At 59.2% G+C, this 56723-nt stretch carries 56 protein-coding genes and 1 tRNA gene (2 of these 57 running past the window's edge); 40 read left to right on the top strand and 17 right to left on the bottom strand.

What is annotated here, in order from left to right:
• Positions 1-464 carry the 3' portion of a DUF429 domain-containing protein gene (locus ACIQT8_RS03660; protein WP_400963580.1) on the top strand. 337 nt of this gene lie to the left of the window's left edge, so only the last 464 of its 801 coding nucleotides appear in the window; its start codon lies beyond the left edge, outside the window; its stop codon occupies positions 462-464.
• A gap of 61 nt (positions 465-525) precedes the next feature.
• On the opposite strand, the gene ACIQT8_RS03665 is transcribed toward ACIQT8_RS03660, so the two are convergent.
• Complete coding sequence (locus ACIQT8_RS03665; protein ID WP_400963583.1) at positions 526-1239, bottom strand: SDR family NAD(P)-dependent oxidoreductase; 714 nt, start codon at positions 1237-1239, stop codon at positions 526-528.
• Between the two features lie 139 nt (positions 1240-1378).
• Between ACIQT8_RS03665 and ACIQT8_RS03670 the strand changes: the two genes are divergently transcribed.
• From ACIQT8_RS03670 to ACIQT8_RS03690, 5 genes are all read left to right on the top strand, one after another.
• Positions 1379-1582 carry a CsbD family protein gene (locus ACIQT8_RS03670; RefSeq protein WP_400963586.1) on the top strand — a complete coding sequence of 68 codons (204 nt, stop codon included), beginning with the start codon at positions 1379-1381 and terminating at the stop codon, positions 1580-1582.
• Between the two features lie 256 nt (positions 1583-1838).
• Positions 1839-2921: a hypothetical protein gene (locus ACIQT8_RS03675; protein WP_262525715.1), complete on the top strand. Its 1083-nt coding sequence runs from the start codon at positions 1839-1841 to the stop codon at positions 2919-2921.
• A 1292-nt stretch (positions 2922-4213) separates the two neighbouring features.
• Positions 4214-5230 carry a tRNA dihydrouridine(20/20a) synthase DusA gene (gene dusA / locus ACIQT8_RS03680; protein WP_400963590.1) on the top strand — a complete coding sequence of 339 codons (1017 nt, stop codon included), beginning with the start codon at positions 4214-4216 and terminating at the stop codon, positions 5228-5230.
• A gap of 745 nt (positions 5231-5975) precedes the next feature.
• The gene (locus ACIQT8_RS03685) at positions 5976-6350 is read left to right on the top strand and encodes a hypothetical protein (RefSeq protein WP_400963592.1); all 375 of its coding nucleotides are present in this window, start codon (positions 5976-5978) and stop codon (positions 6348-6350) included.
• A 33-nt stretch (positions 6351-6383) separates the two neighbouring features.
• A complete protein-coding gene (locus tag ACIQT8_RS03690) occupies positions 6384-7022 on the top strand; it encodes a hypothetical protein (protein ID WP_400963595.1) in 639 nt (212 codons plus the stop codon).
• 103 nt (positions 7023-7125) lie between these two features.
• On the opposite strand, the gene ACIQT8_RS03695 is transcribed toward ACIQT8_RS03690, so the two are convergent.
• Positions 7126-7926, bottom strand: a complete 801-nt coding sequence (locus ACIQT8_RS03695) for a DUF72 domain-containing protein (RefSeq protein WP_400963598.1) — start codon at positions 7924-7926, stop codon at positions 7126-7128.
• Positions 7927-7980: 54 nt separating this feature from the next.
• Positions 7981-10902 carry an excinuclease ABC subunit UvrA gene (gene uvrA, locus ACIQT8_RS03700; RefSeq protein ID WP_400963600.1) on the bottom strand — a complete coding sequence of 974 codons (2922 nt, stop codon included), beginning with the start codon at positions 10900-10902 and terminating at the stop codon, positions 7981-7983.
• A gap of 308 nt (positions 10903-11210) precedes the next feature.
• On the opposite strand from uvrA, the gene ACIQT8_RS03705 reads away from it, so the two are divergent.
• Entirely contained in the window at positions 11211-11765 is a 555-nt protein-coding gene (locus ACIQT8_RS03705; protein ID WP_138795024.1) for a single-stranded DNA-binding protein, read from the top strand.
• A 75-nt stretch (positions 11766-11840) separates the two neighbouring features.
• On the opposite strand, the gene ACIQT8_RS03710 is transcribed toward ACIQT8_RS03705, so the two are convergent.
• Positions 11841-12989, bottom strand: coding sequence for an HPP family protein (locus ACIQT8_RS03710; RefSeq protein ID WP_400963603.1), 1149 nt, complete (start codon positions 12987-12989; stop codon positions 11841-11843).
• A gap of 123 nt (positions 12990-13112) precedes the next feature.
• On the bottom strand, positions 13113-13745 hold the full coding sequence (locus tag ACIQT8_RS03715) for a MarC family protein (RefSeq protein ID WP_400963606.1): 633 nt from the start codon (positions 13743-13745) through the stop codon (positions 13113-13115).
• On the opposite strand from ACIQT8_RS03715, the gene ACIQT8_RS03720 reads away from it, so the two are divergent.
• Both ACIQT8_RS03720 and gyrA read left to right on the top strand, forming a co-directional pair.
• Positions 13723-13905, top strand: coding sequence for a hypothetical protein (locus tag ACIQT8_RS03720; RefSeq protein ID WP_138795027.1), 183 nt, complete (start codon positions 13723-13725; stop codon positions 13903-13905). The genes ACIQT8_RS03715 and ACIQT8_RS03720 overlap by 23 nt on opposite strands.
• A gap of 57 nt (positions 13906-13962) precedes the next feature.
• Positions 13963-16755, top strand: a complete 2793-nt coding sequence (gene gyrA / locus ACIQT8_RS03725) for a DNA gyrase subunit A (RefSeq protein WP_138795028.1) — start codon at positions 13963-13965, stop codon at positions 16753-16755.
• A gap of 121 nt (positions 16756-16876) precedes the next feature.
• Here gyrA and ACIQT8_RS03730 read toward each other — a convergent pair whose 3' ends face one another.
• Together ACIQT8_RS03730 and ACIQT8_RS03735 are read right to left on the bottom strand one after the other, a co-directional pair.
• Positions 16877-17425 carry a GNAT family N-acetyltransferase gene (locus ACIQT8_RS03730; protein ID WP_400963610.1) on the bottom strand — a complete coding sequence of 183 codons (549 nt, stop codon included), beginning with the start codon at positions 17423-17425 and terminating at the stop codon, positions 16877-16879.
• Between the two features lie 130 nt (positions 17426-17555).
• Entirely contained in the window at positions 17556-18449 is an 894-nt protein-coding gene (locus ACIQT8_RS03735; protein WP_400963613.1) for a LysR substrate-binding domain-containing protein, read from the bottom strand.
• 121 nt (positions 18450-18570) lie between these two features.
• On the opposite strand from ACIQT8_RS03735, the gene ACIQT8_RS03740 reads away from it, so the two are divergent.
• Together ACIQT8_RS03740 and ACIQT8_RS03745 are read left to right on the top strand one after the other, a co-directional pair.
• Positions 18571-19518, top strand: coding sequence for an alpha/beta hydrolase (locus ACIQT8_RS03740; protein ID WP_400963616.1), 948 nt, complete (start codon positions 18571-18573; stop codon positions 19516-19518).
• 52 nt (positions 19519-19570) lie between these two features.
• A complete protein-coding gene (locus ACIQT8_RS03745; protein WP_400963619.1) occupies positions 19571-20530 on the top strand; it encodes an alpha/beta hydrolase in 960 nt (319 codons plus the stop codon).
• An 87-nt stretch (positions 20531-20617) separates the two neighbouring features.
• On the opposite strand, the gene ACIQT8_RS03750 is transcribed toward ACIQT8_RS03745, so the two are convergent.
• Together ACIQT8_RS03750 and ACIQT8_RS03755 are read right to left on the bottom strand one after the other, a co-directional pair.
• Positions 20618-21145: a DUF4269 domain-containing protein gene (locus ACIQT8_RS03750; RefSeq protein ID WP_400963622.1), complete on the bottom strand. Its 528-nt coding sequence runs from the start codon at positions 21143-21145 to the stop codon at positions 20618-20620.
• A 37-nt stretch (positions 21146-21182) separates the two neighbouring features.
• On the bottom strand, positions 21183-21833 hold the full coding sequence (locus ACIQT8_RS03755) for a TetR/AcrR family transcriptional regulator (protein WP_262525692.1): 651 nt from the start codon (positions 21831-21833) through the stop codon (positions 21183-21185).
• A gap of 79 nt (positions 21834-21912) precedes the next feature.
• Here ACIQT8_RS03755 and ACIQT8_RS03760 point away from each other — a divergent pair, with 79 nt between their 5' ends.
• The 6 genes from ACIQT8_RS03760 (at position 21913) to ACIQT8_RS03785 (ending at position 29634) form a co-directional block, all read left to right on the top strand.
• Complete coding sequence (locus ACIQT8_RS03760; RefSeq protein ID WP_262525691.1) at positions 21913-23136, top strand: efflux RND transporter periplasmic adaptor subunit; 1224 nt, start codon at positions 21913-21915, stop codon at positions 23134-23136.
• The gene (locus ACIQT8_RS03765; RefSeq protein WP_400963626.1) at positions 23136-26270 is read left to right on the top strand and encodes an efflux RND transporter permease subunit; all 3135 of its coding nucleotides are present in this window, start codon (positions 23136-23138) and stop codon (positions 26268-26270) included. Before ACIQT8_RS03760 ends, ACIQT8_RS03765 begins: the two co-directional genes overlap by 1 nt.
• A 25-nt stretch (positions 26271-26295) precedes the next feature.
• Entirely contained in the window at positions 26296-27780 is a 1485-nt protein-coding gene (locus tag ACIQT8_RS03770) for an efflux transporter outer membrane subunit (protein WP_400963629.1), read from the top strand.
• Positions 27777-28982: a multidrug effflux MFS transporter gene (locus ACIQT8_RS03775; RefSeq protein ID WP_400963632.1), complete on the top strand. Its 1206-nt coding sequence runs from the start codon at positions 27777-27779 to the stop codon at positions 28980-28982. Before ACIQT8_RS03770 ends, ACIQT8_RS03775 begins: the two co-directional genes overlap by 4 nt.
• Before the next feature lies 1 nt (position 28983).
• Positions 28984-29193: a hypothetical protein gene (locus tag ACIQT8_RS03780; RefSeq protein WP_400963635.1), complete on the top strand. Its 210-nt coding sequence runs from the start codon at positions 28984-28986 to the stop codon at positions 29191-29193.
• A 237-nt stretch (positions 29194-29430) separates the two neighbouring features.
• A complete protein-coding gene (locus tag ACIQT8_RS03785) occupies positions 29431-29634 on the top strand; it encodes a DUF4287 domain-containing protein (RefSeq protein ID WP_178340806.1) in 204 nt (67 codons plus the stop codon).
• Positions 29635-29672: 38 nt separating this feature from the next.
• Here ACIQT8_RS03785 and ACIQT8_RS03790 read toward each other — a convergent pair whose 3' ends face one another.
• The gene (locus ACIQT8_RS03790; protein WP_400963640.1) at positions 29673-30455 is read right to left on the bottom strand and encodes a class I SAM-dependent methyltransferase; all 783 of its coding nucleotides are present in this window, start codon (positions 30453-30455) and stop codon (positions 29673-29675) included.
• A 181-nt stretch (positions 30456-30636) separates the two neighbouring features.
• Here ACIQT8_RS03790 and ACIQT8_RS03795 point away from each other — a divergent pair, with 181 nt between their 5' ends.
• A complete protein-coding gene (locus tag ACIQT8_RS03795; RefSeq protein WP_400963643.1) occupies positions 30637-31344 on the top strand; it encodes an HAD family hydrolase in 708 nt (235 codons plus the stop codon).
• A 33-nt stretch (positions 31345-31377) separates the two neighbouring features.
• Here ACIQT8_RS03795 and ACIQT8_RS03800 read toward each other — a convergent pair whose 3' ends face one another.
• On the bottom strand, positions 31378-31737 hold the full coding sequence (locus ACIQT8_RS03800; protein WP_400963645.1) for a MerR family transcriptional regulator: 360 nt from the start codon (positions 31735-31737) through the stop codon (positions 31378-31380).
• An 83-nt stretch (positions 31738-31820) separates the two neighbouring features.
• On the opposite strand from ACIQT8_RS03800, the gene ACIQT8_RS03805 reads away from it, so the two are divergent.
• The 3 genes from ACIQT8_RS03805 to ACIQT8_RS03815 all read left to right on the top strand — a co-directional run bounded on the left by ACIQT8_RS03805 (position 31821) and on the right by ACIQT8_RS03815 (position 35219).
• The gene (locus tag ACIQT8_RS03805; RefSeq protein WP_400963648.1) at positions 31821-32633 is read left to right on the top strand and encodes an aminotransferase class IV family protein; all 813 of its coding nucleotides are present in this window, start codon (positions 31821-31823) and stop codon (positions 32631-32633) included.
• A 769-nt stretch (positions 32634-33402) separates the two neighbouring features.
• Positions 33403-34749: a reverse transcriptase domain-containing protein gene (locus tag ACIQT8_RS03810; protein WP_400963651.1), complete on the top strand. Its 1347-nt coding sequence runs from the start codon at positions 33403-33405 to the stop codon at positions 34747-34749.
• Between the two features lie 131 nt (positions 34750-34880).
• On the top strand, positions 34881-35219 hold the full coding sequence (locus tag ACIQT8_RS03815) for a hypothetical protein (protein ID WP_400963654.1): 339 nt from the start codon (positions 34881-34883) through the stop codon (positions 35217-35219).
• Positions 35220-35240: 21 nt separating this feature from the next.
• On the opposite strand, the gene ACIQT8_RS03820 is transcribed toward ACIQT8_RS03815, so the two are convergent.
• Complete coding sequence (locus tag ACIQT8_RS03820) at positions 35241-36371, bottom strand: citrate synthase family protein (RefSeq protein ID WP_400963657.1); 1131 nt, start codon at positions 36369-36371, stop codon at positions 35241-35243.
• Between the two features lie 91 nt (positions 36372-36462).
• Here ACIQT8_RS03820 and ACIQT8_RS03825 point away from each other — a divergent pair, with 91 nt between their 5' ends.
• Complete coding sequence (locus ACIQT8_RS03825) at positions 36463-37788, top strand: CoA transferase (protein WP_400963660.1); 1326 nt, start codon at positions 36463-36465, stop codon at positions 37786-37788.
• A gap of 338 nt (positions 37789-38126) precedes the next feature.
• Here the strand turns inward: ACIQT8_RS03825 and ACIQT8_RS03830 are convergent, their stop codons facing one another.
• From ACIQT8_RS03830 to ACIQT8_RS03840, 3 genes are all read right to left on the bottom strand, one after another.
• A complete protein-coding gene (locus tag ACIQT8_RS03830; RefSeq protein WP_138795045.1) occupies positions 38127-38387 on the bottom strand; it encodes a hypothetical protein in 261 nt (86 codons plus the stop codon).
• 85 nt (positions 38388-38472) lie between these two features.
• Complete coding sequence (locus ACIQT8_RS03835; protein ID WP_138795046.1) at positions 38473-39996, bottom strand: D-alanyl-D-alanine carboxypeptidase family protein; 1524 nt, start codon at positions 39994-39996, stop codon at positions 38473-38475.
• A 148-nt stretch (positions 39997-40144) separates the two neighbouring features.
• Positions 40145-40855 carry a hypothetical protein gene (locus tag ACIQT8_RS03840; RefSeq protein WP_400963664.1) on the bottom strand — a complete coding sequence of 237 codons (711 nt, stop codon included), beginning with the start codon at positions 40853-40855 and terminating at the stop codon, positions 40145-40147.
• A 188-nt stretch (positions 40856-41043) separates the two neighbouring features.
• On the opposite strand from ACIQT8_RS03840, the gene ACIQT8_RS03845 reads away from it, so the two are divergent.
• From ACIQT8_RS03845 to ACIQT8_RS03875, 7 genes are all read left to right on the top strand, one after another.
• Positions 41044-41310 (top strand): hypothetical protein, encoded by a 267-nt coding sequence (locus ACIQT8_RS03845; protein ID WP_138795048.1) that lies wholly within the window; start codon positions 41044-41046, stop codon positions 41308-41310.
• Positions 41311-41338: 28 nt separating this feature from the next.
• Positions 41339-41560: a hypothetical protein gene (locus tag ACIQT8_RS03850; protein WP_400963666.1), complete on the top strand. Its 222-nt coding sequence runs from the start codon at positions 41339-41341 to the stop codon at positions 41558-41560.
• A gap of 373 nt (positions 41561-41933) precedes the next feature.
• Entirely contained in the window at positions 41934-42170 is a 237-nt protein-coding gene (locus tag ACIQT8_RS03855; protein ID WP_400963668.1) for a hypothetical protein, read from the top strand.
• Positions 42171-42257: 87 nt separating this feature from the next.
• Positions 42258-42500 (top strand): hypothetical protein, encoded by a 243-nt coding sequence (locus tag ACIQT8_RS03860; RefSeq protein WP_400963670.1) that lies wholly within the window; start codon positions 42258-42260, stop codon positions 42498-42500.
• Between the two features lie 103 nt (positions 42501-42603).
• Positions 42604-42693, top strand: a tRNA-Ser gene (locus ACIQT8_RS03865).
• A gap of 256 nt (positions 42694-42949) precedes the next feature.
• Positions 42950-44143 carry a DUF262 domain-containing protein gene (locus tag ACIQT8_RS03870; protein ID WP_400963673.1) on the top strand — a complete coding sequence of 398 codons (1194 nt, stop codon included), beginning with the start codon at positions 42950-42952 and terminating at the stop codon, positions 44141-44143.
• Positions 44144-44199: 56 nt separating this feature from the next.
• Complete coding sequence (locus ACIQT8_RS03875; RefSeq protein WP_400963676.1) at positions 44200-44763, top strand: HEPN domain-containing protein; 564 nt, start codon at positions 44200-44202, stop codon at positions 44761-44763.
• Positions 44764-44862: 99 nt separating this feature from the next.
• On the opposite strand, the gene ACIQT8_RS03880 is transcribed toward ACIQT8_RS03875, so the two are convergent.
• Positions 44863-46299: a coniferyl aldehyde dehydrogenase gene (locus ACIQT8_RS03880; RefSeq protein ID WP_400963679.1), complete on the bottom strand. Its 1437-nt coding sequence runs from the start codon at positions 46297-46299 to the stop codon at positions 44863-44865.
• Between the two features lie 152 nt (positions 46300-46451).
• Here ACIQT8_RS03880 and ACIQT8_RS03885 point away from each other — a divergent pair, with 152 nt between their 5' ends.
• Both ACIQT8_RS03885 and ACIQT8_RS03890 read left to right on the top strand, forming a co-directional pair.
• Entirely contained in the window at positions 46452-47063 is a 612-nt protein-coding gene (locus ACIQT8_RS03885; RefSeq protein WP_400963682.1) for a DUF2239 family protein, read from the top strand.
• On the top strand, positions 47060-47974 hold the full coding sequence (locus tag ACIQT8_RS03890; protein WP_400963685.1) for an alpha/beta fold hydrolase: 915 nt from the start codon (positions 47060-47062) through the stop codon (positions 47972-47974). Before ACIQT8_RS03885 ends, ACIQT8_RS03890 begins: the two co-directional genes overlap by 4 nt.
• Before the next feature lie 18 nt (positions 47975-47992).
• On the opposite strand, the gene ACIQT8_RS03895 is transcribed toward ACIQT8_RS03890, so the two are convergent.
• Positions 47993-48895 carry a LysR family transcriptional regulator gene (locus ACIQT8_RS03895; protein WP_400963688.1) on the bottom strand — a complete coding sequence of 301 codons (903 nt, stop codon included), beginning with the start codon at positions 48893-48895 and terminating at the stop codon, positions 47993-47995.
• 137 nt (positions 48896-49032) lie between these two features.
• Here ACIQT8_RS03895 and ACIQT8_RS03900 point away from each other — a divergent pair, with 137 nt between their 5' ends.
• From ACIQT8_RS03900 to ACIQT8_RS03940, 9 genes are all read left to right on the top strand, one after another.
• Complete coding sequence (locus ACIQT8_RS03900; protein WP_400963691.1) at positions 49033-49806, top strand: SDR family oxidoreductase; 774 nt, start codon at positions 49033-49035, stop codon at positions 49804-49806.
• A gap of 67 nt (positions 49807-49873) precedes the next feature.
• Positions 49874-50143, top strand: coding sequence for a hypothetical protein (locus tag ACIQT8_RS03905; protein ID WP_400963694.1), 270 nt, complete (start codon positions 49874-49876; stop codon positions 50141-50143).
• Between the two features lie 117 nt (positions 50144-50260).
• Positions 50261-50443, top strand: a complete 183-nt coding sequence (locus ACIQT8_RS03910) for a hypothetical protein (RefSeq protein ID WP_138795059.1) — start codon at positions 50261-50263, stop codon at positions 50441-50443.
• A 324-nt stretch (positions 50444-50767) separates the two neighbouring features.
• Positions 50768-51850: a septal ring lytic transglycosylase RlpA family protein gene (locus tag ACIQT8_RS03915; RefSeq protein ID WP_400963697.1), complete on the top strand. Its 1083-nt coding sequence runs from the start codon at positions 50768-50770 to the stop codon at positions 51848-51850.
• Positions 51851-51917: 67 nt separating this feature from the next.
• Positions 51918-53090 (top strand): D-alanyl-D-alanine carboxypeptidase family protein, encoded by a 1173-nt coding sequence (locus ACIQT8_RS03920; protein ID WP_400964373.1) that lies wholly within the window; start codon positions 51918-51920, stop codon positions 53088-53090.
• A 77-nt stretch (positions 53091-53167) separates the two neighbouring features.
• Positions 53168-53839: a dTMP kinase gene (gene tmk / locus ACIQT8_RS03925; RefSeq protein WP_400963700.1), complete on the top strand. Its 672-nt coding sequence runs from the start codon at positions 53168-53170 to the stop codon at positions 53837-53839.
• Entirely contained in the window at positions 53836-54861 is a 1026-nt protein-coding gene (locus tag ACIQT8_RS03930; RefSeq protein ID WP_262525542.1) for a DNA polymerase III subunit delta', read from the top strand. The genes tmk and ACIQT8_RS03930 overlap by 4 nt, the downstream gene beginning before the upstream one ends.
• Before the next feature lie 104 nt (positions 54862-54965).
• Entirely contained in the window at positions 54966-56516 is a 1551-nt protein-coding gene (metG, locus tag ACIQT8_RS03935; RefSeq protein WP_138795064.1) for a methionine--tRNA ligase, read from the top strand.
• 5 nt (positions 56517-56521) lie between these two features.
• Positions 56522-56723: the 5' portion of a TatD family hydrolase gene (locus tag ACIQT8_RS03940; protein WP_400963704.1), read on the top strand. The gene runs 581 nt beyond the window's last position; 202 of the gene's 783 nt are visible here — the first part of the coding sequence; the start codon lies at positions 56522-56524; its stop codon lies off the right edge, out of view.

Consider the following 56723-nt stretch of genomic DNA (forward strand, 5'->3'; position numbering starts at 1 on the left):
CCAGCACGCACACGCCCAGCGCCACCCGCCCCGGCAAGATCAGCGATGCGCTGCGTGCGGGCTTTGCCGCGCTGGGTTACCCGCTGGCGACAAGCGCCGTCGCAGGCCGCGCCATCGTCGAGGTCTATCCGCATCCGGCCCTGATCGAACTTGCGGCTGCCGAGAGGCGATTGCCTTACAAGGCTTCCAAGGTCGCAAAATACTGGCCGGGCGAACAGCCGACGGTGCGGCGGCAAAAGCTCATTGAAATCTGGGGGCAGATCATAACCATGCTGGAGAGCCGCGTGCAGGGTGTGCTGGCTGCTCTGCCATTGCCCGCGCCGGACGCGCGCGGATACGAAATGAAGGCCTTCGAGGACATGCTCGATGCGGTGATCTGCGCCTGGGTTGGCGCCGCTATTCTGGATGGCAGGGCAAGAGCCTATGGTGATGACATCTCGGCAATCTGGGTGCCAGTGCCCTAGGCTCTGGTCATCGGCCGAGGGAGTATCCGTCGCCGCCGCGGTGCGGACAGCGGCGAGAGCCTCACCACGGAACATCCTTGCCGTCATAAGCAATGAAGGAGCCTGTTTTCTCAGGTGTCAGCGCTTCCAGCGCGCCTGACATCGACACGGCCGCTTCCGCCGCACTGACGGTGTTGTGGCCGGCGGAATAGGGCCCTGACAGGGATGTGCGCACGGTGCCCGGATGCACTGATACCAGCACCGCCTGTGGATGCGTGCGGGCAAGCTCAATCGATGCGGTACGAACAAACTGGTTCAAGGCTGCCTTGGACGCCCGGTAGGCGTACCAGCCGCCCAGTCTGTTATCGCCGATCGAGCCCACACGGGCAGACAGAAATGCTGCAATCGAACGCTGCTGGCGATCCAGAAGCGGCAGAAAATGCTTCATCACGAGGGCAGGGCCGATGGCATTGACGCGGAACTGCATGGCCATCGTTTCAGGGTCAAGCTGCCGCAACGCCTTCTCCGGCGCCCGCCCATCCGTGGTCAGCACGCCAGTCGCACAGATCATCAGGTGAAATTTCCGCTGGGAAAGAGACGCCGCCTGTTCGGCAATGCTATCCTCATTCAACAGATCAAACCCGCTGCCGCTTCTCGACACCCGCACCAGCGCCCCCAGACGCGGCTGCCGCTCCAAGAGATCACAAAACGCACCACCGATCCCGCCAGTCGCACCAACAACCAGCGCATGAAAACCATCGGGCAGCGATCCGAAAACGGTGTGTGCAGCGTCCATGCGCGTTTAACGCAGTGGGTGAGAAATGGTTCGGGTTGTGACCCTCGTATAAATCCAACGACAGCGCAATGTCCCTTTTCAGGGAACCAACCCGCACCTGCCGCGTTTACTCGTCACAACATAAAGAGGAGACATTTCAATGGATTGGAACCGCGTCGAAGGTAACTGGAAACAGGTGAAGGGCAAGGTCAAGGAGCAGTGGGGCAAGCTCACTGACGACGATCTTGACGTCATCAACGGTAAGCGTGAGCAGCTCGAAGGCAAGATCCAGGAGCGCTACGGCTACGAGAAGGACCGGGCCAAGAAAGACATCGATGACTGGTACGGTCGTCAGGGCTGGTAATATCACCAAGAATACAGGCCGCCGGTCATTGATGACTGGCGGTTTCTTTTTCCGGAACGTTTGATGCCGACAGGTGTTTTCAACACGGTCATTCGACCGGACAAAACCTCAAGCGCAGGAAGCTCTAACGCATCGATTTGATCGGCTGCGTCTTGAAAACAAGATTACCGTAGGAGGGTCTCATGAATTCAATCATTTACTTGGTTGGACTGGTCGTCGTTGTGCTGTTTATTCTCTCTCTGCTGGGGCTACGCTGATGGTAGATTCAACCTCAATCGAAACCAATCCGAACCGTAGCTATGTCGATTGGCCAGCCATCTTCGCGGGCACAGTCATCGCGTCCGGGGCGGTTGCCATTCTCACGGCTTTTGCCGGTGGATTGGGCCTGAGCTCGATTTCGGCGGATGATGGTGGTGAGATCAGCATGACATGGCTGATCATCACCGGACTGTTCGTCGTTATCTCGATGGTCGGCTCCTACATGTTGGGCGGTTACATTACCGGTCGCATGAGACGTCCGGCTGGCTCGGCAGACCGGAACGAACTTACGACGCGGGATGGCATCAACGGACTTGTCGTCTGGGGTCTTGGCACTGTTGTATCGGCGTTACTGGCTGTCAGCGTGGTGTCTGGCGGCGCAAAGGCGGTCGGCAGCGTGGCTCAGACTGCCGTTGAGGCAACAGGTTCTGCCGTGGGCGGCGCAGCGCAGGGCGTTGGGCAGCTGGCCGGCGGTGTCGTATCAGGTGCAGGCAACGCTGTTGGAGGCATTGCGCAAGGTGCAGGACAGGCTGCGGCTCCCAGTATCGAACAGGCTCTTCCTCAGGGATTGAAGTCGAACCCGATCGACTATCTGACGGACACTCTGTTGCGTACCGATACACCGGCGATTGGCGGGGATCAGGGCGCTGGAGATTTTCAGCGTCAGGTGAGCGGGATTCTCAGCAACCTGCTGGCAACCGGTGAGATTTCCGATGCCGATCGTGCGTGGCTCGCAAACCAGATTGCGGCACGGACTGGCATCAGTCCAACGGATGCTCAGACGCGCGTAAGCCAGACAGTTGAGCGTGTTCAGGCAGTCAGAACGCAGGCACAGCAAAAGGTCGACGAGGCGCAGAAGCGGATCGATGATCTGAAGGCGGAGGCGGAAAAAGCTCTGCAGGACGCCAAGACAAAAGCCGTCGACGCCGCTGAAAAGGCACGGGTTGCCGGTATCCTGACCGCTTTCCTCCTGGCTGCTTCGGCTCTCGTATCCGCCGCCGCTGCCTACATCGGGGCGGTGCACGGCGGTCGTCACAGGGACGAAGGCCGCGTCTGGGGCGGTCTTGCCTACAGAAAGTAATTGCGCACCCTGGAACCGAATGATCGCCCAGACGTTAAAGACGTCATAGCAGCGCAATAGCGCCGCAGCTTTCAACGTCGACCACGGATGTAATGGCGGCGAACAGAAGCAAGAGAAGGCTGGTGCAGAAACGCGCTGGCCTTTTTCGTTGTTCGGTATACGGGTTTGCCGAGTTTAACGCGGTGGGGGTAGGGTCGTTATGGTTGGTGTCCTTGAGTTCGAATCTCACCTCCGCAACCAACAGCAGGACCGGCCATGGACGCGTAAGCCCAAATAACCAAACCTCACAATGAGGCCTGCTTCCCAACCCATGCGCGTTCTCCTCCGCAGCATAGGTTCATGCGGCCCGTGCCTTTACTGGTTGAGCGGGCTGCGCCGGGTTCCCCGTTTGTGGTTGAGCCCGGCGCTTTTAGTTTCTATCGCTCAATAATGACGCAACGGGATGGATTTGCTGCGCGCTTAATGCATCCAGCCATCGCTTTGGCGTCAGCATCTGCCTGCGTTTTCTGGAATGCAGCCCAGCCGCATCCCCTCATGCCAGTCTCGGTAAATGCAGGGCCTTTAGCGAATGCGATGTAGCCATATCGGCTATACTTGCTTCGATCGTTTCTGAACTTAGCGAGCGCCGCCGAGCAACCGTAAAGAGTTTGCTGTTGACCCATATCAAACGGCCTGTTGTTCTCCTCGTACAGTTGGCATGAGGCTAAACTGATAGTCATTGTGGCAAGAATGAATTTCGATAGTAAGCGCACTAAATTCCCCTTTGCATACCGGCGCCGAAATTAGGTTCAGCAATCCCTCATGGCAACGCCCATTAGCGGGTCGCTCCCGCGAACCTTCGGCTAAGTAAAAACGAAGCAAGACACTACTCACAAGTTATCAGAGAAGACTGCCACTTTAGTGTCTTGAGGTTCGGAGAATCTATGTCTTCGTGATGCCGACTTTTTCCTTCTCTTTGACCTAACGGTCTATCGCATCCGATAACGTGAATCGGTCAGCGTCCCACCGTTCGATGGCACTAGGCTTATCTATTTCAGTTTCCCCAAAATGTACCACGGTTCAGCCTCACCCTTGCGGTCGAATGTCTTGGCTTCTCTGAAAACGATATGACCGCCTTTTTTTCCGGGGGACGGCGCTGTATATAGGGCGCAGTCATCCATTGTTTTCGTGCGTGTTTCTCGTCGGCAAAACACTTCTGTCGGGTAACGACGGTATTGTCGTCTGATGTTGAAAACGATGCATCGAGACAAAAACGCTGATGAAGCGGTACACTAACAAACGGTCATAAGACATTGAATTTCTATAAAGACGCCGTACAATCCGGATCTCCGATCTTCGCGGTTGCGCCTATGATCGATTGGACTGACACGAGGTGCAGATTTCTGCATCGGCAGTTGTCGAAGCGTGCGTTGCTGTTCACTGAAATGATTGTTGCCGATGCCATTATTCATGGGCTGCGGGAGAAGCTGCTTGGGTATCATCCGCAGGAGCATCCGGTGGCGTTGCAGCTTGGTGGGTCTGAACCGGCCAAATTGACCGAGGCGGTGCGTATTGCCAGTGATTACGGCTATGATGAAATCAACCTCAATGTCGGCTGCCCTTCGGACCGTGTGCAGTCCGGCACGTTCGGCGCCTGCCTGATGCGCGAACCGGAGACGGTGGAGCGTTGCGTGGCGGCGATGAAGACCGTTTCTTCCGTGCCTGTGACCGTCAAATGCCGGATCGGTGTGGACGATCAGGAGCCGGAAGTGGTGCTGCCGGACTTCCTGAAGCGTGTTGTTGCGGCCGGTGCCGATGCCGTGTGGGTTCACGCCCGCAAGGCCTGGCTGCAGGGACTGTCGCCCAAGGAGAACCGTGAGGTTCCGCCGCTCGACTACGACCTTGTTTACCGCATGAAGCAGGAAAACCCGGATGTCTTCATTGGCATCAATGGCGGCATTTCCGATCTCGATCAGGCCGAAGCGCATCTGGAACATATGGATGGCGTAATGCTTGGCCGCGCCGCCTATCACAACACGTCCATTCTGGCCGATGTCGACCACCGCATCTATGGCGATGCGGCAAGCGCACCGGACTGGATGGCGCTGCGCGACACGATGATGGCCTATGCCGCAGAGTATATCGCCGCTGGCGGACGCCTGAACCACGTGACCCGCCACATGGTCGGTCTGTTTCAGGGCATGCCGGGCGCACGCCGCTTCCGCCAGATCCTGTCCAGCGACGCCACACGCCCCGGTGCCGGGCCTGAAGTCATCGAGGCCGCTTTTGCCGCCATCGATTTCAACCCCGCGAAAGAACTGGCTGGCTGAGCCGCCCGTCGCCTCACTGCCGAATTCAGCGTCGTGAACGGGCAGGCGGGGCTCTTCCCTGATGGCGGCGATTTTCAGAAGCGCCTGACGGCACGGAGCTACCACGACGGGAAAGTTCTGGACTAGTCGGATGCTGGCAGGTTCCCGATAACTTTGCTGCGATGCCTGTTGTTGCTCGACCATGTGGGCAAGGCGAAGCCTGCGGCCACAGACTTCAATCCTGCCAGAGCGTCTGGCGCACTGGACCGCTTCTCATCTCGCCACAGAAACCAGCCTTTGCGACGGGCAGGTGGGGCTTTTCCTGAATGGTGGCGATTTTTTCAGAAGCACCTGACAGCACGTAGCGACCAAGACGGGAAAGTCTGTTCCTGTTTAGCCCTGCAGGGTAACCGGTGTTCCGCTCGCACGTGTCGCGCCTTCGTGATCTGTGATCGCTTGTCGGCATTCGTGCTATCTGCATGAGCAGTTTTGCGACCGATTATAATGGGCACGTCGCAACCGGAAGGAGTATTACATTTATTGATTTTCCCGTTTCTCATTACCTTTGGTAATGCATAGGCGTCCGACTGGGCGATCAGGTCGGATACCGACGCAGTCGGCTAAGCGAAGAATTCCAAACAGATACGGATTTTGACGGCTGCATTGGCCCCACGGTTGTGCACCGAAAGAGTGATAATCTCTATTGCAGTGCAACCCTTCTTATGAAGATATCTGGATTCGGGGAAAAGCAGAGGGCAAGCAGTAAATGAGCCGGAAACTTTGGCAATTGATTACATACTATCGCCATCGTAGCGAGCTCTGGACCCTTCGTCTCAGTCGATCGCCAACTATCGCGATACGACCTCCACCGATCTTCTTATTGACATTGCTCTGGTATGCCGCCGCTTCTCTTCCGCTCGTTCTGGCATACTTTGTTTTGTTGGGACTTGGCGCCGGCGAGACGGCCGCAGTTCTCATCATGAGCCTACCCGCCGTCGTTTTTTTGTTTAAGGTCGCCCCGTGGTTTTTTCGTTGGTTTTGGATAGGCGTGAGCTTGCAGTTTGGGAGCTTTAAAGCTGCAGACGCCAAAGAAGAAGAACTGTCGAAGCAGCTTGAAGCGTTTAAGGCTAGACGCTCATAATTTCCGTTTGGCGGACCGTATTGGAGAGTTCAATTGCAGACGGACGACCCGCCGACCTATCGCTTTACCGCGAAAGTCGAGAAGCATCATAAAAGCTCTCCAGGCATAAAGATGGCCTACGTCATCGACGCGCAAGGCCTTTCGGTAACGCAAGGACGGTCCGTCAAACTGGTTCCATGGACTTCGTTTCGTTTCCTGCACATTCACGTTACGAGTGGGGTCGGCACCACTGGGTTTCCAGTCTACAGCGCGCGTTTACGGACGCTCTTCAAATCGAGGGAGCTATCCTCGCTGGATTGGCAGGGAGGCAAAGGTCTTGATCAATCCGCCGCATACGTTCAGTTCATGGAAGAACTGATCCCATTTGCAGTCGCCCGTAACCCGCGTCTTCGCCTTCGATGCGGCGGCGACCCTATGATGGAGGCGGCGATCCCGGCGGCGCTGACCCTCTTGATAGCGCCGTTCATCCTTATCCCAATTTTAATCTTCAAACCGCTCGGCGCTCTTTTCGCTGGCTGGACTAAGGCCTTTGGTAAACCCACGGCTGGGGCATTCATCATGATTTTTGGTGTAGTGCTGAACATGCTTCCATGGTCCACCGGTAAGCTGTTCAAGGCCGACGATCTGCCCATCGCAGAACTCCCGCCGCGATATCGGCGAGGTGGCATCTGAAGACGTGGGCAGGGTGCCTAAAGCACTGGGAACGATCTGAACTCCCACGGACACTGCAATCGGGTAGAGCGGTTCACGAGAACCGCTGCCACCATTGAAGCGATCAAACGATCTTCTGCAGCGCCTGTGCACCGTTCGGGGCGTTGACCTTGCCGCCGGTGATGAAGAAGGCGAAGACGTCGCGGGGTTGTTTTTCGGCCTTGCGATCAGGGGCAATCATCGGCAGATCGTGGGGTGCGCCGCCGGCCGCGTAGGTCTTGATGCGTTTTGCCCAGTGGTCGATTTCCGTCTGAGGGTAACAGGTCGGAATGTCGTCTTCGCCCTTTTGCAGACGGCAATAGACGAAATCGGCCGTCACATCCGGCAGCATCGGGTAATCGTGATGGTCGGCGCAGACGACGGCGACATTGTACTTCGCGATCAGATCGATGAACTCCGGCACCTGGAAGGTCGGGTTGCGGACTTCGACGACGTGGCGCAGCTTGATGCCATCCTGCTTTTCCGGCAGGAGCGCCAGGAAGGCGGCGAAATCATCCGGCTCGAACTTCTTGGTCGGCGCGAATTGCCAGAGGATCGGGCCAAGATGGTCGCCCAGTTCCGTCAGGCCCTGCGTCAGAAACCGGGTCATTGATTCCTGCGCTTCAGCCAGAACCTTGCGGTTGGTGACAAAGCGGCTCGCCTTCAGCGAGAAGATGAAATCGTCAGGCACTTCCGATGCCCATTTGGCAAAGGTTGCCGGTTTCTGGCTGCCGTAATAGGTGCCGTTGACCTCAATGGCCGTCAGTTGCCGGCTGGCATGTTCAAGCTGGCGCTTCTTGGCCAGCTTTTCCGGGTAAAAGGTGCCTTCCCAGGGCTCAAAGGTCCAGCCGCCTATGCCGGTGCGGATCGTGCCTGACGTGGCCATGTGCTGTTTCCTCCCTGGGAACGGTATCAGTGTGGTCGGTTCAAGGGGCGACGGTTATTCCGCCGCCACCTGCTTTCCCGCCGGGTGGCGTTCGAGAAGTTCTTTCAGGAACTGGCCGGTGTAGGAGCGTTCCACCTTGACGATGGCTTCCGGTGTGCCGGCCGCAACCACTTCGCCACCGCCGGTGCCGCCTTCGGGGCCGATATCGATGATCCAGTCGGCCGTCTTGATGACTTCGAGATTGTGCTCGATCACCACCACCGAATTGCCCTGTTCCACCAGCGCATGCAGCATTTCCAGAAGCTTCTTCACGTCATGGAAGTGCAGGCCGGTGGTCGGCTCGTCGAGAATGTAGAGCGTGCGGCCGGTGGAGCGCTTGGACAGCTCCTTGGCAAGCTTGACGCGCTGGGCTTCGCCGCCCGACAGGGTATTGGCCTGCTGGCCGACCTTGATGTAGCCGAGACCGACATCGAACAGCGACTGCAGCTTGTCACGCACCGCCGGCACGGCGGCGAAGAACTCGACACCTTCCTCGACGGTCATATCCAGCACGTCGGCAATCGACTTGCCCTTGAAGGTCACGTCAAGCGTTTCGCGATTGTAGCGCTTGCCGTGGCAGACGTCGCAGGTGACGTAAACATCCGGAAGGAAGTGCATCTCGATCTTGATGACGCCATCGCCCTGGCAGGCCTCGCAGCGGCCACCCTTGACGTTGAAGGAGAACCGGCCCGGTGCATAACCGCGTGCCTTGGCCTCCGGCAGACCGGCGAACCAGTCGCGGATCGGCGTGAAGGCGCCGGTATAGGTGGCAGGGTTGGAGCGCGGCGTGCGGCCAATCGGCGACTGGTCGATATCGATCACCTTGTCGATGAATTCGAAACCGTCGATCCGGTCATGTTCAGCCGGGATTTCGCGCGCACCCATGATCCGGCGTGCGGCAGACTTGTAAAGCGTTTCGATGAGGAAGGTGGACTTGCCACCGCCGGAAACGCCTGTCACCGCCGTAAACACGCCAAGCGGCACGGAGGCCGTGACGTTCTTGAGGTTGTTGCCGCGTGCGCCGACGACCTTGATCTCCTTGCCCTTCTTGGGCTTGCGACGTTCGGACGGAACGGTCACGCCCATTTCGCCGGAGAGATATTTGCCGGTCAGCGATTTCGGATTGGCCATCACGTCCTGCGGCGTGCCTTCGGCAATGACCTGACCGCCGTGAATACCGGCGGCGGGACCGATATCGACGACATAGTCAGCCGTCAGAATGGCGTCTTCGTCATGTTCGACAACGATCACGGTGTTGCCGATGTCGCGCAGATGTTTCAGCGTTTCCAGCAGGCGGGCATTGTCGCGCTGGTGCAGGCCGATCGACGGCTCGTCCAGAACGTAGAGAACGCCTGTGAGGCCGGAACCGATCTGCGAAGCAAGGCGGATACGCTGGCTTTCACCACCCGAAAGCGTGCCGGAATTCCGCGAAAGACTGAGATAATCCAGTCCCACATCATTCAGGAAGCGCAGGCGTTCGCGGATTTCCTTGAGGATGCGTACGGCGATTTCGTTCTGCTTGGCGTTGAAGGTCGCCGGCAGGGTTTCGAACCAGGCGCCCGCCGTGCGGATCGACATCTGGGTGACTTCGCCAATGTGCAGCTTGTTGATCTTGACGGCCAGCGCTTCAGGCTTCAGGCGATAGCCGGCGCAGGCCGGGCAGGGCGCTGCTGACATGTAACGTTCGATTTCCTCACGCGCCCAGGCGCTGTCGGTTTCCTTCCAGCGGCGCTCGAGGTTCGGCACGATGCCTTCGAAGTTCTTGACCGTCTTGTAGGAGCGGGCGCCGTCCTGATACTGGAACTCGATCTTCTCTTCGGTGCCCTGCAGGATCGCGGTCTGCGCCTCCTTGGAAAGATCCGTCCACTTGCTCGACAGCTTGAAACCGAAGGCTTTGCCGAGCGCTTCCAGCGTCTGGTTGTAATAGGGCGAAGAGGATTTTGCCCATGGCGCGACCGCGCCGTCACGCAGGGTGCGGGCGGGTTCCGGAATAATCAGGTTCTCATCGACCTTCTGCTGCGAGCCGAGACCGTCACAGGTCGGGCACGCACCGAAGGGGTTGTTGAACGAGAACAGGCGCGGTTCGATTTCCGGAATGGTGAAACCGGAGACCGGGCAGGCGAATTTTTCCGAAAACAGCACACGCTCATGCGTCTCGTTCAGAGACTTGTTGGCGGAGCCACCGGCTGCGGTTTCTTCCGGGGGCAGCGGCTTGTCGGCGAATTCGGCAATAGCCAGGCCATCGGCCAGTTTCAGCGAGGTCTCAAGGCTGTCGGCAAGGCGCGCGGCCATGTCGCCACGCACCACTGCGCGGTCCACCACCACGTCGATGTCGTGCTTGTATTTCTTGTCGAGGGCCGGAACATCGGCGATTTCGTAGAACTGCCCGTCCACCTTGACGCGCTGGAAGCCTTTTTTCATCAGCTCCGCCAGTTCCTTTTTATATTCGCCTTTGCGGCCGCGCACGATAGGCGCCAGAATATAAAGACGCGTGCCTTCCTCGAAGGCCAGAATGCGGTCAACCATCTGGCTGACGGTCTGGCTTTCGATCGGCAGGCCGGTGGCCGGCGAATAGGGAACGCCGACACGCGCAAACAGCAGACGCATGTAGTCGTAGATTTCCGTGACAGTGCCGACCGTCGAGCGCGGGTTGCGCGAGGTCGTCTTCTGCTCGATGGAAATGGCCGGCGACAGACCTTCAATCTGGTCGACATCCGGCTTCTGCATCATTTCCAGAAACTGGCGCGCATAGGCCGAGAGGCTTTCGACATAACGGCGCTGACCTTCGGCATAGATGGTGTCGAAGGCGAGCGACGATTTACCCGAGCCTGAAAGGCCGGTCATGACGATCAGCTTGTTGCGCGGCAGATCCAGATCGATGCCCTTGAGGTTATGCTCGCGGGCGCCACGGATGGAAATCGTCTTCAGTTCACTCATGACAAGGCTCGGACATTGATAACGGGCTTGGTGGGGCGGTCCCTTATGTAGGCACGCAACCGGAGGAGTCGAGGTCTATTCCCAATCGGCCAATCGGTTTTCAGCTCTCTTGACTCGAATTTCGGGGTTTAATAGAACAAAAAAAGAACAAAAATCAAGCGGCAATGTCGCGCGGGTCGGAACGGGATTATTCTTTGTGGATAGAGTCCCGTCTGCGGGTGCCTTTCGCGGGCTGCGATGGTTATTGTGAACGGAATTTTTTGAAATGCAAAGGCCGGGCAGAACAACCGGCGGACAGGATTAAAGAGATGGCTGGCAGCGTAAACAAGGTAATTCTGATCGGAAACGTGGGCGCCGATCCCGAAATTCGCCGGACGCAGGATGGCCGCCCGATTGCGAACCTGCGTATCGCGACCTCTGAAACCTGGCGCGACCGCAACAGCGGCGAGCGCAAGGAAAAGACCGAGTGGCACACTGTCGTGGTGTTCAACGAAGGTCTCTGCAAGGTTGTCGAGCAGTACATCAAGAAGGGCGCCAAGCTCTACATCGAAGGCCAGTTGCAGACCCGCAAGTGGCAGGACCAGAACGGCAACGATCGTTATTCGACGGAAATCGTTCTGCAGGGCTTCAACTCGACCCTGACGATGCTTGACGGTCGTGGTGAAGGCGGCGGCGCAAGCCGTGGCGGTGACTTCGGCGGTGGCGACTTCGGCGGCAGCTCTTACGGCGGTGGCAGCGGCGGCGGTTCGAACTACGGCGGTGGCGGCGGTTACGACCAGCAGTCGTCGCGTGGCGGCTCCTCGCGTGGCGGCCAGCCTTCGGGCGGCTTCTCCAACGACATGGACGACGATATCCCGTTCTGAGAACCGGGTTTATCGGGCTCTGGAATACGAGGTGGCGGCCGAAGGGCTGCCACCTTTTTTATTGCCGGGGTGCGCTCAGGCGGCGGCCTTGTCGGCCAGCATCGACACCATGACATCCGACTGCGACACAATGCCGACCATCTTGCCGTTGTGATCTGTCACCGGCAGGTAGTGCAGCCCTTCCTCGGCAAAGCGGATGATGACTTCCTCCACGGCCATGTCGGGCCTGACGGTCTTCACCGGCGAGGTCATGATATCCTTGACGGTGTCGTTCGGCGCCCTGGCGCCGGTCAGAATGAGCCGCAGCCGCTGGCCGAAGCCGATTGCCGGCCGGCCCTTGTTCCAGCTCGCCTTTTCGAGAAAATCCGTCTGCGTGACGATGCCGACGATCTCGGCCCGGTCATTCGTCACGGGCAGGGCCTTGAAATGGTGGCTGCGCATCAGCGCATGGGCATGGGTAAGCGAATCCTCCGGCGCGACAGCCACGACATTGCGGGTCATGACGCTTTCGCAATCGAGGTGGCTGGCCCTGCGGCGGTAGGAGCGCAGTTCGGTCTTGCGCAGGATCAGTTCCAGCTCATCACGGTCGATATCGAGAACCTGGTCGTATTCCTTCAGAACCTCGTCCAGATCGCTGGAGGCAAAACCGATCTTCTGGATCGAACCGAGATTGCCGGCGCCGTGGCTGGAGGCTGCGGGCTTGATCGAGTGCGGATAGGGGCGGCCCGTCATGTTGTTGTAGAGCAGCGCCAGCGCCAGCAGGATCAGTGAATTGCCGGCGACCGGCCAGAGCAGGAAACCGTAACCGAGATCGTGCACGGCAGGGCCGCCGAGAACGGCCGTCAGCGCCACAGCGCCACTTGGCGGGTGCAGGCAGCGCAGCGCCATCATCGCCGCAATGGCAAGGCCGATGGCCAGCGCACTGGCAAAGAACACATCCGGCACCAGCAGCGCGATCGTGACGCCGACGAAGGCCGCCACCAGATTTCCGCAGAGGATCGACCAGGGCTGTGCGAGCGGGCTGGAGGGCACGGCAAATAGCAGCACGGCGGACGCGCCCATCGGCGCGATCATGGCGGGCAGGGCGGGATCGAAGCGAAAGGCAAGACTGCCGAGAAGGCCGGTGACAAGAATGCCGACGAGGGCACCGAGCGCGGCGCGCAGGCGCTCCTTGAGACTGGGCGGGGCGGCATCCGGGATGAGGCGGCGCAGCATGGATTGCATGGGAGGCACTTTCGATTGGTCGATGGCCGCCTTTTAACCCGCGCACGCGCCGCAATCAAAGAACGGAATTTCCGCTCTCGTCCGACTTCCGGGATTTTGTTGCAAAAACGCCTTTCGGGCGGGCTATGGCAGCGCGAAGGCGGACCTTATGCCATCCACCACGAACTGCACGGAGAGCGCTGCCAGGAGCACGCCCAGCAGGCGCGTCAGGATTGCCCGGCCGGTATTGCCGAGAAAGCGGTCCATGCGCTCCGCCACGATCAGCGCCGCATAGACCAGCGCCATGGCGAATGCGAGGATCAGAATGAGGATGACCATCTCGATGGTGGTTTTCATCGAGCCGGCCAGAAGCACGGTGGCGGAAATGGCGCCAGGCCCGGCAATCAGCGGCAGGGCCAGCGGAAAGACCGCCAGATTGTGCAGATGGTCCTTGGTGATGGCGATCTCGGAGGTCTTTTCCTTGCGCTCCTGGCGCTTTTCGAAAATCATTTCGAAAGCGATCCAGAACAGCAGCAGGCCACCGGCAATGCGGAAGGCGCCGAGCGAAATGCCGAGCAGGTTGAGAATGGCAAGACCAAACAGCGCAAAGACGGCGAGAATGCCGAAGGCGATCAGCGAACCGCGCAGCGCCACCTGCTTGCGCTGGTCACGCGTCATGCCCACGGTCAGGGCAAGGAATACGGGGGCAAGGCCGGGTGGATCGAGCGTCACCAGAAGGGTGGTGAGCGCATTGATGAGCGTTTCGCTGCCAGGCATTTTTTCCCCTGCTTATGTTATTTTGGCCGTGAGCCTACGCAAGTCGATGGCGGTTTTAAAGGGAGGAGCGGTGCTTTTGGGCGGAGAAGGCGAGAAAAGCGCTGTTTGTCTTGCATTTGACGCAAAAGGCTGTTCAAAACTTGCCGGGAAATTGGCTTAACCTTGCTGTTTCCGCTATAAAAATTCATCCGATTCTTAACAGAGAATGTGATCCGTTTTGACTGACCAAAGTCCCCCCGGCGGCGGAAAGCTTCCGCCAGGCATCGAGCCGATTTCCATCATCGAGGAAATGCAGCGGTCGTATCTCGATTACGCGATGAGCGTTATCGTGTCGCGCGCACTTCCCGATGTTCGTGACGGCATGAAGCCTGTTCATCGCCGCATCCTGTACGGCATGTCCGAACTTGGCATCGACTGGAACAAGAAATACGTAAAGTGCGCCCGCGTCACCGGTGACGTGATGGGTAAATTCCATCCGCACGGCAACTCTGCCATCTATGACGCACTTGCGCGTATGGCGCAGGACTGGTCGCTGCGTCTGCCGCTGATCGACGGTCAGGGCAACTTCGGCTCGATCGACGGCGACCCGCCGGCGGCTGAACGTTATACCGAGTGCCGTCTGGAAAAGGCCGCGCACGCGCTGCTCGACGATCTCGACAAGGAAACCGTCGACTTCCGCGACAACTACGACGGTACGCTTCAGGAACCGGTGGTCATTCCGGCCAAGTTCCCGAACCTCCTGGTCAACGGTGCTGGCGGTATCGCCGTCGGCATGGCAACCAACATTCCGCCGCACAACCTTTCGGAAGTAATCGACGGCTGTATCGCGCTCATCGACAATCCGGCCATCGAGCTGGCCGAGATGATGCAGATCATTCCCGGTCCCGACTTCCCGACGGGCGCCTTCATCATGGGCCGCTCCGGCATCCGCTCGGCTTACGAGACGGGCAGGGGCTCGGTCATCATGCGTGGCCGCGCCACCATCGAACCGATGCGCGGCGACCGCGAGCAGATCATCATCACCGAAGTTCCCTACCAGGTGAACAAGGCAACGATGATCGAAAAGATGGCCGAACTGGTCAAGGAAAAGCGCATCGAGGGCATTTCCGACCTGCGCGACGAGTCCGACCGTCAGGGCTACCGCGTCGTCATCGAGCTGAAGCGCGATGCCAATGCCGAAGTCATTCTGAATCAGCTCTACCGTTACACGCCGCTGCAGACCTCCTTCGGCTGCAACATGGTGGCGCTGAACGGCGGCAAGCCGGAACAGCTTACGCTGCTCGACATGCTGCGCGCTTTCGTATCCTTCCGTGAGGAAGTCGTCAGCCGCCGCACCAAGTACCTGCTGCGCAAGGCGCGCGACCGCGCGCATGTGTTGGTGGGTCTGGCCATTGCCGTCGCCAACATCGACGAAGTCATCCGCGTTATCCGCCACGCGCCGGACCCGGCGTCTGCACGTGAAGAACTGATGACGCGCCGCTGGCCGGCCGAGGATGTCGAAAGCCTCGTTCGCCTGATCGACGATCCGCGCCACCGCATCAACGAAGACGGCACCTACAACCTCTCGGAAGAGCAAGCACGTGCCATCCTCGAACTGCGTCTGGCCCGCCTGACCGCACTCGGCCGTGACGAAATCGGCGACGAACTGAACAAGATCGGCGCTGAGATCAGCGAATATCTCGAAATCCTGTCGTCGCGCGTGCGTATCCAGCAGATCGTCAAGGACGAGATGGCGGCGGTACGTGACGAATTCGGCACGCCACGCCGTTCGGAAATCGTCGAAGGCGGCCCCGACATGGACGATGAAGACCTCATCGCCCGTGAAGACATGGTCGTGACCGTATCGCATCTCGGCTACATCAAGCGCGTGCCGCTGACGACCTACAAGGCGCAGCGTCGCGGCGGCAAGGGCCGTTCGGGCATGGCAACGCGCGACGAGGATTTCGTCAACCGTCTGTTCGTGGCCAACACCCATACGCCGGTGCTGTTCTTCTCCTCGCGTGGCATCGTCTACAAGGAAAAGGTCTGGCGCCTGCCGATCGGTACGCCGCAGTCCAAGGGCAAGGCGCTGATCAACATGCTGCCGCTGGAACCCGGCGAACGCATCACCACCATCATGCCGCTGCCTGAGGACGAGACGACGTGGGAAACCCTCGACGTGATGTTCTCGACGACACGCGGAACGGTGCGCCGTAACAAGCTGGGCGACTTCGTGCAGGTCAACCGCAACGGCAAGATCGCCATGAAGCTGGATGAAGAGGGCGATCAGATCCTCTCCGTCGAAACCTGTACCGACCGTGACGACGTGTTGCTGACGACGGCGCTTGGCCAGTGCATCCGCTTCCCGGTCGATGACGTTCGCGTCTTTGCCGGCCGTAACTCGGTTGGCGTGCGCGGCATCAATCTGGGCGACAGCGACCGCATCATCTCCATGACCATCGTTGGCAGCAGCGATGCGGCCCCATGGGAGCGTGCAGCCTACCTCAAGCGTTCGGCCGCAGAACGCCGTGCAGCCGGTGTCGATGAAGAAGACATCGCGCTGGTTGGCGAAGAGGTGACGGAAGAAGGCGAGCTCGGCGAAGACCGTTATCAGGAACTCAAGGCACGCGAACAGTTCGTGCTGACCGTTTCCGAAAAGGGCTTCGGCAAGCGTTCGTCCTCCTACGACTTCCGCACCTCGGGCCGTGGCGGCAAGGGTATCCGCGCCACCGACACGTCGAAGACGACGGAAATCGGCGAACTGGTTGCAGCCTTCCCGGTTGAAGACAACGACCAGATCATGCTCGTCTCTGATGGCGGCCAGCTGATCCGCGTACCGGTTGCCGGTATCCGCATCGCCAGCCGCGCCACCAAGGGCGTGACGATCTTCTCGACGGCCAAGGATGAAAAGGTCGTCTCGGTCGAGCGCATCAACGAGCCGGAAGGCGACGAAGACGCTGAAAACGGCAATGGTGCCGAGGTCGAAGACCAGGTCACCGAGCAGCCGGAGGCACCGGAAGGCGAGGCATAAGCCTCAGCTTTCAGGTCTCGCAAAAATCAAAACCCCGCGGAGCGATGGCACCGCGGGGTTTTTGCTGTCTTGGTGGAGATTGCGGACCCCGCCTTGTCACCGGCAGGAGACCATCAACATCTCAGCTCTGCCATTCAGAATTCAAAACGGCATAAATGAACTCGTCACCCCAGACGCCGTTGAAGCGGTCGTTCTGCACAAGATGCGCTTCCCTGCGCAATTTCAGGCGTTCCACCACGCCGATGGAGCCGTGGTTCAGCGTGTCCAGCCGCGCAAAAATCCGGTGATAACCAAGGCTGTCGAAGCCGAGGCCGATCATGGCGCGCACCGCCTCAGTCGCATAGCCTTTTCCCGAATATGCCGGATTGAAGATATAACCGACCTCGGCCTGAAGCGCCGCCGTACTGGCAATTTTCAGAAGCACCTCACCAAGCAAAGCATCGTCATCACGACGGATGACGGCAAGTCGCAACGTATCGCCATCCTGTTCAAACGCCGCCGAAAGGATCGATGCGAACTGCGCTTCCAGCGCCGCCCTGGCTGGCGGCGCGGCGTAGAGGAACCGGTAAACGTCGCTGCGCGCATGATAATCGGCATAGGCGGAAAAATCCTGCGGCTGGAATGGACGAAGGATCAGGCGTTGCGTTTCGAGAGGCAAGGTCGGGATCATGGATACTCGCTGCAAATGTCTCCCGGCTATTTGGGGTCGCAAGGGCATAGTCACAAGACAGGACTGTACCCGCTTTGCGTCGCGGAGGGCATCCGCCGGATCAGCACCAAAAGAGGCACAAAGAAGGTTTTCAGCTTCGGTGGCGAACCGCATCGACAAACAGGTTGAAGGCCGGGGAGGAGTGTCGGCGGCTTGGGTAATAGAGGTGGTAACCGGGCAGGGGCGGCGTGCTCTCCTCCAGCGTGCTGACGAGACGGCCGGCGGATATATGCCCGGTCACCTGATCGAGCGGCAGATAGGCCAGCCCCAGCCCGTCGAGTGCCGCATCGAGGATCAGTTCAATCGTATTGAAGACCAGCGGACCATCGACATGGACCCTGATCTCACGCCCCTTGTCGATAAACCGCCACGCGTTCAGCACGCCTGTTGTCGGCAGACGCAGATTGATGGCGCGGTGATCGACAAGCTGTTCGGGATTTTCCGGGAGCGGGTGCCGCTCGAAATAAGCAGGGGAGCCAACGATCGCCATCGGCACATCCGGGCTCATCCGCACGGCAATCATGTCTTTCGCGACCTGCTCGCCCAGACGAACACCCGCATCGAAACGGTCGGCGACGACATCGACCAGCCCGTAATCGACGACGACCTCGACATTGATGTCGGGATATCGGCTCAGCAGTTTGGTGACGGCGGGGCGGATGATGGTTTTTGCCGCATGTTCGACCGAGGTGATGCGGATCGTGCCGGCCGGACTGTCGCGGAACTCGCTGAGTTCGGAAATGCGCTGGTCGAGATCGCGCAGCATCGGCGCCAGCGTCTGCACCAGCCGTTCCCCGGCTTCGGTCGGCGCGACGCTGCGGGTGGTGCGCGCCAGAAGCCGTACGCCAAGCCTTTCTTCCAGCCGCCTGACGATGCCGCTCAATGCGGACTGGGACAGGCCGAGTTTCAGCGCGGCGCGGGTGAAGTTGCGCTCTTCCGCGACAACGACAAAAGCCGTCAGATCCGCCATTTCATCGCGTTTCATTTATCACCTCAGTGATAGGTCCATGCAATTCTCTATCATAGAGTGATAGGTGAGATGGATCTATATTTCCAGTCATCCCTTCTGGTGCACGACAGACCAGACCAACCAAGAGGATATGACCATGGGAAAGATCAGCTTCACCAATTCGAACAACCCTGAAATCACCATGTCGGCCGTCATCAATTTCCCCGCAGGCTTTGATGAGAGCGGCCAGTATCCCGCCATCGTCGTCTCCCATCCCGGCGGCGGGGTAAAGGAACAGACCGCTGGCACCTATGCCCGCAAGCTTGCCGAAGCAGGTTTCGTGACGATTGCCTATGACGCCTCCTATCAGGGCGAAAGCGGCGGTGAGCCGCGCCAGCTCGAAAACCCGTATATCCGCACGGAAGATGTCAGCGCCGTTATCGATTACCTGACGACGCTTGCCTACATCGACCAGACCCGCATCGGCGCGATGGGCATCTGCGCCGGCGCCGGTTACACCGCCAACGCCGCCATTCAGGACCGCCGCATCAAGGCCGTTGGCACAGTGAGCGCGGTCAACATCGGCTCGATGTTCCGCAACGGCTGGGAAAACAACGTCAAGGACATCGACGCCTTGCCCTATATCGAGGCGGGATCGAATGCCCGTACGGCCGATGCGGCAAGCACCCAGAAGGGACAGATGCCGCTTGCTCCGCTGAAGGAAGAGGACGCGCCGAATGAAGAACTGCGTCAGGCCTGGGAATATTACCACACCCCCCGCGCCGAATGCCCGACCGCACCCGGTTTTGCGACGCTGCGCAGCCTCAACCAGATCATCACCTATGACGCCTACCACATGGCCGAGGTTTATCTGACGCAGCCGTTGCAGGTCGTTGCCGGCAGCAAGGCCGGTAGCAAGTGGATGAGCGATGACCTTCTGAAGCGTGCCGCAAGCCGCGACAAGGCGCTGCATGTCGTTGAAGGTGCCAACCATATGGAGTTGTATGACGGCGAAAAGTATGTCGATGAAGCCGTGTCGGTCCTGGCACCGTTCTTTCGGGCAAAGCTCGTTGCCGATACCACTGCCAGCCAAGCCGCTGAGTAACGGGACTAGAAACCACCGAGCGCAAGTCGCTTCAGGTAAACAGGAGAGTCACATGCAAACCGTGAACATCCGTAACCCCGGAATGCATTGGAACATCGCCGCCGACATTCACCTCCCACCCGACTTCAACGCCGGGAATCGCTATCCGGCAATCATTTCGAACCATCCTATCGGCAGCTGCAAAGAGCAGACGGCCGGCAACGTCTACGGCGCAGCGCTGGCAAAAGCGGGTTTCGTCGTCATTGTTCCGGACGCCAGCTTCCAGGGTGGCAGCGGCGGACAACCCCGCTGGATCGAAGACCCGGAGCAGCGGGTGAAGGACTATCGTGATGTCATCGACTATGCCCAATCCTTGCCCTACGTCGATGCCAACAACATCGGTATCCTCGGTATCTGCGGTGGCGGCGGCTACTCCATCAAGGCCACCATCATCGATAAGCGCATCAAGGCGTTGGTCAGTATTACCGGTGTCAACTTTGGACGTCTGATGCGAGAAGGCTTCAGCAACTTCGACCCTGTCGGGGCGCTCGAAGGAATGGCCGCACAGCGAACGGCCGAGAACGCGGGAGCAGAAGAGCGCATAAACATCTTCCTGCCTGCCAGCGTCGAAGAGGGCAAGGCCGCGGGTATCACTGACATCGATGTGCTGGAAGCGACGGACTACTACCGCAACCGGTGCCCGGCCGCAGGGGCAGGGACGAGGATGTTGGTCTCGCATGCCGTTTCAGCCGTTGCTTGGGACGCCTTCGCCTTCGCTGAAACGCTGCTGACGCAGCCAATGATGCTGGTGCTCGGCGACAAGCCCGGCGGCTTTGGTGCCTATCGTGACGGGATGGAAATCTATGGTCGCGCCGCCTCGAAGAACAAGGAGCTGGTCGTCGTCGAAGGCTGGTCGCATTACGACCTCTACGACAAGCCTGAACCCGTGGGGAAGGCGCTCAAGGAAATCGTGCCGTTCTTCAGAAAACATCTGGCTGACGCATCAACGGCCAAGACAAAGACAGCCGCATGACAAGACAGACGCCCCGGATGCCAGCCCATGCCGGGGCGTTTTTATGGGTAGGGCGCAGGGCTTTTGCAGGCGGTTCCGTATCGGCCGTCACACAAATCCGGCTTCGGCGAGCCTGCCGCGCAGTTCCTCGTCCGAAGCAGCCTCAAGGTCCAGCAATCCCAGATAGGGATCACCTGCGGACTGCAGAGCGCTCCAGAACGCCGGTTCGGTTTTCAATCCCTCGCTTCGGAGCGCGAGTATTTTCGCTGTGAATGCATTGCCGCCGAGGGCAAGAAGGCGTTTCTCGATCTGAAAATGACGCCATCCCGCCTGTTCGACGACCGGGAGGCGGCTGGCAAATATTTCGAAGTCCCAACCTTCTGCAGTAAAGCTAGCGATGATTGGCTGGTCGTTCGACGTCCACTGCCAGACACAAAACGCCTTGCGGTCTCCATACAGATTCACGACATCAAGCAGAAAGGACTGCTGGTCAGTCGCATGGCACAGGATGTCGATATCGCTCTTTTCGGTATGCACACCCAGAGGGGGTGTTCCGGCGATATGTGGATCGTAAGCCGCAAGCGCCTCCATGATGCCGAGTGCCTGAATGGCCGTTTCATAGTGAGGACGTGTCATGGCGGCGGTCCGTTCCTTTACGCGATCACCGCATCCGTCACCTGGCCGCGGCCGAAGCCATGAAGAAGTCGATGCACCATCTGAGGTGGCGGCGGCGGTCTTCCAATGTGGCCCAGTCGCGGCGGCCGGGTCCGGTTGGGCCGAGCAGCATATCCATCAGCATGCGCGCCCCACTTTCGGGGTTGTCGATCTTCAGTCGCCCACGCTCGACCTGATTTTTCAGCCAGTCGATCAAATCGCGCCTTGAAGGATCGGCGCCTTCGTCGCGGATGAAATCGAACAGTTCGGGCACTTCTTTCGATTCGGCAAAAATGATCGAGAGAAAGCTGTCGCGTTCCGCGTCCATTTCCTCGTCGATATCGATGCGAAAGATACGTTCGATGACGATATCGACAGGTGCGTCTTCATCGGCAGGGCGGGGCAGGTCCAGCATCATGCGGCGGTGATCGCCCACCACGGCCTTGAACAGATCGACCTTGCTCTCAAACGATTCGTAGATCGTCTGCTTCGAAATTTTGCAGCGCGCCGCGACCTTGGCGATGGTCGTGCGGCGAAAACCTTCCTCGGTGAAGGTGCGCCGCGCCTCGTCCAGAATCGTCTGTCGACGCTGCTCATCACTATAGATTTTCGGCCTGCCGCGGCTTCGTTCCGCCGGCCTTTCGGGCGTGTCTGCTGGTGAATTTTCCATGAACGTCTCCCTAGCATGCGTTGACTCTTACCGCAAATTGATTATTTGTACCCACCGTTACAGAAAAAGGTAAAAACCCGTGCCCCCCAGATCAAGACCCATTTTTGCAGCAGGTTTCGCATTCTTTGTGTGTGCAGCGCTCGCCGCCTGCAGCGATGAAAAGGCAGCAGCGCCACCGGCCGCAGCCGCCAAGCCCAATGTCAGTGTCGTGGTGCTGAACCCGCAGGACGTGGCCATTACGGCAGAGCTGCCGGGCCGGACATCCGCTTCGCTGGAAGCAGAGGTCCGTCCGCAGGTTGGCGGCATTATCCGCAAGCGCAATTTCAAGGAGGGCAGCGAGGTGAAGGCGGGCGACGTGCTCTACGAACTCGACCCCGCGACCTACCAGGCGAGCTATGACAGCGCCGTTGCCTCACTGCAGAAGGCTGAAGGGGCTCTGCCGAGCGCACAGGCCAAGGTCGACCGTTACGGCCGCCTGACATCGAACAACGCCGTCAGTGAGCAGGACCTTGAAGACGCGAAGTCGACGCTGGCACAGGCCAAGGCGGATGTCGCGTCGGCCAAGGCGAGCGTCGAGACAGCCCGCATCAATCTCGAATACACCAAGATCCGCGCGCCGATTTCCGGCCGTGTCGATGCCTCGGCCATTACTGTCGGCGCGCTTGTCACGGCGGAGCAGACCACGGCGCTGACGACGATCAGAAGCCTCGATCCGATCAATGTCGATGTGACGCAGGCCAGCTCGAAGATCCTCGATCTCAGAGAGGCCGTCGATGCCGGGCAGTTGCGTTTTTCGGGCATCAACGTTTCGGTCAACCTGAAACTCGACAACGGCAAGGAATACGCCAAGACCGGCACGGTGGAATTTGCCGAGGCGACGGTCGATGAATCGGCCGGTACGGTCAAACTTCGCGCGCAGTTTCCAAACCCCGACCGCATCGTGCTGCCGGGCATGTATGTGCGCGCCGTGATCCAGGAAGGCGTTGCGCCAAACAGCTATCTGGTGCCGCAGCGCGGCGTGTCGCGCAACACCAAGGGTGAGCCGACCGCACGTTTCGTCAGCAAGGACAACAAGGTCGAAGAGCGCGTCCTGACGGTGGACCGCAGCATCGGCAACAACTGGCTGGTGACAGCAGGTGTCGAAGATGGCGACCGGGTGATCGTCGAGGGTACGCAGCGCACACAGATCGGCCAGGATGTCGACGTGAAGGAAGTGACAATCGACAATGCGACTGGTGAACTCAAGGCTGCGTCCATCGACACGCCCAACAAGGTCGCCAGCCTGACGGAGGCGCAGCACTGATGTCTCTGTTCTTCATCAACCGCCCCATCTTCGCATGGGTGATCGCCGTCTGCGTGATGCTGGCAGGCGTGCTGTCGATCACCGGTCTCTCGATCTCGCAATATCCGCAGATCGCCCCGACCTCGGTAACGATCAGCGCCAGCTATTCCGGCGCTGACGCCCAGACGGTCGAAAACTCGGTGACCAAGGTCATCGAGCAGGGCATGACCGGCATCGACAATCTCGACTACATGACCGCCACGTCCACATCGACCGGCGAAGCCTCGATCGAGCTGACCTTCACCAACAAGGCCGACCCCGATGTCGCGCAGATGCAGGTGCAGAACAAGCTGCAGCAGGTGGAGTCCAACCTGCCCACGGCCGTTCAGACGGCCGGCATAACCGTGACGAAGTCGACCTCCAGCTTCCTGCTGATTGCCGCCTTCGTATCGACGGACGGCAAACTCAGCTCCACGGATATTTCCGACTATATCGACAGCACGCTGAAGGACCGCATTGCCCGCGTTGAAGGCGTTGGGGATACACAGATGTTCGGTTCCGGTTATGCCATGCGCATCTGGCTGGACCCCGACAAGCTGTCGAAATATTCGCTGACGGTCGGCGATGTCACCTCGGCCATCGAGGCCCAGAACACCCAGGTTTCGGCCGGTCAGCTCGGTGCCGCGCCGCAGCGCAAGGGCCAGCAGCTCAACGCCACGGTTACGGCGAAAAGCCGTCTCCAGACCCCTGAAGAATTCAGGAACATCATTCTGAAAAGCCTGACGGACGGCTCCGTCGTGCAGATGAGCGACGTGGCAACCGTCGAACTCGGCGCGGAAAGCTACACCACCACGACGAAATACAATGGCCAGCCGGCCAGCGGTCTCGGCGTCAATCTCGCCACCGGCGCAAACGCCATCGACACCGCGAACGGCGTCAAGGCCGCCATCGAGGCGCTGAAGCCGACGATGCCGCAGAATGTCGAAGTGGTTTACCCCTACGACACGACCCCCTTCGTGGAACTGTCGATTGAAGACGTGGTCAAGACGCTCGGTGAAGCGATCGTTCTGGTCTTCGTCGTGATGTTCGTGTTCCTGCAGAGCTTCCGCGCAACGATCATTCCCACCCTTGCCGTTCCCGTCGTGCTGCTTGGCACTTTCGGCATCCTGTCGCTGTTCGGTTACTCCATCAACACGCTGACGATGTTCGGCATGGTGCTGGCCATCGGCCTTCTGGTGGACGACGCGATTGTCGTTGTCGAAAATGTCGAGCGCGTCATGGAGGAGGAGGGGCTCGACCCCAAGGCCGCCACGATCAAGTCGATGAAGGAAATCTCCAGCGCGCTGATCGGCATCGCTACGGTGCTGTCGGCCGTGTTCATTCCGATGGCGTTCTTCTCCGGATCGGTCGGCATCATCTATCGCCAGTTCTCGGTCACCATCGTTTCGGCCATGGTGCTGTCGGTCGGCGTCGCCCTGATCTTCACACCGGCGCTCTGCGCAACGCTGTTGCGTCCACCCAAGCATGACGCAAAGAACAAGGGCATTTTCGGCTGGTTCAACCGCGGTTTTGAAAAGACCACCCAGGGCTACCAGAAAAGCGTCGGCGGCATCATTCGCCGCAGCCCGGTGTTCCTCGTGATCTTTGCGGCCATCGTCGTCGTCACGGGCCTTGTCTTCACGCGCATGGAATCCTCGTTCATTCCGGATGAAGACCAGGGCGTGCTCATCGCCAGCGTCCAGCTTCCGCCGGGTGCGACCGAGGACCGGACCCGCAAGATGCTGGACGACGTCACCAACTACTTCCTCAATGACGAGAAGGACTATGTCGAAGGCGTGATGTCTTCCGTTGGCTTCAGCTTCGGCGGCGCGGGCCAGAACGTCGGCATCGCTTTCGTCAGCCTGAAGGATTTTGCCGGACGTACGGATGACAAGGCGAAAGCCGGTGCCATTGCCGGTCGCGCCATGGCGGCATTCTCCAGATTTACCGATGGCAGCGCTTTTGCCTTGCAGCCTCCGGCCATTCCCGGCTTCGGCACATCCGGCGGCTTTTCGTTCTACCTGATGGACAACAACAGTGCCGGTCACGCGCAACTGATCGATGTCCGAAACCAGTTTCTCGCCGCTGCCGCCAAGGACAAGCAGCTGAGCGGAACGCGACCGAACGGCCAGGAAGACACGCCGCAATATTCGATCCAGATCGATGACAAAAAGGCGAGCGCGCTCGGCCTCGACCTCTCCGACATCAACACCACGCTGTCGACCGCGTGGGGCGGAACCTATGTCAACGACTTCATCGACCGTGGCCGCGTGAAGCCGGTCTATGTGCAGGGTGCAACGGATTTCCGCATGCAGCCTGAAGACCTCAGCCGCTGGTATGCCCGCAATTCCAGCGAGACGATGGTGCCATTCTCGTCGTTTTCGACGGGCAAATGGACCTATGGTTCGCCGCGTCTGGAACGTTACAACGGTGCGTCTGCCGTGGAAATCCAGGGGTCGGCCGCAGCCGGTGTCAGCTCGGGTACAGCCATGTCGTCGGTCGACAGCCTGATGGCGGAGCTGCCTGCCGGTTATGCGCATGAATGGACCGGCCTGTCGGCGCAGGAGCGCCTTTCCGGCAACCAGGCCCTGCAGCTTTATGCGATCTCGGTTCTGGTGGTGTTTCTGGCGCTGGCCGCACTTTACGAAAGCCTGACCATTCCCTTTGCCGTTCTCCTGTCGGTACCGATCGGCATTTTCGGGGCGGTGGTTGCGGCAACCATGTTCGGGCAGACCAACGATGTCTACTTCAAGGTCGGTCTGCTGACGACCATCGGTCTTGCCGCGAAGAACGCGATCCTGATCGTCGAATTCGCCATCGAACAGCAGGCGCATGGCAAGGGCCTGGTGGAAGCAACGCTCGAGGCCGCACGCCAGCGTCTTCGCCCGATCCTGATGACCTCGCTTGCCTTCATCCTCGGCGTGTTGCCGCTGGCGATTGCCGATGGCGCTGGCTCCGGTGCGCAGAACTCGATCGGTATCGGCGTGATGGGCGGCATGATTTCGGCAACGGTGCTGGGTGTGTTCTTCATTCCGCTGCTGTTCGTCATCGTGCGCAGGATCTTCAGGTCGAAAGCTGCAACACCCGCCGCGATCCCCGTCGCGCCGGCAGAATAACCACCCCAGCGTAAGGAACGCTCATTTGCTCAATCCAACCTTCAAGCGCGGTCTTGCGACCTGCGTTAAGGCCTCCTCTGCGTCCATTTTGGCAGTTCTGCTTGCCGGATGTGTTGTCGGCCCTGACTACCAGAAGCCCAATCTTGTCGTGCCCGCCAGCTGGGGGGGCGGCGCGAAAGCCGGGGCGGCGGCGAAGAAACCCAACCTGACTGAGTGGTGGCGCCAGCTCAACGATCCCTTGCTGAACACGCTCGTTGCGCAGGCGGTGGACGGCAATCTGGATGTTGCCAGTGCAAAGGCCCGCATTCGCGAAGCCCGCGCCACCTATCGCCAGCAGACGGGGGCTTTCTACCCGAGCGTCAACGGTTCCGCGTCCGGCACGCGCAACCGCACGGCCAGCTCCGGTGAAACGGCCGTCTATAACCAGGCGCAGGCGGGGTTCGACGCGAGCTGGGAAATCGATCTGTTCGGCGGCAACCGGCGCTCGGCGGAAGCCGCGCGTTATGCGGCACAGGCGGCAGACGAAGATCTGGCGGATACGCTGGTGACACTGATCGGTGACGTCACGTCCTATTACGTTCAGGCGCGGCAATATCAGGCTCTGGTGGCGCTTTCCGAGCGCACCGCAAAATCGCAACGCCAGTCAGCCGTGCTGACCCGCGACCAGGTGCAGGCTGGGGCTGCAACGGGCGTGGACAGTGCAACGGCTGAAGGGCAGGCGGCTTCGACCGAGGCGGATATTCCTTCCTACCGCATTTCCTACATGCAGTCGGTCAACCGTCTCGCCGTGCTGCTTGGCAAGGCACCGTCAGAGCTGCAGCCGCTGATGGCGAAGGCCGGCAAGATACCCTCGCCGAAGATGGCGGCCGGTATAGGCATTCCGGCCGATGTCGTGACCGGACGTCCGGACGTCCGTTCGGCAGAACGTGCACTGGCGCAATACACCGCCAAGATCGGCAAGGCGGAAGCCGACCGCTACCCGTCGATCAGCCTTACCGGCGATATCGCCACGACGGCGAGCAGCGTTTCCGACCTCGGCAAAAAGTCGACGATCAGCTGGGCATTCGGGCCAAGTCTTTCCATTCCGATCTTCCAGGGCGGTCAGTTGAAGGCTGCCGTGGATGTGGCGAAGGCGCAGCGCGACCAGTATTTCGTAGCCTACCAGTCGGCCGTGCTGTCGGCGATGGAAGACGTGGAAAATGCGGTCGTGGCGTTGACGCAGTCGCAGCAGCGTCGCGCCAGACTGTCGGCCTCGGTGGCCGCCTACCGGAGAGCGGCCGAACTGTCGCGTCAGTTGAATGTCGATGGCGCAATCGACCGTCTGGACGTTCTCGAAGCCGAACGCTCGCTCTATTCGGCCGAGGAAGAGCTGATCTCAAGCCAGGCCAATATTGCCACCTATTACATTGCGCTTCACAAGGCGCTGGGTGGCGGCTGGACGGGCACGGTCGATGTCGAAAAACCGGCGGTGGTCGATCCGGCCAGCGGCCCGCGGGTGGCAATGCGATGACGATGGACACCGCGTCTCCCGCAACCTCCAGAGGCCATCTGGTCACCATACTGGTGCTCGGGGCGATGACAGCCGTCACGCCGCTCGCCACGGACATGTATCTGGCGGCGTTTCCGGCGATTGGAGCCGATCTTTCCGCCTCGGCCGGGCAGGTCCAGTTCAGCCTGTCGATCTTCTTCATCGGCATGGCGTTCGGCCAGCTCATCTATGGCACGCTGATCGACCGGTTCGGGCGCAAGCTGCCGTTGATGGCGGGTATGGCCGTCTTAACACTCAGTTCGGTCGCAATGCCGTTTGCGCCCGACATTGTCACTTTCAACGGGTTGCGTCTGTTGCAGGCGGTCGGGGCGTGCTCGGGCATGGTCATCGGCCGTGCCGCCATCAACGATCTGTTCGATGCCACCGAGGGCGCGCGTGTGCTCTCGCACATGATGCTGATCACCGGACTTGGGCCCATTCTGGCGCCGATCCTGGGCGGCTACATCCTGATCTCCTGGGGATGGCAGGCGATCTTTATGGCGCTTGCCGCCATTGCCGCCGCCAGCCTGGTTGCGATCGGCTTTGCCTTTCGCGAAACGCTGCCGCCGGAAAACCGCCAGCCGCAACAGATCGGCGAGACCGGCAGAACCTATCTCAAGCTGCTGAAGAACAGGCAGTTTGTTCTGTTCACCCTGGTCGGCTGCTTTGCGCTTGGCGGTCTCTTCGCCTTCATAACCGGATCGCCGCATGTGATGATGGACCTCTACGGTCTGTCGCAGCAAACCTATGGCTGGGTGTTCGCCGCCAACGCCGTGGCCATGGTCGTCGGCTCGCAGATCAACGGTTACCTGTTGCGCCGGCATCCGCTCGCGACCGTCCTGAAATACTCGCTGCTGCTCTTCGTCGTCACCGGCGCTGCAACGGTGGCGCTCTCGGGGGCGGCGCATCTCATCACCTTGATGATCCCGTTGACCCTGTGCCTTGCCAACGTGCCGGTCGTTGCTGCCAATTCCACCGCTATGGCGATGGCGGCCTGCGGCAAGGATGCGGGCGCGGCATCGGGAATACTCGGCGTTCTGCAGTTCGGCATCGCCGGACTGGTCAGCGGCCTCGTCGGCATGATGGCGAACAATTCGCCGCTGCCGATGACCGTGGTCATAGCGGCGGCAGCTATGGCGGCGTTTGCGTGTTTTGCCGGATTTCAGAAAAACAGGAGAGTTTGAAATGAGACGTCTCACCCTCGCAATCACTTGCGTTTTCGCAACGGCCTTTGCCCTGCCGGCCATCGCCCAGGAACCGCCGCGGCGCCAGCCGGCCAAACAGGTCGAACGCGGCCCGTCGAAAAAGCCGAAACTTCACTGCAAGACGGTGCTGGTAAAAGCCAAAGACCGCTTCGGCCGCCCGATCACCAAGAAGGAAAAGGTCTGCCGATAGGCAAAACCTGACCCGAGAGACTGATCTGCGCCTTTTCAGGTGCGACACATCAAAACCCCGTGGCGCGATGGCGCTGCGGGGTTTTCTGTCCTGGCGGCGATTGATGAGATGAGAACAAGCTCACAAGCACTGTACCGAAACATGCACCTCAAGCGTCAAATCGCGTCCACGGGCGGTGACACCGCGTTCTTTCGTGCTATCACTTGCCAGAAGAACCGTTCATGTCTGGGAGGTATCATGACAACCACTCCGGTAAAGGGCCCCGCATCCTACTTTCCGTCGATCGAAGCCAAATACGGGCGGCCGATTGCCGAGTGGAAAGAGCTGATCCGTGCCCAGAGCGGCAAGAAACACATGGAACTGGTCGCCTGGCTGAAACAGGAACACGGCATGGGCCATGGCCACGCCAACGCGCTGGTGGCGGATACGCTGCGGGAGTGAGGGGATGATCCCACAGCGACTTTCGCGTGGCAGGCGGCTTAAACCTCTCTGATCGTGCCCCATAGCACTTGCGAACGCACCGAAAAGCGCAGCGTCTGATCGGTGGCATGGGGCACCAGAACGTCGCGCAGCTCCGCACCGAACCGGGGCAAGAGTTCGCCAAGCCGAGATGGCGCGAATGTGTCTCTGGAATGCTGGCAGAGGATGAAGTCTTCGATGCTCTGCTCTACCGGCTCCGAACTGAAAAACTCCGTACCCTCGATATGCAGGAATGCCTTGTACTGCGAGCGTTTCTCGTCCTTCCGGTCGTGGTCGAACTCTTCGCCCGTGACGATGGGAACCCATTTCGCCAGAAATGATTGCCAGTCGTCCGCCCAGGCAGGCTCGAATGGCGTATCTCCCGTCACGATCGCGACCTTGTGGGGCTCGGATGCCAGCATCCTGAGCCGCGGAAACAGGCGGCTGTGATCCATCCAGTGAATACTTGCAGCAGCGACCATGAGGTCGAACCTGTCATGCGCCGCACTGTCGTAATCTTCAGCAAGACCAGTAACCCATCGAATATTCGCCGCCGTCCCACCCTCGAGCCGCCGGGCGAGATCGATCATGGCTTTCGAAGGGTCAACAGCAACGACGTCAGTGAAATACCGCGCCAGGGGGCGGCTGATTTTACCGGTCCCGCACCCCAGATCCAGAAGGCAATTGCGATGCGGGGTAATGGACAGAAGCCTGTCGTACACGCCTTGCGGATAGGCAGGGCGGTGGATGTAATTCTCCACAACCAGGGGGTCCTCGAAGGATACTCCATGCCGCTCGATCATTCTCAGCTCCATATCTGTTTCAGCCGAGAACGGTTCTTTAGCCGCTCCTCATGATCGACAGATGACGGACGGCTGATCATCAGATTTTTTGAGATTCTGCATTTGGGGACCAAGCCTCAAATGCCGGTCACATGAACGCGATAGGACGTCATTGGTTATCGCGCTGGGTGGGAGAAACAGCATGGCGTCGCACTACATTCTCTGGGATTTCGAGGGAACACTGGCGAGGCGGCGCGGACGATTTGCCGAGGCACTTCGAACGTCTGCTATGTCGGTTGATCCGAATTTCGAAACATCTTCAGACGATTTGAAGCCATACCTTTCGACGGTGCTTCCGTGGAACAGCCCTGATCGGGGCCATCATTTTACAACTCAAGAGGCTTGGTGGGCTCCACTGCGGAGTGCAAGTATGCAGGCATTGCTTGCTCATGGACTGCGTGTTGACCTGGCAGAACAAGCGTCAGCAAATCTGCGAATGACTTACCTCAATTTGGCATATTGGGATTTGCTTCCCCATGCGGCAGAAACGCTGCAGAGGCTTTCGGTTAGAGGCTGGAGGCACGCTATACTGTCAAACTTTGCACCGGACCTGCAGCAGATCGTTGAAGGTCTCGGTATTGCCGGCAGCTTCGACCGCATATTTTCATCCGGCTCACTTGGTCATGAAAAACCCTCACCCGACAGCTTTTCCCGCGTCGTCGCCGAACTCGCGCCAGCGCAGGTCGTCTGGATGATAGGCGACAATGTGAAGGCAGATATCGAGGGCGGCAAAGCTGCGGGCCTGTCAACAATCCTGATTGGCGAGGAGCAATCTTATGACGGGCTGTCAGTAACTCAACTTGGCGAGGTGCCTGATTTGATTGGGCAACCCAAGCTGACATCGCAGTAGCGACCGACTGGTTTCAGACAAGGCTCCCCGCGCTCATTTCAGCCTTGTGTCAATCTCGCTCATCAGGTCGGAGAGGAGGGTACGGCTTTCTGTGAGTGCGGCCATCTGCTGGTCGACGCCGTCGAGGTGTTTTTGCAGGATGGCGCGCAGTTCGTCGCAGGGTTCGAATTCGTCGCGGCCGTCGAGGGAGCAGGGCAGGAATTGCTGGATGACCGGCAGTGTCATTCCGCAGGCGCCGAGCTTCCTGATCCTTGTGATCGTGGCAAGTTCTTCTGTGCCGTAGTCGCGGTAACCGGCGGCGGTTCGACCGGGCGTCAGCAGGCCCTGTTCTTCGTAATATCGCAGCATCCGGATGCTGATGCCGGTCCGCTCTGCCATGTCGCCAATCTTCATGTTTTCACCCTTGACCCTAACAGTGCTGTCAGCGTCTATAGGATTTGCTCGTCAATGCAAACACATCTGAGGAGCAAGAGACTATGCAAGACCATCCTTCCTTCGTGACCATGCTGGATGGAAACGAGGCGACCGCGACGGATCTGTCGCCGCTGGCCTTTGCGGGCTTTGCCCATTTTACCGCAATGCAGGTTCGTGATGGCAAGGTGCGGGGGCTGGACCTGCATCTCACACGCCTTCGCACCGCCTCGATGGCGATGTTTGGCCGCGCGCAGAGCGATGCCGACATCAGCCGTTTTCTGCGCATGGCGGTTGCGGCCGGGCCGCAGAACCTTTCTCTGACCGCCACTGTGTTTTCGCGGCATGGGGAGTTCACAGCGCAAGCGTCTTATGACGATCCGGCCATCTTGGTGCGGAGCTTTCCGGCATCGTCGGGTCCGGGCGGACCTGTCGCGCTGGATGTCGTTCACCACCAGAGGGCGCTTGCCAGCATCAAGCAGGTGGGTGAGCCAATGAAGACCTACGCGATGCGTCAGGCTGCGCGCAACGGCTTTGACGATGCCGTGTTTGTCGATCAACAGGGGCGTCTGGCCGAAGCCAGCATCTGGAATCTGGCGTTCTGGGATGGGCAAACGGTGATATGGCCGAAGGCCGATATCCTGCACGGCGTCACCATGCAGATCGTCGAGCGACAGCTTGCGAAACTCGGCATCCGCACCCGAACGGAAGACATCAGCCTTGCAGACGCCGAAAGCTTTGCCGGCGCCGCGCTGATGAATTCATGGACGCCCGGTGTCGCAATCCGCAGGATCGGTTCGTTTGAGATACCCGTGTCGGACGCGTTCAACACCTTGCTTCACGCCGCCTATCAGGCAGAACCGGCAGTGCGGATTTGAACCGGCAAAGGCTGCGAAGCGGGAAGGCAGATGCGACAGGGTCGCGCAAAAGCGCTGGCGGCCGCTGCGAGAGTGAAGGGTTGATAGTTCGAAGCGACCGCGCCGAGGCCAAGTACACTGCTGCCCGGAAACCTACCCTCAAGTTGTTTTTATGTTGACCAAAGAAAACCGTGGGATAACACACCAGCTATACTTGAACATCCGATGGTAGTCGTTCTACATTGTTTATGTATTCATGGTTGCCATGGCGTCGGACGTGAAGCTGGACCTGTCCATGCGGATCACGCGCCAAGCAGACCACGCCAAGGTGGCAGTTGCTGCCGAGGTGTCTGTAGTCGCGGCTCTGCCGTGCGCAGTGGATGTGTCGTACCTGACTGTTGGTTCTGAAGCTGTGAATACGCCGCCTTTGGGCGGTCCCCAAACAGCAGATAGCCATTTAAAGCGGCGGGCGCGGCCGGGGCCGGAAACGCTTGACATTGCCAAAAACCTGTTAGGGTGGAAGGTGACGAAATGTGTGGATTTGCCTCGAAAAACCGGCTCGTCGGAGCTGGCTTACCGGCCTGCGCGGCTTCGCGTTGGTCGCAGCGTTCATGGTTGCCATGGCGTCGGACGTGAAGCTGGACCTGTCCATGCGGATCACGCGCCAAGCAGACCACGCCAAGGTGGCAGTTGCTGCCGAGGTGTCTGTAGTCGCGGCTCTGCCGTGCGCAGTGGATGGGTGCCTGTCAACGGTCGGGATAGTATGTGCGGGGACCCGAGCGGAGAAACCATGGCATCACTTATACAAGACGTGCGCTCAGAACAGAACGTTTTTTCAGCATGGCGGCACGTCAAGAAAAACGCATTAAACTCTCCGAAGGGCGATATTCGAGGTGCAGCGTCAGAGTTTGAGCACTCGCACCAAAGGCATATCCGCCGTATCATCACACAATTACGCGAAGACCGGTTCAATTTCGATCCTGTTACGGGTGTACTAAAGGACGCCAAGAAGAGAATTGCAGCCGGAAAAGATCCCCGACCAATTGCAATTGCCACTCTGAAAAACAGAATTGTTCAGCGTGCAATTTTGCAGGTTTTACAGCCAAGGAGGGCGATTGACCCAAAGGATGTCAACGTTCGATACGAAGTGGAATTCGACCATCGATTAGGGAAAATCAACGAGGTAAACCGATCAAAGTTCGGAGTTGGTGGCCTTATGTATCCTTATGGAGGCGTCGAACCTGCCATCAAATTAGTTCGTGAAGCAATAGATAGCGGTTCGAATTATTTCTACCAATCCGATATAAGGTCTTTCTTCAGTCACATCCCGACTAAACAAGTCGTTCAGTTCGTTCGCACTCAAACGAAAGACGATGCTCTCTCTGATCTTTTTGAACGCGCATTAGCCGTTCACCTGGGCAATGAAGACGAGCTCAAAGGCTATTCTTCTCTTTTTCCAAAAGGTGGTATTGGCGTTGCTCAAGGCTCGTCACTGTCAGCGTTCGCTGGAAATGTTCTCCTATATGATCTCGATCATCAATTGAATAAGAACGGCGTTACGGCCGTTAGATACATTGATGACATTTTAATGGTGGCTGCTGATGAGGGAGCATTGGATGCGGCAGTAAAGCACGCCGACCATACACTTCGTTCCTTTGGATTTGGACTGTATGCGCCTGCAAAAGGAAGCGATAAGGCTGCAAGAGGTGAATGCAGTGATGCCATCAATTTTTTAGGCTGTACTATCCAGCCAAAGCGATGCGTACCAAGTGCTGCTTCCGTCAGTCGGCTCAAAGATGAGATCAACAAGTCACTATCTGAATCTAAGGCTGCGATCCAAAGCTTTCTGCGCAGTAACAAAGCCTTAGCCTCAAAATCATCCAAGACGGCTACATTAGATATTGTGGGTAAGCGTATTTATGGTTGGCAAAAAGCATTCTCGTTTTGCACAGACTCCCATCCCTTCGAGCAACTCGATGATTTTGTCTCCAGACAAGTCCACGATTATGAAGCATTCGTAATGCGTAACTTGAGTGGCACTAAGGGTGCCGCCCGTATGAGAGTCCTTGGAATACCCTCAACTATGGAAATGTTTTTTAGCGACAGAGTGAGAAAGAATAGTCGGATGGGAGTATAACTCATCGCTGCGGCAGGTGAGGTAAAGCCCATATGAAGTCTAGTACAAACACAGCATCTTTTGGCGCCGTTTTGAACCCAGAGACTTGCGGTGTAAGCTTGGCGATCGTTGCAGACCTGTGGAGGTGGTCCATGCCGCGTTTTCTAGCCGTTTACACCATGACGCCCGAAGACCTCGCGGCCTTTCGGCGGATGCCGAAATCCGAGCAGGATGCTGTTGATGCCGTCGGCGTCAGGGCATGGGCGGCGTGGGAGGAGAAAAACGCCGCGTCCATTCTGGATCGCGGCGGGATGGTGGGCAAGACGACGCGCGTTAGCAGAAATGGCATACAGGCTGCGGTCAATCCGTTCTGCGGTTATCTGGTGGTTGAGGCTGAGAGCGCCGACGCCGCCGCACGGCTTTTTCAGGACCACCCGCACATCACCGTCTTTCCCGGCGACGGCGTGGATATCATGCCCTTTGTCACGTGATGTCTTTGATGAGTGACATGGCTACACGCTCCCGCGATAACGTGCGCGTGGGCGGATGATTTCGCCGGTTTTCTGTTGTTCGATGGCGTGGGCGATCCAGCCGATCAGTCTTCCGGTTGCGAAGATCGTGAAGGCGGCATCGTCGGGCAGTTTGTGCACCAGGCTCAAGGCGGCGAGGGCGGCGTCTATGTTGGGTGGAATGCCGAGTTCACTGGAGAGCGCCCGGACTGCGGCGACCGGGGATGCTGTTGCGCCGAGGCGGGCGAGGATGAGGCGTGCCCTTGGATCACCCTCCGGGTAGAGCGGATGGCCAAAGCCGTAACCATAGGGTGACTGGTCGGCGTGGTCATTGAGGAAGGCCAGCATTTTGCCGCTCTCCGTGGCTTGCAGCGCCACCCGCGCCAGCGCGGCGACACCGCCGTGCCGCGGGCCGCTGAGTGTGGCGAGACCGGAGAGCAGGGCGGCCGGAAGGCTTGCGCCCGTTGATGCGGCAATGCGCACGGCGAAGGTGGAGGGGTTCAATTCGTGGTCGCTCAGCAGCACCAGGGCGCGGCGCACATCGTCACAGCCGGATGCATCCAGACCCCAGCTCTGCCCGAGGCGCAGGTGGATCGGTCCCGATGCTGATTTGCCGAGGAGGGCATTGGCGACCAGTGACATCAGCCTGCCGCCCTGTTTCGTAGCCGCATCCGGCTTCAGTTCCGGTGCCGCCGGCACCTCCCGGCTGAGAACCTCCAACGCGCGGCCGAGCGGACTGGGCAGGGATGACGCCACCTCGCTCTCCGGCGCATCGACCGCACTGACGGCCCACAGATGTGCCGCCATATCCTCAAGCGTGAAATGCTTCGCGCAGTGTTCGATCGACAGGCCGCGCAGCCAGAGCATGCCGTCGCGCACCTCTGAAATGGCGGTGGAAAGCACGGGCTCGCCCCATCTGATCGCCTGTTCGGCAATCTCCGCGCGGGCGCGGGGACGCCGGTTCTGTTGCAGCAGGGCATCCACATCCGGGCGTGCATAAAGGCTGCGGCGCGCGTCCTCGGCATCCGCTTCGGCCCGCACCTGACCACGGCTGACATAGGCATAAAGCGTCTGCGGTTTGACGCCGAGCATCGCACAGGCCGTCTGGGCGTCGATCCAGTCAAGAGAATTCATATTGATTATATTGATCAAGATTTACAGCCGGTCAACTCGGCGGTCTCATGCGCCAATCACACATTGAAGGCAGGCAGCGATGGAGGCGAAGGTGACGCAGGATTTCGACAGGGAGATCAACGAGGCGCTGGGGCGCGAGTTTGCCCCTGCAGCAGAGGTGTCACGCCACGGTGACGGCGAGTTACCGTCGTGTTTCCGGGTGTCCGATCTGGCGGAGGCCTCGGTGCGCGCAGCCGCAGGCGAGCTTGCGGGACTGACAGGTGCGCGGTCGGTTTCGGTTGACCGCCGGTTGTCGCTGATGTGGTTCAGCATGAGCCTTCGCCCTGCCGGCTGGAGCCTGCCGTCGATCTGGGACCCGATTGCCGGTGATTACCGCGCAGCCGATGGCTGGATCAGGCTGCACACCAATGCGCCGCACCACCGCCACGCCGCGCTGCAGGTGCTGGACTGCGCCGGTGACAGGGAGAGCGTTTCAGGGGAGGTTGCGGCCCGGAACAAGGACGAGCTGGAAGCGGCGATCGTGGCAGCAGGCGGTGCGGCGGCCGCCATGCGCAGCCTCGAGGAATGGAGGACGCATCCGCAAGGGCAGGCGGTGGCGGCAGAACCGCTGATCCGGTGGCGAGAGATCGGGCAGGGACGCAGGATCACCGGTCTTGGTGGCCTGCGGGTGCTGGACCTGACCCGCGTTCTGGCCGGGCCGGTGGCAACGCGGTTTCTGGCGGGTTTCGGTGCTGAGGTGCTGCGCATCGATCCACCCGACTGGAACGAACCGGCCGTGGAACCGGAGGTGACGGTGGGCAAACGCCGCGCCGGGCTGAACCTGCACCGTGCCGAGGACCGCCGCACCTTTGAAGCCCTGCTCTCAGAGGCCGATGTGCTGGTGCATGGCTACCGCCCCGGTGCGCTGGAAAAGCTCGGTTATGGCGATGAAGAGCGCCAGCGCCTGTCACCCGGCCTGATCGATGTCTGCCTTGATGCCTATGGCTGGTGCGGGCCCTGGGCGGGCAGGCGTGGTTTCGACAGTCTGGTGCAGATGAGTTGCGGCATTGCCGATGAAGGCATGACACGATCCGGCGGCGCTCAACCGGTGCCGCTTCCGGTTCAGGCGCTTGACCATGCGACGGGCTATCTGATCGCCGCAGCCGTGCTGCGCGCCCTGCGCCATGCACAGGCAACCGGAACGAGGTTTTCCGCCCGCCTGTCGCTTGCCAGAACGGCGGCCTTGCTGACGGGCGCCGGTGCCCGGCCATTTCAGGGATCGAAACTCGAGGACAGAGATGCCGATCTGGCTCCTGCTCTGGAACAAACATCCTGGGGACCGGCGAGGCGGCTGACCTTCCCGGTTCGCGTCGATGGCAAAGGACCGGAATGGGCGCTGCCGGCGGGCCTGCTGCGCATCGATGCGGCGCGCTGGTGAACACGCGGCGTCCTTCCTCCATCGACATGGCGAGAGCAGATCGCTTTCCTTCTGGCTTGCTCCGCCGCGTTCCGTCAGCGCAGCCGAACGCGGCTTCCGCGCGGGAATTGGCGGGATGCGAGCGCCTAGCGCAGGCCAGCGGCCATGTGGCTTCGCGTCGCCGTGCTTGCAAACAACATCGCCGACCGTGCCCACCTGATAACGATGACAAGAACGCCTGACTGAGAAACGGGCCGGCAGGGCAGGTGCGCCATGCCCATTCCGGCTGAAGAGACAAAAAACCCCGCGGAACCGATGGCGCCGCGGGGTTTTGTGATTCCTGTTCGGACAGTCGCGTTTCAGCGCAGCTTCATGTGAATGGGCGCGCGGCCGGAGCGGCCGGAAATGTGAAGATGGATCTTCGCTTCCGGCTGGTTGCTGCGCCATGCGCGGGCGCCGTGGGAAAGCAGCAGGTTGACCAGATCACGCGTCTTATGCCGGGAACGGTTGAGGCCGATATCGGCAATGCGCATTGCGGCCTCATGAATGGGGTGCAGAACGGAAAGGCTGCCCTGACCGTTGCCTGCTGCAATGTCCGAAAAATTCTCGTTGATTGCCATCTTTGAACGCCTCGTTACACAATACAAATTCGAGGGGATTTGAGCGGCGCCAAAACCTTGAGGCACCGCCCGTTCAGGGTGACGACTACTGTGCCGAGGCCCAGCAGCTTACGCCTTTCTTCTTCAACGCATTACACGCATTGACCGCAGCGTTCTGACCATCGAAGCCACCGAAGCGGGCGCGGTAGAACTGGGAACCGTCCTTGTTGAAGGCGACGGTGAAGGGCTTGGCAGAGCGCAGTGCCGCGCCGCCTTTTTCCTGTGCCGACTGCAACAGGTTGCGGGCCGAGGTTTCGTCTGGCGAAGCGCCGATCTGGATGACCCAGCCACTGGCCGGTGCTTCCATCTTCGGGGCAATGGCCGGCTTGGCTGCAGAGGCTGCAACGGACGCGGTGACGATGTTGTCGACCTTGGTGGAGTTGGTGATCAGGCTGCGATCCGGCGCAATCGGGGCGACTGGAACGGGTGCCTGGGTCTTTGCCTTCTGGCGGGTCGTTGCCATTTCCATGGCGTTGACAGCCGCGTTGGAAGACGAACCGGCAAAGGCGCTGACAGGGGCTTCATCGCCGTAACGGGCCTGCGGAACCGGGCCGGAGTGCGGCAGACCGCCAGCGGAGGCTGCGGCAACCGGTGCGGAAGGCACAGCGGCAGCAATGGCAACCGGTGCGGCTGGTGCAATCGGCTCCTCAATCGGCGCGGAACGCGTCTGGGCAATCAGGTTGGAGTTACCGCCACGCGAAGCCTGCGGCAGATAGGTGGCAACCAGCTTGCGCATGGTGGCATCACGGGCTGCGCTGGAACGGCCACCGAGAACAACGGCGACGATGGAGCGGCCATCAAGCTGTGCCGAGGTTGCAAGGTTGGAGCCTGCAGCGCGGGTGTAACCGGTCTTGATACCGTCAACGCCCTTGACCGTGCCAACCAGACGATTGTGGTTGCCGATGACCTGCTTACCGAAGGTAAAGGTGCGGGTGTTGAAGTAACCGTAATATTGCGGGTAGTGCTGGCGAAGGGCGATACCGAGACGGGCCTGATCGCGTGCCGTGGTCATCTGCGCGGTGTTCGGCAGGCCATTGGCATTGCGGTAGGTCGTGCGGGTCATGCCGAGAGCGCGTGCCTTTGCCGTCATCATGCGGGCGAAACGATCTTCCGATCCGCCGAGATATTCGCCAAGTGCGGTTGCCATATCGTTTGCAGAGCGGGTGACCAGCGCCAGAATGGCCTGTTCAACCGTGATGCTGCCACCGGCGCGAACGCCGAGCTTGGAAGGCGGCTCCTTTGCGGCATTGGCCGAAACCGGAACCTTGGAGTCGAGAGAGATACGACCGGAGCTCAACGCTTCAAACGTAAGATAAAGCGTCATCATCTTGGTCAGCGAGGCCGGATAGCGCAGACCGTCGGGGTCTTCGCCATACAGAACCTTGCCTGTTTTCGCATCGATGACGATGCCGGCATACTTCGGTTCTGCCTGTGCGGTCTGAACGGATGTTGCGGCCATGAACGCCGCAGCAAGGGTCAACGCAACGAACCTGACGAAAGACTTCACACCCGCTTTGCGCACATGTGCTCCAGATAGAATTTTCAACACCGCTGAACTCTTCAATCGCATATTCATAATCCGCTCGGACACGCCCCGCCCGAACTCTATGGGTCGGAACTTTATCGAGATGGCGTTACCAAGTGGTTTATGAAGGGTATCCGGATTCCATAAAATGCGACTTTTCGAGTGCATTGCGGGACGGGGCTTCCCGCAGTATTCAGCCTTTATTGAGGCGGGCCTCGACATAAGTTTTCAGTGCCTGGTCGAGTTTTTGCCATTGCGGCAAGAGGCGTGCGGAAAAGCGGTAGAAGATCGTCAGATCCTGACCGGCGCGAATATCCCGCTGGCAATCGTTTCCTGTTGATTCCTCGGGCTTTTGCGGCAAAAGGCAGCGCACCACAAAGTCGGTTTCGCCGTCACGCTTACCAGTCAGAATGACTTCCTTGCCGTAACCGGAATCGGCTTTCAGGCGGTGCAGCATCAGGCCGTAACGCAGGGGCAGGGGCTCTCCTTCCGCCAGCCGCGCGTAGATCGGCAGGAAGCGGCCGGACATATCCTCCGACATGGTGCTGCGCGATATCTGTATGAAGATAAGGTCGGCCGTGCTGTCCGGATTATCGAAAACCTTGCGATTCGCTTCGCCATATCCGCCGAGCTCCGGCCAGGTCAGATAAAGATCGACCCGGTCCGATTCGCCATCCTGGCGCTGCGCGGGCACGCGGATGGTGTTTTTGGCTAGCTGCAGCCTGTCATTGCCAATGGTAACGGTGACGGGATCGGTCGAGGTCGTGTGCCCGGCATTGAGGATCTGGTCGCCGTACCAGCCCGCCGCAAACCACAGCGCCGCCAGAAGAACAAGGAACAGGGCTGCAAAAGCGGAGAGTACGAGGCGGAAACGGGAAGAGAAGAAGGGCGTTTCGTTCTGCATGGGCCCCTCAAGACGTCCACGGCGATAAAACTGTCCGAAAAGATTGGCGCGACCGCAGCCGGCATGCGCGCCTGCTGGCCGCAGAGGACAGGGGATTCGGCCACTCTTTACTCTTAACGTCCGGCCCGAACCATTGAAATGACCATTCGTCGCTGCTACCTGACCTTTGACAGTAAAAAGGACGGCAAATGGCAGCGCGCGACAGATATTCCCGGAAACTCGAATGTTCGAAGTGCGGCCACCAGGGTTTTGCCGAAGCCTCGGAACTGGATGACAAGCGTTTGCCGGATGTGGACTTCCGCATTGACGAGATGCCAAGGGGGTTTCGCGCCGAGCGTCCTTCCGGCAATCCTTCGGAATACATGATACGCTGCGCACAATGCGGCAATATATTCCGCTTTCTGCAAAAGACCGCCTATGCACCGGGCGGCGAACCGCGTGCGAGAGCGCGCTGACACGCACTGAACGAAGGGCAGGAGAAAGATGGCTGTCGAACAAGGCCCACCACCCCCGCCACGACCACCCCGCAAGAAAGCCATGTGGCCGTGGATTGTGCTGCTGGTTCTGACGCTGTGCGCGATCTATTCCTATAACCGGGCCACGGAAATCATCGCCGAGCTTTCCGATACGCTGCCGCCCGCCATTATCGATCTGTTCGAAGACCTGCTGCGTTATGACGGGCACCGCCCGGGCATTGACGTCTGAGGCATCTGGCGGGCTTGAGACACGCAAGCCCGAAATAAAAAAGCCCCGCGATAAGCGGGGCAAGGTTGATCGCTCGGGGAAAGTTGGGCAATGCCCGGGAGCGATGAATAATGAATAGCTCATTATGTCGTGGATGAGATAGGTCACATACGTCCCAATCGGTACGCTTTGCCAAAAAACATGTCAGCACCCCCGACCCATCGTGCACGGCGGGTTTGCGCACCCGGCTATTTGCCACTGAAAAGGGCGGTTTGCGGCGCTGCGCTGCGCAATTTCGTGCCACTATGATACAAAACTGTCTCACGCCCCGATATATTAACTACCGCTTAATCAATGACTTGCGGAAGCAGGGGAGTAATGGCAATCTGCCGTCATGCAGCAAATCCAACCCCCACGTTTTGCAGTTGACCAGACGGCCCGGATCGCCGAATGCCGGGAAACGTTTATTGCTGCCGCGCGGGCCCTGATCGTCAATGCCGTGGCAAATGGCTGGCGGGAAGAAGAGGCGGCGCTGGCGCTGGCCGATGCCGCCGACGATTACGTTCTCTACCTTGCCTCGACACCCGTTTCGAACCGCAAGCCGGCCAATCAGAACAAGCTTCCCGTCTGAAACACGCCCGGCAGATGCCCAGCCGTATCCTTTGCATTGCAAAAATCCGAGACCGTTTCCGGCATAAACTGTTGCAATGGCGCCGGGATGGTCGCAGGTTTGCACGCGGCACTGGATTTGCCCGGTCGCCTCGAATTGCACACATTTGGACATATCATCACGCCCATGCGCAGACGAATGGACAAGTCGGGTTTGGTTTTTGTCGGGCTTCTGCTGGTACTGATCGCGATCGTGCTGAGCATCGCCTTCTTCGAAACCAGCCAGCAGATACCGGCCGTCCCCACAGGACAAGGCTCCCTCCTGCCACCGGGCACCACGCCGGGGCAATAAGCTCTCTGCAGATCACCGGTGGATTATGACGGGGCGGGGCGCATCATGGCGTTAGCGGGATTGACGGCTTTTTTCAAACCGCTATAAAGCCTCACCACTGCAGGGATGGGTGTCCGAGTGGTTTAAGGAACCGGTCTTGAAAACCGGCGTGCGTGAGAGCGTACCGTGGGTTCGAATCCCACCCCATCTGCCATTTTTGTTTCCTGACATTTCTACTTTTTCTCATTCAGCGAAATTCCTTTTATGCAAATCCGAATGGAGCTTGCTTCTGAAAATCGTGCACCTGCGGTTAGGCTTACCATCAATTTCACAACTCAAAATTCCCAGTCTAAAAGCACCTGCCTTTTCTAGATTTTTTAACTACATAAGAAGTAGTGAAATTTTGCGGGGTGCAACTAAGGGCTTTAGTTGTCAGAGTTCGCGGAAGAATATCGTGAAGGACGTGCGAAATGGTTATGGATAAATCACAAATTGACTGGGACGACCGAGATCAATTCGAAGACGACTCCGCGTTGGAAAACGAAGACGATATTAAAGTTTCCGCGAACGATTTCGAGAGATTGTTAATCGCCCCAAGCGATTGGACCGTTAGTACCATTTACGATCTAATTGGCAAACAACTCCAACTTGATCCGGCTTATCAAAGGCGGAATGTGTGGCAAGGTAAAGCGAAGTCGCAATTCATTGAGTCTCTTCTGTTGGGCATTCCGATCCCACAAATCTTGTTAGCCTCGAAAGCTGGCCAAAAAAATTCGTTCTTAGTCTTGGATGGAAAGCAGCGTCTAACGACAATTAAAGAGTTTATTGATGGCAAGTTTTTAGATGGTCGACAGTTCAGACTGAAAGACCTGCGTATCCTCAAAGAATTGGATGGCAAAAGCTGGAATGACCTAGAGAAAGACGCTGAGTGGGGAGACAGGCTGAGAAATGAACCTCTTCGCACGACCGTACTCCGTGGTTGGGAAAGCGAATCTGTCCTTTATGAGATTTTCTACAGGTTGAACTCTGGCAGCGTTAAGCTCTCCCCCATGGAGCTACGGATGTCTCTCCTGCCAGGCGAATTTTTGAAGTTTATCATTGCTTGGACAGAAACGATTGGGCCCATCCATCACTTACTGCGCAAGCGGCAACCAGATGCACGTATGTCTGACGTAGAGTTATCAATTCGCTATCTCGCGTTCAGAGATCAGAAAACACAGTATGCAGGCGATCTAAAATTTTTCCTTGATGAATTTTGCCAAATCAAGAACGGCGAGTTTGCCGCCGACGCTAATCAGGAAAACTATTATCAGGGGCTGCTGTCAGAGATGAATGACGCTATCGATATTGGGATCGCCGAGTTTGGTGAGCGAGCATTCTGTAGGAAGTTTAGCAGCGGACAGTATGAAACACGTTTCAATCGTGCCGTATTTGATGTTTTAGTGGGCTCGCTCTCCAATAACGCAGTTAAACAATGGGTCGCATCAAGTGCCGGCGAAATGAGAACGCTGTATGAAAAAGTCTGTAATGCTCACCCCGAGTTTGTTAAGTCGGTTGAGTCTACAACGAAATCTCCGGCAGCAACTTTTACGCGATTCAGCGTGTGGTATGAGGCGATTAAGCAAGCGACCGGAGTGCAACTCAAGCTTCCCGACATCAAATGAAGTCCCCCACGCCACATTATAAGTCCTTAGTGCGTAGTATACGGAAGGCCAAGCTCGTGGCCGGCGGAGTAAACCTGCTTGGATGCGAGACAGATTTGCAGCACCTAAAACTGCAGGCTTATATACTTCTTTGCCACTCAGCACTTGAGCAATACCTCGAGGAGCTCGGACTCGCAGCAGCGCAGAAAGCTCGTGCCAGATTTACCAATGATGGGACTATCACGAGAACGTTGGTCGCTCTAATTTCTTCGAAGTTGGTTGATGATTTGCCAGAAAAAAGCAAACTGAAGTTGACTGCGGAATTATCTTCCAACGTGGAGGAGTTTTCTAAGGAAGCATTCAACAGATATCGCGCTGCAGTCACATCAAACAACGGAATAACAGATAAAGATCAAGCAAAATTGCTCGTGCCTATCGGCGTCGACCCAGATTCAATAGACTTAATTTTGAAGAATAATTTGGATCAATTTGGCAAGAAACGCGGGGACGTTGCTCATAAATTCAAAGTGCAACGTACTGATACCTTAACGGCAGTGGACACTGACCTCAACACAATCGTAAGCGGCATCTTAGCTTACGACCAAGCCGTTTGTGATGCCCTCAAATTGCGTATGCGTTGAATCACTCGCATTTAATCTCCTAGGCGAGCGCTTTCCGTTTGCGCTTTCCTTGGAGACGATATGATCCGCATATGCAACTGTGCTACACTGCTCCCCAAACTACCTCCCACCCCTCCATCCTAGCAAAAACGCCAAAGACGCGTCTGCCAGTCTGCCAAACGGTGGGCGGAGCAGTTTGGGGAGGTTCCAGCGGCTTTGGGTGAAGATGCCTTTGGCGTGGCTCATGGTGCGGAAGCCTTCTATGCCGTGGTAGGCGCCCATGCCGCTTGGGCCTATGCCGCCGAAGGGCAGGTCGTCCTGGGCGACGTGGATCATGGTGTGGTTGATGCCGACATTGCCTGATGTGGTGGCGCTGAGCAGCGTTTCGCAATCGGCATCCTGCTTGCCGAAATAATAGAGCGCCAGCGGGCGGGGGCGGGCGTTTATGTGGGTGATGACCTCATCGATGGTCTGCCATGTCCGCACGGGCAGGATCGGCCCGAAGATTTCCTCCTGCATCACGGCCATGTCGTCGGTCGTATCGAGGATGAGCGTGGGCGCAAGGGTTTTGGGCCTGTCGGCAGCGGACTGGGGTTTGACGCCGACCTCGTGGATGCGGGCGCCTTTCTGTCTTGCGTCGTCGATCAGGCCCGTGAGGCGTTGATAATGCCGGTCGCTGATGATGGAGGTGAAATCCTTGCCGGTCGGGCCATCGGGGTAGGCGCGGGCGACTGTGCCATCATATCCCGCAACGAAGGCATCAAGATCCTCCGCATGCACGAGTGCGTAATCCGGGGCAACGCAGGTTTGCCCGGCGTTCGAGAGTTTGCCGAACGCCAGACTTCCAAGCGTGTGCCTGTCGACGTGACCGCGTGCGATGATGGCGGGGCTTTTGCCGCCCAGTTCCAGCGTGACCGGCACGAGGTTTTCACTGGCGGCCTTCATGACCATGCGGCCGACCTGCGTGCTTCCGGTAAACAGCAGATGATCGAAGGGAAGGCGGCTGAATTCGGCACCGGCTTCCGGCCCACCCAGCACGACCGAGACCTCCTCGGCGGAAAATGCTTCCGCCAGCATGGTGCGAATCAATTCGCTGATGCGCGGCGTCAGTTCGGATGGTTTCAGCATGGCGCGATTGCCAGCGGCAAGAGCCGTGGCAAGCGGGATCATCGTCAGCGAAAACGGGTAGTTCCACGGCGCCATGATGCCGATGACACCCTTTGGCTGATAGGTCACAGAGGCATGCCCGCCCTGATAGAGGATATCGACATGACGCCGCTCCGGTTTCATGAAGCGGGGCAGGTTGCGGCTGAGATAATCGATCGACTGGATAACGCCGACCAGTTCCATGAGATCGGTTTCGTGGTGCGAGCGATGGCCGAAATCCTGGGAAATGGCATCGCCAATTGCCCGACGATGGGCAAGAACGGCAGCGCGCAGCCGTGAGAGCCGCGCCCTGCGCAGCGCAAGATCGGGCGGGCCATCCTGCAGAAACGCCCGGCGCTGACGCTCCAGCACATTCATCATATCCAACGTTATTTCTGCGGCTTGCGTCATGGCATCCAACCCCTGGGCTTTGCATGGTTCATAGCATCCACCCGCTGATGCCACGAGAGGCAGTTTTCCACGCGTCTGTTTTTACCCGGATAGAATTGACGCGATAATTATACCCGGGTATTAATCCACACATTCAGTTGAGTGAGCGCGCCATGCCCGATACCCAGAACAAATCCTGCACAGCATTTTCCGGCCATAGGATGATGGCAAAGGGCGCTCTGGCGGACGTGGCCGTTGCGCTGAAACGTGCAGGGGACGCGACGGACAGCCTGCTGGTGTTTGACGATGCGACGGGCCGCATCATCGACCTTGATCTTCGCGGCAGTGAAACAGAGGTGGTGCAGCGTGTACGCCAGATGTCGCAGGCACCGGAGATATCAGGGGAGGCGCAGGACCAGAAGGGCCGGGGGCGACCGAAACTCGGCGTTGTCGCCCGCGAGGTGACATTGCTGCCGCGACAATGGGAGTGGTTGGCGGCGCAGCCCGGCGGCGCCTCTGCGGCGTTGCGGCGTCTTGTGGATGATGCCCGCAAGGCAACCCAGCCACACCAGCAGAAGCGGCTTTCACAGGAGGCCGCCTATCGGTTCATGCACGCCATGGCCGGGGATCTTCCCGGTTACGAGGACGCGACGCGCGCTCTGTTTGCCGATGACCTGAAAGCGCTGGAAGGGCGCATCGCCACCTGGCCCGACGATATCAGGGCTTACGCGTTGCAGCTCGCCTGTGCGCCAGTCGATGCCACGAACGGACCAAGTGAGACATGACCCTGACGATCACCAAAGCCAATGGCATCGAGATTGCCTGGGAGAGTTTCGGCAACCCAGGTGATGAAACGTTCCTGCTGATTTCGGGCCTTGGCACACAGATGATCCGCTGGACGACAGGCTTTTGCGAAGGGCTGGCGGCTCGGGGCTACCGGGTCATCCGCTTCGACAACCGGGATGCCGGCTGCTCCACGCATTTCACCAGCTCTGCCGTGCCGGATTTCGCTACACTGGCGTCCACGCTGATGGCCGGAGGCCAACCCGTCGTGCCCTACAGGCTTGATGATATGGCAGCAGATGCAATCGGGCTTCTGGATGCGCTCGGTATTGAGCGGGTGCATGTCGCGGGACGTTCGATGGGCGGCATGATCGCGCAGATCATGGCGAGTGAGAATGCCGCGCGGACCCTGTCTCTCACCTCGATCATGTCGAGCACCGGCAACCCGGCCTTGCCGCAGGCTGCGCCCGAGGTGATGGCGATGATGATGCGTCCGGCACCCGATCCCGCTGTCGATCCCGATGGCTTTCTGACGGTGCGGCTTGCCTTTGCGCGGAAGATCGCCGGAACGGCTTGTCCGTTCGACGAAGCATCGCTTGCGGCAATCCTGATGGAAGAGGCAAGGCGCAGCCACGATCCCGCCGGCGTTGCGCGGCAGATTGCTGCAATGGCCGTGGCAGGCGACCGGCGGGCCCGTCTGGCAACAATCACGGCACCGGCACTCGTCATTCACGGAACGGATGATCCGCTGATCCTGCCCGCCTGCGGCGAGGAAACGGCGGCCTCGATCCCCGGTGCGCGCTACATGCCGGTGGAGGGCATGGGCCACGACCTGCCCGATCCATTCGCCGAGGTGGTGACCGACGCGATGTGCGATCTGGCGAGCAACAGCTCCCTGCGTTCGGGCGCGTGATAGCGCACATCCGTCTGCCTAAGCCAGAAGCTGCCGCTTGAGCAGGGTTTCCAGCCAGTCTGCGAAGACCTGCAGGCGGCGGGAGAGGTGTTGGCGGTGGGGGTAGAGCAGGGCCATGGGCATGGCTTCGGCACGGTGGCCGGGCATGACTTCGACCAGTTCACCGGCCTCCAGGTGGGCGCGCACGTCATAAGCCGGGATCTGGATCAGGCCGAGACCGGCGAGTGCGCAGGCAATATAGGCTTCGGCGCTGTTGGTGGTGACGCGGCCGCGCGTGGCGCTGGTGCGCAACACACCGTCCTCCATCCACTCCCAATCCTCGACCCGGCCGCTGGAGGGTGAGGCGTAATTCACCGCCCAGTGACGTTCAAGATCGTCAGGTGTCTGCGGCTTTCCGTACCGGGCCAGATAGTCGGGGCTCGCAACGTTGATGAGCGGCAATCTGCCGATCGGTCGTGCAATCAGCCCGGAGTCGCGCAACGGCCCGACGCGCAGCACACAATCGACGCTGTCTTCAATGAGGTTGATGGCCCGGTCGGTGACACCGAGATCGATGTCGATCTGCGGGTAAAGATCGAGAAAGCCGGGCAGGGCAGGCGCGATGATCAACCGGCCAATGCGGCCCGGCACGTCGATCCGGAGACGGCCGGATGGTTGTGCCGTCGTCTGGCGGAAGAGGTTTTCCGTCTCCTCTACATCGGCGATGACCCGCTGGCAGCGTTCATAGAAGGCAACGCCATCCTGCGTGGGTGAAACGCTGCGCGTGGTGCGGTGAAGCAGCCGCGCACCGACACGTCCTTCCAGCTCCTGTACCGCTGCCGAGACCGAGGACCGGGGCACACCGAGCATATCGGCGGCGCGGGTGAAGCTGGAGCATTCAACAACACGCGCAAAGATGCGGAAGAGGTCGATACGGTCCAAGATGCGGGCACCCTTATTGTGCGGATTTCCTGACAAGTGATGTCAGAACGACTGCCTTTATCGGCCAATCCTAGACGATATGGTTCCTGCATGAAAGCGGTCGCAATGCGGCCGCCCATTGGCAAAGGAGGCCACCCATGACCGATCACAGCATCAAGGGCAAAACCGTAATCATTGCCGGCGGCGCGAAAAACCTGGGCGGGCTGATTGCCCGCGATCTGGCCGCGCATGGCGCGAAAGCCATCGCAGTCCACTATAACAGCGCCGCCACCAAGGCGGATGCCGAGGCAACGGTGGCGGCCATCAAGGCGGCCGGTGCCGAGGCTGTCGCACTTCAGGCAGACCTGACGACGGCGGGCGCGATGGAACGGCTGTTTGCCGATGCGGTCGCCGCCATCGGCCGGCCGGATATTGCCATCAACACCGTCGGCAAGGTCCTGAAAAAGCCGATCCTCGATATCTCCGAGGCCGAATATGACGACATGAGCGCGGTCAACGCCAAGACGGCCTTCTTCTTCATCAAGGAAGCGGGGAAGCACCTGAACGACAACGGCAAGCTGGTGACGCTGGTAACCTCGCTGCTTGGCGCCTATACGCCATTCTATGCGAGCTATGCCGGCACCAAGGCGCCGGTGGAGCATTTTACCCGCGCCGCCTCCAAGGAGTTCGGCCAACGCGGTATCTCGGTGACCGCGATCGGGCCCGGGCCGATGGATACGCCGTTCTTCTACCCCGCTGAAGGCGCGGATGCCGTGGCCTACCACAAGACCGCCGCCGCACTTTCCGGTTTTTCGAAGACCGGCTTGACCGATATCGCCGATATCGTGCCCTATATCCGCTTCATGGTTTCCGATGGCTGGTGGATGACGGGCCAGACCATTCTGGTCAACGGCGGTTACACCACCAAGTGACATCACGGCGCGGCCTGTCCATCCGGCAGGCCGCGTTCTTCAAGAGGGCAAAGGGCGAGGGCAAGACATGCACATGGTATCAGTCATCGGTGGCGGCGCGGTTCTGTTGGGTCTGTTTGCCCTGTTCGGCAAACTCTGGGGTGGCGATACCGCTGGCATCGTCACCGGAGCGAAATGGTTCGTGCCCGTGTGGCTGGTCATGTCGCTCGTCAACATGACGGTTGGGGTGACCAAAGCCGGCTACACGATTGCCCAGGAACTGCCGATCCTGCTCGTGGTGTTCGCCGTGCCGGCCGTGCTGGCGGCAGGGCTGATCTGGCAACTGGCGAAGACGTGATGGCTGGCGGTGCTGCGGCAGCCAATTCGTTGTCTGACAAGCGTCGATAAGCGGTTGAGAGTTTCAATCCTGCCTTTATAAAATCCTTCGGAAATATGATTCTCGAAGGGGCTATTTATGTGGATTGAAGTCACCGCTGTTGGCAACAGTCAGAAGTTTGCAATCAACTTCGATCACGTGCTGCAGATCCTGCCTTTGGCACAGGGCGCGATGATCGTTCGTGGACCGAACGACCGTGTGCAGGTGATGGAAAGCTACGACTATCTGGTGGCCCGTCTGCACGCTGCAACATCGAAATAAGGCATTTCAGGCCAATCTGGGCCATGTGTGCCGCAAAAATCCCGCCGGATTGGCGGGATCGGGTGTCTTTACACCAATTTTCCGACTAAACTACTGTAATAAAAGCATTTTACGCAGATTGCCCCACCGCAAAGGTGGTTCATTTTGCAACACTTCATTAACCACGTTCGTTACAATTTTATCGATTTTGCAGAAGTCGTTCGCATTTTCGCCACGTTATGCACAAGATTAAACGACTGTTAGGTGCTTCGATGGCAGGGGCAATGCAATCGAAGTAAAAGAGGGTGCGGTTCACCGACCTGCAAGCAGCGTGGGACAGACGATTTGAATTCTCCGGTTAAGAAACTCGGCATCAACGCCAAGTCGGGCGTTAAGTTGCTTGCGATTTCCGTGCTGTGCGCTGCGGCAGCGTCGTGCTCGACCACCTCAGAAACCAAACCGAAGCAAAAGCGCAGCAAAGAGTATTTCTCCGAATCGGAATACGGCGTGAAGGCCAGCCCGCGTGTGGCTGATGGCCACAACATTCCCAAGGGCGGCGGCCGCGAACTGGTCGGCAACGCCTACACGGTGAAGGGACGTCGTTATTTCCCGAAGGAAGAGCCGGGCTACAACAAGACCGGCCTTGCATCCTGGTACGGCTCCGCATTCCACGGTCGCCTGACGGCGAACGGCGAAGTCTACGACAAGGAACACCTGTCTGCCGCGCATCCGACATTCCCGCTGCCCAGCTATGCCCGCATCACCAACATGGAAAACGGCTCCTCGGTTCTGGTGCGCGTCAACGATCGCGGTCCTTTCCATGAAGGACGCCTGATCGACGTTTCCAGCAAGACCGCCGACCTTCTCGACATGAAGAGAACCGGCACCGCGAATGTCCGCGTGCAATATGCCGGACGTGCGCCGCTCGACGGCCACGACATGCCTTACCTGATGGCCTCGTACATTCCGAAGGGCTCGCGCGCTCCAGGCGTTGCACCTGAAGGCCAGATCGCCACCGGCGTGATGGTGGCTTCGGCCTCTCCGAATTTCGTTCCGGTTCCGGCGTCCAGCCCGTCTTACAGCGGCTCGACCCAGACGGCGCTGGTCGGTTCCAAGAAGAATGCCGCCCTGCAGGCCATGCCGCTGGTCAACAACGCGCCGCAGACGTTTGAGCAGTTCGTCGTTCTTCCGGAAATCGGTCCGTTCCTGGCCGAGCGCCCAGATGGTGACTTCCTGCGTGCGCCCAACGATCCCGGCGGTCATTACCTGCGGGTTCCGACGCCATCGTCCAAATATGCCGCCGCCTATTCCGAGGAAGCGTCCGTTTCCAAGGCATCCCAGGCCTTCGACAGCGTTCTGACAGATCGCGGTGCGCTTAACGAAGAGTCCATTCTCGCTTACGTAAAGCGTCAGAACGCGAAGCGCTGACGGTCAAAGTGAATTTTCTGCCGCCGTTATCTGAACGGCGGCCATGCGGGGCGACATGGGCGGCGATCTGGGCAAGGCATTCCAACGGTCATTCATCCGGCTTTCCGTTGTGCTTGCAGTCGCTGTTGCCGGCAGCACAGGCGCTGGCGCCCAGACAGCCCCCTTCATTGCCAAGGCCGAACAGGCCTATATGATCGATGCCGAAACCGGCACGGTGCTTCTGACCCAGAATGAAAGCCAGAATTTCCCTCCCGCATCGCTTGCCAAGCTGATGACGGTCGAGGTGATGCTGGATGCGCTGAAAAAGGGCGAGGTTTCCGCCGAGACGCAATATCCCGTTTCCGAATATGCCTGGCGAACGGGCGGGGCGCCCTCCAGAACCTCGACGATGTTCGCGCAGCTCAAATCCTCCGTCGGCATCAACGATCTCCTGACCGGCATCATCGTGCAGAACGCCAATGATGGCTGCATCATCGTGGCCGAAGGCATGGCGGGGTCGGATGCGGCCTTTGCCAAGCGCATGACGACACGGGCGGCAGAACTTGGCATGAACCGCAGCACCTTTGCCAACTCCACCGGTTTGCCCGACCCCGGCAACCAGACAACGGCGAAGGACATGGTGCGGCTCGCCCAGCATCTGCATGATACCTATCCGGATCAGTACGGGCTTTTCACCAAGCCGGATTTCGAATGGAACCGGATTTTCCAGCGCAACAAGAACACGCTGCTGGCGCTTGGGGTTGGCATTGACGGCATGGGCCTCGGTTTTGCCGAAGGCAGTGGCTACGCCGCCGTGGTTTCGGCCGGGCGTGACGGACGGCGCGTTTATCTGGCGCTTGCCGGCATTGCCGACGAAAAGACCCGTCAGGAAGAAGCCCGCCGGGTGGTGGACTGGGGCCTGACGAACTTCGAGAAACGCCATCTCTTTACAAAGGGGGAGGCGGTCGGCTCGGTCAGCGTCTATGGCGGCGATGTCTCGCATATCGATCTGGCGCCGGGTGAAGACATCAGCGTGCTGGTGCCGGTCAACAATCCCGATCGGCTTTCCGGCCGCATCGTCTACAACTGGCCGCTTCGCGCGCCGCTGGAAAATGGCGCCAATGCCGGCACGCTTCGGGTATTTTCGGGCGAACGGCTGCTGCGCGAAGTGCCGCTTTACGCCACCACGGCGGTGGGCAAGGGCACCCTGACCCAGAATGCCATGGGCGCACTGAAAGAACTGCTGCTCTTCTGGCTTTGAACGCGGCTGTTTTACAAGCCGGCGATATGGTCTAAACAGAACCCGGATTCAAAAAGAAGACTGCACAGGAAATCGCTTTGTCTGAAAAGACCGGATTGTTCATCAGCTTTGAAGGCGGCGAGGGAGCCGGCAAGTCGACGCAGATTCGCACGCTTGCCGAGGCTTTGCGCAAGCGTGGTCTCGATGTGATCGTGACGCGGGAGCCGGGCGGCTCCGCAGGCGCCGAGGCGGTGCGGCATGTGCTGCTGTCGGGTGCGGCAGAATCATTTGGCGTTCGCATGGAAGCCATTCTGTTTGCCGCAGCACGCAACGACCACGTCGAAGAGGTGATCCGTCCGGCACTGGATAAGGGTGCCGTGGTGCTCTGCGACCGCTTTCTCGATTCCTCGCGTGTCTATCAGGGCACGACAGGCAATCTGGAACCGGACTTCATCGAGACATTGCAGCGCATCGCCATCGATGGCGTGGTGCCCGACCTTACGCTGATCTTCGACATTGCCGCTGAAAAGGGTCTGGCACGCGCCAGAAAACGCGCCGATGAGGGGGCAACGCCCGATCGCTTCGAAAAGGAAGAGATCGAGACACATGAAAAGCGCCGCGAAGCCTATCTCGATATTGCGCTTGCCGAACCGCGCCGCTGCCGCATCGTCAATGCCGATCAGCCGGAAGAGCACGTCACCGATGACGTGATGTCCTTTGTCGAGCCTCTGCTGGAGCGGTTCAGGGAAACCGCGGGCGAGACACCATGAGCGAGGTTCAGGGCGTTCTCGACGGCGCCATCGCTCCGCAGCAGAATACCAGACTGTTCGGTCACGCCGAGGCGGAAGCCTTTCTGGCGCAATCCTACCGGTCCGGCAAAGGCCACCATGCCATTCTGATCGAAGGTCCCGAGGGTATCGGCAAGGCAACGCTGGCCTTCCGTTTTGCCAACCATGTTCTGAGCCACCCCGACCCGGCGCTTGCGCCGGCAGAGATGGCCGATCCTGACCCGCAATCGCTGGTCAGCCGCCAGATCACCTCCGGTGCCTCGCACAATCTTCTGCATCTGACACGCCCTGTCGATGAAAAGACCGGTCGGGTGAAATCCGCGATTACCGTGGACGAGGTGCGGCGGGCAGGGCACTTCTTCTCGCAGACCTCGGGCACCGGCAACTGGCGTATCGTCATTATCGACCCGGCTGACGATCTGAACCGCAACGCCGCCAACGCGATCCTGAAAATTCTCGAGGAGCCGCCGAAACGGGCAATGTTCCTGGTTCTCTCGCATGCGCCGGGAAAGCTGCTGCCGACCATCCGATCGCGCTGCATGCCGCTGCGCATGCTGCCGCTGTCCGACAACGACATGGTCCGGGCGCTCGACAATCTCGACATCAGCACCAGCGGCGAAAAGCGCGATGCGCTGCTTGCAGCCTCCAAGGGCAGCGTGGCGCAGGCATTGAAGCTGGTGAACTATGGCGGCAGCGATATCGTCGAGGCGTTTTCAGAGGTGATGACGGCGGAAGGCCCGGCAGCGCGCAAGCTGATGCACAAGCTGGCAGACGTGCTGGCGCAGAAGGACGGCGATGTCATTCTGGGCTTCTTCATGGAACATGCCACCGAAGCGCTGATGGATCAGGCGAGGGCGCTGGCGATTGCCGGTGACATCAATGCCGCAGAGCGGCATGCGCGACTTTCTTCCACGCTTTCGGAGCGCATTACGGTCGCAACCGCCTACAATCTCGACAAGAAACAGATGGTGCTGTCCATCCTCGAAGACATTCGCGGCGTCTGAAACCGATAGATCGTACAAATCGTGCGGCTTTCGCTTTCGCTGGTGCGAACAATGGTTTAAGAGCGGTCTATCCAAAAAACAGTCCGCAAAGCCGATCGAGCGTCATGACAGACAAGACACCTTTCTACATCACCACCGCGATTTCCTACCCTAACGGCAAGCCGCATATCGGCCATGCCTACGAGTTGATTGCGACCGATGCCATGGCGCGCTTCCAGCGCCTGAATGGAAAGGACGTCTTCTTCCTGACCGGAACCGACGAACACGGCCAGAAGATGCAGCAGACGGCCCGTGCCGAAGGCATCACGCCTGAAGAACTGGCGCAGCGCAACTCCGACCAGTTCCGCGAAATGGGCAAGCTGCTCAACGCCTCGAACGACGATTTCATCCGCACCACGGAAGAGCGTCACCACGAGACGTCGCGCAACATCTGGAACCTGATGGCCGACAATGGCGATATCTACAAGGATAGCTACGCCGGCTGGTATTCCGTTCGTGATGAAGCCTATTACGCCGAAGACGAAACCGAAGTGCGCGCCGACGGCGTTCGCTACGGGCCGCAGGGCACGCCGGTAGAATGGGTGGAAGAAGCTAGCTACTTCTTCAAGCTGTCCGAATATCAGGACAAGCTGCTCAAGCTTTATGAAGACCAGCCCGACTTCATCGGTCCGGCCGAGCGTCGCAACGAAATCATGTCCTTCGTCAAGTCGGGCCTGAAGGATCTGTCGATCTCGCGCACGACCTTCGACTGGGGCATCAAGGTTCCGAACGATCCCAAGCACGTCATGTATGTGTGGGTCGACGCACTGACCAACTACATCACCGCGACCGGCTACATCGAAGACAAGAACGGCCCGCGCGCCAAATACTGGCCCGCCGACGTGCACATCATCGGCAAGGACATCATCCGCTTCCACGCGGTTTACTGGCCTGCCTTCCTGATGAGCGCCGGTCTGCCGCTGCCCAAGCGCGTTTTTGCCCACGGCTTCCTGCTCAACAAGGGCGAGAAGATGTCGAAGTCGCTCGGCAACGTTGTCGATCCGGTCAATCTGGTGAACCATTTCGGTCTCGACCCGGTGCGTTACTTCTTCCTGCGTGAAGTTTCCTTCGGACAGGACGGCAGCTACAGCGAAGAAGGCATCGCCACCCGCATCAATGCGGACCTTGCCAACGGTATCGGCAACCTTGCCAGCCGCTCGCTGTCGATGATCGTGAAGAATTGCGACGGCCAGATCCCGACGCCCGGCGCCTTTAACGACGAAGACAAGGCGATGCTGGCTTCCGCCGATGGCCTTTTGGCCATCTGCCGCGAGGAAATGGACAAGCAGCTTATCCATCGCGCGCTTGCCGCCATCATTGCCGTTGTTTCGGAAACCGACCGTTATTTCGCCAGCCAGGAACCCTGGGCGCTGAAAAAGACCGACCCGGAGCGTATGGGCACCGTGCTTTACGTAACGGCAGAAGTGGTGCGCCAGATCGGCATTCTGCTGCAGCCGTTCATGCCGGAATCGTGCGACAAGCTGCTCGATCTGGTGGCAGCACCGGCGGACAAGCGCGACTTCGCAGCGCTTGGCGAAGCTGGCCGTCTGGTACCGGGCACGCCACTTGAAGCACCGAAGCCGGTCTTCCCGCGTTACGTGGCGCCAGAGGCTTGAGCGCCATGCTGATCGATACCCATTGCCATCTGGATTTTCCGGACTTCGATGCTGAGCGCGACGAGATCATCGCCCGCGCTCACGCGTCCGGCGTCAGCCAGATGGTGACGATCTCGACCAGAGTGCGGCGTCTGCCGGAACTGCTGAAGATCGTCGAGAAATATCCGTCCGTGTTCTGCTCTGTCGGCACGCACCCGAACAGTGCGA

Source organism: Agrobacterium sp. NPDC090273 (genome assembly GCF_044772305.1).
Lineage (GTDB): Bacteria > Pseudomonadota > Alphaproteobacteria > Rhizobiales > Rhizobiaceae > Agrobacterium.

Excerpts from the sequence above, each read along its gene's own strand:
- ACIQT8_RS03665 (WP_400963583.1), bottom strand. The coding sequence starts at position 1,239 with ATGGACGCTGCACACACCGTTTTCGGATCGCTGCCCGATGGTTTTCAT.
- ACIQT8_RS03670 (WP_400963586.1), top strand. The coding sequence starts at position 1,379 with ATGGATTGGAACCGCGTCGAAGGTAACTGGAAACAGGTGAAGGGCAAG.
- ACIQT8_RS03675 (WP_262525715.1), top strand. The coding sequence starts at position 1,839 with ATGGTAGATTCAACCTCAATCGAAACCAATCCGAACCGTAGCTATGTC.
- ACIQT8_RS03685 (WP_400963592.1), top strand. The coding sequence starts at position 5,976 with ATGAGCCGGAAACTTTGGCAATTGATTACATACTATCGCCATCGTAGC.
- ACIQT8_RS03695 (WP_400963598.1), bottom strand. The coding sequence starts at position 7,926 with ATGGCCACGTCAGGCACGATCCGCACCGGCATAGGCGGCTGGACCTTT.
- uvrA (WP_400963600.1), bottom strand. The coding sequence starts at position 10,902 with ATGAGTGAACTGAAGACGATTTCCATCCGTGGCGCCCGCGAGCATAAC.
- ACIQT8_RS03705 (WP_138795024.1), top strand. The coding sequence starts at position 11,211 with ATGGCTGGCAGCGTAAACAAGGTAATTCTGATCGGAAACGTGGGCGCC.
- ACIQT8_RS03710 (WP_400963603.1), bottom strand. The coding sequence starts at position 12,989 with ATGCAATCCATGCTGCGCCGCCTCATCCCGGATGCCGCCCCGCCCAGT.
- ACIQT8_RS03720 (WP_138795027.1), top strand. The coding sequence starts at position 13,723 with ATGAGCGTTTCGCTGCCAGGCATTTTTTCCCCTGCTTATGTTATTTTG.
- ACIQT8_RS03715 (WP_400963606.1), bottom strand. The coding sequence starts at position 13,745 with ATGCCTGGCAGCGAAACGCTCATCAATGCGCTCACCACCCTTCTGGTG.
- ACIQT8_RS03730 (WP_400963610.1), bottom strand. The coding sequence starts at position 17,425 with ATGATCCCGACCTTGCCTCTCGAAACGCAACGCCTGATCCTTCGTCCA.
- ACIQT8_RS03735 (WP_400963613.1), bottom strand. The coding sequence starts at position 18,449 with ATGAAACGCGATGAAATGGCGGATCTGACGGCTTTTGTCGTTGTCGCG.
- ACIQT8_RS03740 (WP_400963616.1), top strand. The coding sequence starts at position 18,571 with ATGGGAAAGATCAGCTTCACCAATTCGAACAACCCTGAAATCACCATG.
- ACIQT8_RS03745 (WP_400963619.1), top strand. The coding sequence starts at position 19,571 with ATGCAAACCGTGAACATCCGTAACCCCGGAATGCATTGGAACATCGCC.
- ACIQT8_RS03750 (WP_400963622.1), bottom strand. The coding sequence starts at position 21,145 with ATGACACGTCCTCACTATGAAACGGCCATTCAGGCACTCGGCATCATG.
- ACIQT8_RS03755 (WP_262525692.1), bottom strand. The coding sequence starts at position 21,833 with ATGGAAAATTCACCAGCAGACACGCCCGAAAGGCCGGCGGAACGAAGC.
- ACIQT8_RS03765 (WP_400963626.1), top strand. The coding sequence starts at position 23,136 with ATGTCTCTGTTCTTCATCAACCGCCCCATCTTCGCATGGGTGATCGCC.
- ACIQT8_RS03775 (WP_400963632.1), top strand. The coding sequence starts at position 27,777 with ATGACGATGGACACCGCGTCTCCCGCAACCTCCAGAGGCCATCTGGTC.
- ACIQT8_RS03780 (WP_400963635.1), top strand. The coding sequence starts at position 28,984 with ATGAGACGTCTCACCCTCGCAATCACTTGCGTTTTCGCAACGGCCTTT.
- ACIQT8_RS03785 (WP_178340806.1), top strand. The coding sequence starts at position 29,431 with ATGACAACCACTCCGGTAAAGGGCCCCGCATCCTACTTTCCGTCGATC.
- ACIQT8_RS03790 (WP_400963640.1), bottom strand. The coding sequence starts at position 30,455 with ATGATCGAGCGGCATGGAGTATCCTTCGAGGACCCCCTGGTTGTGGAG.
- ACIQT8_RS03795 (WP_400963643.1), top strand. The coding sequence starts at position 30,637 with ATGGCGTCGCACTACATTCTCTGGGATTTCGAGGGAACACTGGCGAGG.
- ACIQT8_RS03800 (WP_400963645.1), bottom strand. The coding sequence starts at position 31,737 with ATGAAGATTGGCGACATGGCAGAGCGGACCGGCATCAGCATCCGGATG.
- ACIQT8_RS03805 (WP_400963648.1), top strand. The coding sequence starts at position 31,821 with ATGCAAGACCATCCTTCCTTCGTGACCATGCTGGATGGAAACGAGGCG.
- ACIQT8_RS03810 (WP_400963651.1), top strand. The coding sequence starts at position 33,403 with ATGGCATCACTTATACAAGACGTGCGCTCAGAACAGAACGTTTTTTCA.
- ACIQT8_RS03815 (WP_400963654.1), top strand. The coding sequence starts at position 34,881 with ATGCCGCGTTTTCTAGCCGTTTACACCATGACGCCCGAAGACCTCGCG.
- ACIQT8_RS03820 (WP_400963657.1), bottom strand. The coding sequence starts at position 36,371 with ATGAATTCTCTTGACTGGATCGACGCCCAGACGGCCTGTGCGATGCTC.
- ACIQT8_RS03830 (WP_138795045.1), bottom strand. The coding sequence starts at position 38,387 with ATGGCAATCAACGAGAATTTTTCGGACATTGCAGCAGGCAACGGTCAG.
- ACIQT8_RS03835 (WP_138795046.1), bottom strand. The coding sequence starts at position 39,996 with ATGCGATTGAAGAGTTCAGCGGTGTTGAAAATTCTATCTGGAGCACAT.
- ACIQT8_RS03840 (WP_400963664.1), bottom strand. The coding sequence starts at position 40,855 with ATGCAGAACGAAACGCCCTTCTTCTCTTCCCGTTTCCGCCTCGTACTC.
- ACIQT8_RS03845 (WP_138795048.1), top strand. The coding sequence starts at position 41,044 with ATGGCAGCGCGCGACAGATATTCCCGGAAACTCGAATGTTCGAAGTGC.
- ACIQT8_RS03850 (WP_400963666.1), top strand. The coding sequence starts at position 41,339 with ATGGCTGTCGAACAAGGCCCACCACCCCCGCCACGACCACCCCGCAAG.
- ACIQT8_RS03855 (WP_400963668.1), top strand. The coding sequence starts at position 41,934 with ATGCAGCAAATCCAACCCCCACGTTTTGCAGTTGACCAGACGGCCCGG.
- ACIQT8_RS03860 (WP_400963670.1), top strand. The coding sequence starts at position 42,258 with ATGGTCGCAGGTTTGCACGCGGCACTGGATTTGCCCGGTCGCCTCGAA.
- ACIQT8_RS03870 (WP_400963673.1), top strand. The coding sequence starts at position 42,950 with ATGGTTATGGATAAATCACAAATTGACTGGGACGACCGAGATCAATTC.
- ACIQT8_RS03880 (WP_400963679.1), bottom strand. The coding sequence starts at position 46,299 with ATGACGCAAGCCGCAGAAATAACGTTGGATATGATGAATGTGCTGGAG.
- ACIQT8_RS03885 (WP_400963682.1), top strand. The coding sequence starts at position 46,452 with ATGCCCGATACCCAGAACAAATCCTGCACAGCATTTTCCGGCCATAGG.
- ACIQT8_RS03890 (WP_400963685.1), top strand. The coding sequence starts at position 47,060 with ATGACCCTGACGATCACCAAAGCCAATGGCATCGAGATTGCCTGGGAG.
- ACIQT8_RS03900 (WP_400963691.1), top strand. The coding sequence starts at position 49,033 with ATGACCGATCACAGCATCAAGGGCAAAACCGTAATCATTGCCGGCGGC.
- ACIQT8_RS03905 (WP_400963694.1), top strand. The coding sequence starts at position 49,874 with ATGCACATGGTATCAGTCATCGGTGGCGGCGCGGTTCTGTTGGGTCTG.
- ACIQT8_RS03910 (WP_138795059.1), top strand. The coding sequence starts at position 50,261 with ATGTGGATTGAAGTCACCGCTGTTGGCAACAGTCAGAAGTTTGCAATC.
- ACIQT8_RS03930 (WP_262525542.1), top strand. The coding sequence starts at position 53,836 with ATGAGCGAGGTTCAGGGCGTTCTCGACGGCGCCATCGCTCCGCAGCAG.
- metG (WP_138795064.1), top strand. The coding sequence starts at position 54,966 with ATGACAGACAAGACACCTTTCTACATCACCACCGCGATTTCCTACCCT.